The organism is Streptomyces sp. NPDC002133, assembly GCF_040296405.1.
Taxonomy (GTDB): Bacteria; Actinomycetota; Actinomycetes; order Streptomycetales; family Streptomycetaceae; genus Streptomyces.
Map to the genome: position 1 here is coordinate 57,672 of NZ_JBEOXF010000023.1, position 50,937 is coordinate 108,608.

The 50,937-nt window shown below is 70.5% G+C and carries 43 protein-coding genes, 1 tRNA gene and 2 pseudogenes (1 of these 46 cut by a window edge); 22 read left to right on the forward strand and 24 right to left on the reverse strand.

Translation table 11 applies throughout. From position 1 onward, the window contains the following. Together ABT078_RS22135 and ABT078_RS22140 are read left to right on the forward strand one after the other, a co-directional pair. A protein-coding gene (locus tag ABT078_RS22135) for a class E sortase (protein ID WP_351230265.1) crosses the window boundary here: on the forward strand, positions 1-1,054 show its 3' portion. 140 nt of this gene lie to the left of the window's left edge; 1,054 of the gene's 1,194 nt are visible here — the last part of the coding sequence; its start codon lies beyond the left edge, outside the window; the stop codon is at positions 1,052-1,054. Between the two features lie 48 nt (positions 1,055-1,102). Continuing rightward, positions 1,103-1,777 (forward strand): class E sortase, encoded by a 675-nt coding sequence (locus ABT078_RS22140; protein WP_351230267.1) that lies wholly within the window; start codon positions 1,103-1,105, stop codon positions 1,775-1,777. 204 nt (positions 1,778-1,981) lie between these two features. Here ABT078_RS22140 and ABT078_RS22145 read toward each other — a convergent pair. The 7 genes and pseudogenes from ABT078_RS22145 to ABT078_RS22175 form a co-directional block, all read right to left on the reverse strand. Next, a pseudogene (locus tag ABT078_RS22145) lies at positions 1,982-2,077 on the reverse strand (restriction endonuclease); the annotation flags it as partial. Between the two features lie 337 nt (positions 2,078-2,414). Further along, complete coding sequence (gene pknB, locus ABT078_RS22150; protein WP_351230269.1) at positions 2,415-4,412, reverse strand: Stk1 family PASTA domain-containing Ser/Thr kinase; 1,998 nt, start codon at positions 4,410-4,412, stop codon at positions 2,415-2,417. Between the two features lie 181 nt (positions 4,413-4,593). Continuing rightward, positions 4,594-6,057, reverse strand: coding sequence for a peptidoglycan D,D-transpeptidase FtsI family protein (locus ABT078_RS22155; RefSeq protein WP_351230271.1), 1,464 nt, complete (start codon positions 6,055-6,057; stop codon positions 4,594-4,596). Then, positions 6,054-7,460: an FtsW/RodA/SpoVE family cell cycle protein gene (locus ABT078_RS22160; RefSeq protein WP_351230273.1), complete on the reverse strand. Its 1,407-nt coding sequence runs from the start codon at positions 7,458-7,460 to the stop codon at positions 6,054-6,056. The genes ABT078_RS22155 and ABT078_RS22160 overlap by 4 nt, the downstream gene beginning before the upstream one ends. Positions 7,461-7,498: 38 nt before the next feature. Beyond that, positions 7,499-8,995, reverse strand: coding sequence for a Stp1/IreP family PP2C-type Ser/Thr phosphatase (locus ABT078_RS22165; protein WP_351230274.1), 1,497 nt, complete (start codon positions 8,993-8,995; stop codon positions 7,499-7,501). Positions 8,996-9,151: 156 nt separating this feature from the next. Further along, positions 9,152-9,664 (reverse strand): FHA domain-containing protein FhaB/FipA, encoded by a 513-nt coding sequence (locus tag ABT078_RS22170; RefSeq protein WP_351230276.1) that lies wholly within the window; start codon positions 9,662-9,664, stop codon positions 9,152-9,154. A gap of 10 nt (positions 9,665-9,674) precedes the next feature. Then, positions 9,675-10,535, reverse strand: a complete 861-nt coding sequence (locus tag ABT078_RS22175; protein WP_351230278.1) for an FHA domain-containing protein — start codon at positions 10,533-10,535, stop codon at positions 9,675-9,677. A 342-nt stretch (positions 10,536-10,877) separates the two neighbouring features. Here ABT078_RS22175 and ABT078_RS22180 point away from each other — a divergent pair. From ABT078_RS22180 to ABT078_RS22190, 3 genes are all read left to right on the forward strand, one after another. Next, positions 10,878-10,961 (forward strand) — tRNA-Leu (locus tag ABT078_RS22180). Positions 10,962-11,254: 293 nt separating this feature from the next. Further along, complete coding sequence (locus ABT078_RS22185; RefSeq protein WP_351230343.1) at positions 11,255-12,943, forward strand: sensor histidine kinase; 1,689 nt, start codon at positions 11,255-11,257, stop codon at positions 12,941-12,943. Positions 12,944-13,116: 173 nt separating this feature from the next. Continuing rightward, a complete protein-coding gene (locus tag ABT078_RS22190) occupies positions 13,117-13,752 on the forward strand; it encodes a response regulator transcription factor (protein ID WP_351230280.1) in 636 nt (211 codons plus the stop codon). A gap of 208 nt (positions 13,753-13,960) precedes the next feature. On the opposite strand, the pseudogene ABT078_RS22195 reads toward ABT078_RS22190, so the two are convergent. Then, positions 13,961-14,576, reverse strand: a pseudogene (locus tag ABT078_RS22195) (FMN-dependent NADH-azoreductase). Positions 14,577-14,721: 145 nt separating this feature from the next. On the opposite strand from ABT078_RS22195, the gene ABT078_RS22200 reads away from it, so the two are divergent. From ABT078_RS22200 to ABT078_RS22215, 4 genes are all read left to right on the forward strand, one after another. Beyond that, on the forward strand, positions 14,722-15,081 hold the full coding sequence (locus ABT078_RS22200) for a winged helix-turn-helix transcriptional regulator (RefSeq protein ID WP_351230282.1): 360 nt from the start codon (positions 14,722-14,724) through the stop codon (positions 15,079-15,081). Between the two features lie 254 nt (positions 15,082-15,335). Next, positions 15,336-16,781 (forward strand): DUF2252 domain-containing protein, encoded by a 1,446-nt coding sequence (locus ABT078_RS22205; protein ID WP_351230284.1) that lies wholly within the window; start codon positions 15,336-15,338, stop codon positions 16,779-16,781. Positions 16,782-16,836: 55 nt separating this feature from the next. Then, complete coding sequence (locus tag ABT078_RS22210; RefSeq protein ID WP_351230286.1) at positions 16,837-17,814, forward strand: hypothetical protein; 978 nt, start codon at positions 16,837-16,839, stop codon at positions 17,812-17,814. Between the two features lie 63 nt (positions 17,815-17,877). Then, positions 17,878-18,222, forward strand: coding sequence for a rhodanese-like domain-containing protein (locus ABT078_RS22215; RefSeq protein WP_351230288.1), 345 nt, complete (start codon positions 17,878-17,880; stop codon positions 18,220-18,222). Between the two features lie 9 nt (positions 18,223-18,231). On the opposite strand, the gene ABT078_RS22220 is transcribed toward ABT078_RS22215, so the two are convergent. From ABT078_RS22220 to paaA, 6 genes are all read right to left on the reverse strand, one after another. Then, on the reverse strand, positions 18,232-19,368 hold the full coding sequence (locus ABT078_RS22220; protein ID WP_351230290.1) for an acyl-CoA dehydrogenase family protein: 1,137 nt from the start codon (positions 19,366-19,368) through the stop codon (positions 18,232-18,234). A gap of 160 nt (positions 19,369-19,528) precedes the next feature. Then, positions 19,529-20,581, reverse strand: a complete 1,053-nt coding sequence (locus ABT078_RS22225) for a 2Fe-2S iron-sulfur cluster-binding protein (protein WP_351230292.1) — start codon at positions 20,579-20,581, stop codon at positions 19,529-19,531. Further along, on the reverse strand, positions 20,582-21,076 hold the full coding sequence (gene paaD / locus ABT078_RS22230) for a 1,2-phenylacetyl-CoA epoxidase subunit PaaD (protein WP_351230294.1): 495 nt from the start codon (positions 21,074-21,076) through the stop codon (positions 20,582-20,584). It lies immediately after the preceding gene. Then, a complete protein-coding gene (gene paaC, locus ABT078_RS22235; protein WP_351230296.1) occupies positions 21,070-21,771 on the reverse strand; it encodes a 1,2-phenylacetyl-CoA epoxidase subunit PaaC in 702 nt (233 codons plus the stop codon). Before paaC ends, paaD begins: the two co-directional genes overlap by 7 nt. Then, positions 21,768-22,058: a 1,2-phenylacetyl-CoA epoxidase subunit PaaB gene (paaB, locus tag ABT078_RS22240; RefSeq protein WP_351230298.1), complete on the reverse strand. Its 291-nt coding sequence runs from the start codon at positions 22,056-22,058 to the stop codon at positions 21,768-21,770. The genes paaC and paaB overlap by 4 nt, the downstream gene beginning before the upstream one ends. Continuing rightward, a complete protein-coding gene (gene paaA / locus ABT078_RS22245; RefSeq protein WP_351230300.1) occupies positions 22,055-23,062 on the reverse strand; it encodes a 1,2-phenylacetyl-CoA epoxidase subunit PaaA in 1,008 nt (335 codons plus the stop codon). The genes paaB and paaA overlap by 4 nt, the downstream gene beginning before the upstream one ends. A gap of 120 nt (positions 23,063-23,182) precedes the next feature. Between paaA and ABT078_RS22250 the strand changes: the two genes are divergently transcribed. The 3 genes from ABT078_RS22250 (at position 23,183) to ABT078_RS22260 (ending at position 25,958) form a co-directional block, all read left to right on the forward strand. After that, entirely contained in the window at positions 23,183-23,917 is a 735-nt protein-coding gene (locus ABT078_RS22250; protein ID WP_351230302.1) for a DUF5819 family protein, read from the forward strand. Between the two features lie 140 nt (positions 23,918-24,057). After that, entirely contained in the window at positions 24,058-25,299 is a 1,242-nt protein-coding gene (locus tag ABT078_RS22255; RefSeq protein ID WP_502981273.1) for an HTTM domain-containing protein, read from the forward strand. After that, the gene (locus tag ABT078_RS22260; protein WP_351230304.1) at positions 25,296-25,958 is read left to right on the forward strand and encodes a TrmH family RNA methyltransferase; all 663 of its coding nucleotides are present in this window, start codon (positions 25,296-25,298) and stop codon (positions 25,956-25,958) included. Before ABT078_RS22255 ends, ABT078_RS22260 begins: the two co-directional genes overlap by 4 nt. 118 nt (positions 25,959-26,076) lie before the next feature. Here ABT078_RS22260 and paaN read toward each other — a convergent pair whose 3' ends face one another. Next, positions 26,077-27,738, reverse strand: coding sequence for a phenylacetic acid degradation protein PaaN (gene paaN / locus ABT078_RS22265; RefSeq protein ID WP_351230306.1), 1,662 nt, complete (start codon positions 27,736-27,738; stop codon positions 26,077-26,079). A gap of 125 nt (positions 27,739-27,863) precedes the next feature. Between paaN and ABT078_RS22270 the strand changes: the two genes are divergently transcribed. Both ABT078_RS22270 and ABT078_RS22275 read left to right on the forward strand, forming a co-directional pair. Then, positions 27,864-29,396, forward strand: a complete 1,533-nt coding sequence (locus tag ABT078_RS22270) for a 3-hydroxyacyl-CoA dehydrogenase (RefSeq protein WP_351230308.1) — start codon at positions 27,864-27,866, stop codon at positions 29,394-29,396. 5 nt (positions 29,397-29,401) lie between these two features. Then, entirely contained in the window at positions 29,402-29,995 is a 594-nt protein-coding gene (locus tag ABT078_RS22275) for a TetR/AcrR family transcriptional regulator (RefSeq protein WP_351230310.1), read from the forward strand. A gap of 69 nt (positions 29,996-30,064) precedes the next feature. Here the strand turns inward: ABT078_RS22275 and ABT078_RS22280 are convergent, their stop codons facing one another. Further along, a complete protein-coding gene (locus ABT078_RS22280; protein ID WP_351230347.1) occupies positions 30,065-30,580 on the reverse strand; it encodes an Lrp/AsnC family transcriptional regulator in 516 nt (171 codons plus the stop codon). A 213-nt stretch (positions 30,581-30,793) separates the two neighbouring features. On the opposite strand from ABT078_RS22280, the gene pdhA reads away from it, so the two are divergent. The 7 genes from pdhA (at position 30,794) to ABT078_RS22315 (ending at position 39,013) form a co-directional block, all read left to right on the forward strand. Then, positions 30,794-31,954, forward strand: a complete 1,161-nt coding sequence (pdhA, locus tag ABT078_RS22285) for a pyruvate dehydrogenase (acetyl-transferring) E1 component subunit alpha (protein WP_351230349.1) — start codon at positions 30,794-30,796, stop codon at positions 31,952-31,954. Beyond that, positions 31,951-32,964, forward strand: coding sequence for an alpha-ketoacid dehydrogenase subunit beta (locus ABT078_RS22290; protein ID WP_351230312.1), 1,014 nt, complete (start codon positions 31,951-31,953; stop codon positions 32,962-32,964). The genes pdhA and ABT078_RS22290 overlap by 4 nt, the downstream gene beginning before the upstream one ends. Beyond that, entirely contained in the window at positions 32,964-34,463 is a 1,500-nt protein-coding gene (locus ABT078_RS22295; RefSeq protein ID WP_351230314.1) for a dihydrolipoamide acetyltransferase family protein, read from the forward strand. Before ABT078_RS22290 ends, ABT078_RS22295 begins: the two co-directional genes overlap by 1 nt. 103 nt (positions 34,464-34,566) lie before the next feature. Further along, positions 34,567-35,424 carry an NTP transferase domain-containing protein gene (locus ABT078_RS22300; RefSeq protein WP_351230316.1) on the forward strand — a complete coding sequence of 286 codons (858 nt, stop codon included), beginning with the start codon at positions 34,567-34,569 and terminating at the stop codon, positions 35,422-35,424. After that, positions 35,424-36,875: a molybdopterin molybdotransferase MoeA gene (locus ABT078_RS22305; RefSeq protein WP_351230318.1), complete on the forward strand. Its 1,452-nt coding sequence runs from the start codon at positions 35,424-35,426 to the stop codon at positions 36,873-36,875. The genes ABT078_RS22300 and ABT078_RS22305 overlap by 1 nt, the downstream gene beginning before the upstream one ends. 20 nt (positions 36,876-36,895) lie before the next feature. Next, positions 36,896-37,951 (forward strand): potassium channel family protein, encoded by a 1,056-nt coding sequence (locus tag ABT078_RS22310; RefSeq protein WP_351230351.1) that lies wholly within the window; start codon positions 36,896-36,898, stop codon positions 37,949-37,951. 30 nt (positions 37,952-37,981) lie between these two features. Then, positions 37,982-39,013 carry an NAD(P)H-quinone oxidoreductase gene (locus tag ABT078_RS22315; protein WP_351230320.1) on the forward strand — a complete coding sequence of 344 codons (1,032 nt, stop codon included), beginning with the start codon at positions 37,982-37,984 and terminating at the stop codon, positions 39,011-39,013. Between the two features lie 228 nt (positions 39,014-39,241). Here the strand turns inward: ABT078_RS22315 and ABT078_RS22320 are convergent, their stop codons facing one another. The 6 genes from ABT078_RS22320 to ABT078_RS22345 all read right to left on the reverse strand — a co-directional run bounded on the left by ABT078_RS22320 (position 39,242) and on the right by ABT078_RS22345 (position 47,340). Continuing rightward, positions 39,242-39,781 carry a bacterial proteasome activator family protein gene (locus ABT078_RS22320; RefSeq protein ID WP_351230322.1) on the reverse strand — a complete coding sequence of 180 codons (540 nt, stop codon included), beginning with the start codon at positions 39,779-39,781 and terminating at the stop codon, positions 39,242-39,244. A gap of 109 nt (positions 39,782-39,890) precedes the next feature. Further along, the gene (locus ABT078_RS22325) at positions 39,891-42,752 is read right to left on the reverse strand and encodes an FtsX-like permease family protein (protein WP_351230324.1); all 2,862 of its coding nucleotides are present in this window, start codon (positions 42,750-42,752) and stop codon (positions 39,891-39,893) included. Beyond that, positions 42,749-43,510, reverse strand: a complete 762-nt coding sequence (locus tag ABT078_RS22330) for an ABC transporter ATP-binding protein (RefSeq protein ID WP_351230326.1) — start codon at positions 43,508-43,510, stop codon at positions 42,749-42,751. Before ABT078_RS22330 ends, ABT078_RS22325 begins: the two co-directional genes overlap by 4 nt. 89 nt (positions 43,511-43,599) lie before the next feature. Continuing rightward, entirely contained in the window at positions 43,600-44,268 is a 669-nt protein-coding gene (locus ABT078_RS22335; protein WP_351230328.1) for a PadR family transcriptional regulator, read from the reverse strand. 109 nt (positions 44,269-44,377) lie between these two features. Beyond that, positions 44,378-45,466: a hypothetical protein gene (locus tag ABT078_RS22340; RefSeq protein ID WP_351230330.1), complete on the reverse strand. Its 1,089-nt coding sequence runs from the start codon at positions 45,464-45,466 to the stop codon at positions 44,378-44,380. Between the two features lie 245 nt (positions 45,467-45,711). Continuing rightward, positions 45,712-47,340 (reverse strand): protein kinase domain-containing protein, encoded by a 1,629-nt coding sequence (locus tag ABT078_RS22345; protein WP_351230332.1) that lies wholly within the window; start codon positions 47,338-47,340, stop codon positions 45,712-45,714. 309 nt (positions 47,341-47,649) lie between these two features. Here ABT078_RS22345 and ABT078_RS22350 point away from each other — a divergent pair, with 309 nt between their 5' ends. After that, the gene (locus tag ABT078_RS22350; RefSeq protein ID WP_351230334.1) at positions 47,650-49,299 is read left to right on the forward strand and encodes a protein kinase domain-containing protein; all 1,650 of its coding nucleotides are present in this window, start codon (positions 47,650-47,652) and stop codon (positions 49,297-49,299) included. Between the two features lie 8 nt (positions 49,300-49,307). Here ABT078_RS22350 and ABT078_RS22355 read toward each other — a convergent pair whose 3' ends face one another. Beyond that, positions 49,308-50,324: a phosphotransferase gene (locus ABT078_RS22355; RefSeq protein ID WP_351230336.1), complete on the reverse strand. Its 1,017-nt coding sequence runs from the start codon at positions 50,322-50,324 to the stop codon at positions 49,308-49,310. Between the two features lie 15 nt (positions 50,325-50,339). Further along, complete coding sequence (locus tag ABT078_RS22360) at positions 50,340-50,777, reverse strand: pyridoxamine 5'-phosphate oxidase family protein (protein WP_351230338.1); 438 nt, start codon at positions 50,775-50,777, stop codon at positions 50,340-50,342. Between the last annotated feature and the right edge of the window lie 160 nt (positions 50,778-50,937).

Below are 50,937 nucleotides of genomic sequence, written 5' to 3' on the forward strand. Positions count from 1 at the left end.
CGCTCCTGGGCCCGAGCCGGCGCCGGTCCCTGAGCCCGCGCCGGAGCCCGTGTACGTGCCTCGGCCCGGGCGCGCGTACGTACACCCGTCCTCGTCCTCGACCTCGACCTCGTACGAGCCTCCCTCGCCGCCTGTGCCTATGCCAGCGCCGGCGCCTGACGACGAGACCGTCGCGTTTCGGAGCGCCGACACCCGCCAGACGGACCCGGGCGCGCCCGAGCGGCCCACCGGAGGCCGTGCGGAGCGCCGCAAGGCCGCCAAGGCCAGCGGCCGACGACGCCGAGGGGCGACGGCACCGGTAGCGGCCGCGTCGTCCGCGAAGGCCGCTGAGGGCGGCGCACCGCTCTCCCGTGTCGAGGCGCGCCGGGCGGCCCGCGCCCAGAAGGACAGCCCGGCCGTCGTCGCCAGCCGGGCCTTCGGCGAGCTCTTCATCAGCATCGGTGTGCTGATGCTGCTCTTCGTCACCTACCAGCTGTGGTGGACGAACGTCCGCGCCGGCCAGGAGAGGAACGAGGTCGCCAGCAAGATCCAGGACGACTGGGCGAACGGCCGGGCTCCTGGCGCCTTCGAGCCGGGCCAGGGCTTCGCCATCATGCACATCCCCAAGCTCGATGTCGTCGTCCCCATCGCCGAGGGCATCGACAAGCACCAGGTGCTCGACCGCGGCATGGTGGGCCACTACGCCGACGGGAAGCTCAAGACCGCCATGCCGTCGGACGAACAGGGCAACTTCGCGGTCGCCGGCCACCGCAACACCCACGGCGAACCGTTCCGCTACATCAATCGCCTCACGCCGGGCGACCCCATCATCGTCGAGACGCAGGACGCGTACTACACGTACGAGATGGCGAACATCCTCCCCCAGACATCGCCGTCCAACGTCGGAGTGATCGGCCCCGTACCGCCCGGCTCGGGCTTCACCAAGCCCGGCCGGTACATCACACTGACAACTTGCACCCCGGAGTTCACGAGTACGTACCGAATGATCGTGTGGGGCAAGATGGTCGAGGAACGGCCGCGCAGCAAGGGCAAGCCGGACGCGCTCGTCGACTGACGGAGCACGTACTTCAGACGAAAGCAAACAGGGACAGGGACAGGTGCAGTGGCACGTGCGCGCAGCCGGATCGCCGGCGTCATCAGTGTCTTCGGCGAGCTGCTGATCACCGCGGGGGTGCTGCTGGCCCTCTTCGTCGTCTACTCGCTGTGGTGGACGAACGTCCTCGCGGACCGCGAGGCGGCCAAGGACGGTGACCTGGTCCGTGACCGCTGGGCGGGCGGTCCGGGCGCGCTGGACACCAAGGACGGCATCGGCTTCCTCCACGTACCCGCCATGAAGAACGGCGAGGTCCTGGTCAAGAAGGGCACCGACCCGAAGACCCTCAACGACGGCGTTGCGGGTTACTACACCGACCCCATCAAGTCGGCTCTCCCGTCCGACAAGCAGGGCAACTTCACGCTGGCTGCGCACCGCGACGGCCACGGCGCCAAGTTCCACAACATCCACAAGCTGAGGGAAGGCGACTCGATCGTCTTCGAGACGAAGGACACCTGGTACGTCTACAAGGTCTTCAAGGACCTCAAGGAGACGTCCAAGTACAACGTGGATGTGCTGCAGCCGGTCCCGAAGGAGTCAGGCAGGGCCAAGCCCGGCCGCTACATCACGCTGACGACCTGCACGCCCGTCTACACGTCCGACTACCGGTACATCGTGTGGGGCGAGCTCGAGCGTACGGAGAAGGTCGACAGCGACCGTACGCCACCGGCGGAGCTGCGCTGACTTCGACTGAGTTCCTTGAAGGAGCTCAGTCGCCCTGGAATGGCCGAGGCCCGAAGCCGCAACCTCAACTTGCGACTTCGGGCCTTCTGCGTCCGCCCGTCGGGGACTCCTACTGCAGGACCGGGAGCGGCACTCGGCGCCATTTTCGAGGTGGGCGCGGTTGACGATGGTGATGCCGAAGGTCTGGGCGATGGCGCGTGCGTCGGGCGCGAAGGAGGTCGTGGCGACGAAGAGGGCCACATCGACCCCATTCTGGACGAAGGATGCGCCGAGGAACTTCTGCAGCTCACCGCTCCACATCGGACGGTAGGGCGCGAAGCTCTTGCACTGCACGACGACACTGCGGAGTCCGTGCCACGCGCTCGATGTCGAGCAGGTGCGTACGCACCCGACGTGCGACTTCGCTGTCGCGGAGCAACATGGCGACGTTGAGCACTGTCCGTCGGGAGTAAAGGGCCAGCGCTCTCGAGCGGGACTGAATCTCCCGTCCGATCAACGAGTCGGGACATATGAAGACACGATCGGTTGTCGCTGGTGTGTGCGTGTCGGAGTGCGCGGCGGAGATCGACAAAGCAGGAGCCCCCGGCGTCCGTGTGGACGCCGGGGGCTCCTGTGGTGGTGGCCGAGATGTCAGCCGTCAGTCTCCGCCGCCACCGATGAATCCGTTCCCGCCGTTGTTGCCGCCGTTGGGGCCGACGGCGCCCAGTACTACGGGCGTGGTGGCCGGGTCCACCGGGGTGCCGGGCGGCGGGTTCTGGGCGATCACCTGGGCGTTGCCGTCATTCGAATTCTGGACCTGGATGTTCCTGAATCCGGCCGCCTCCAGCTCTGCTCTGGCTTGGGTCACAGTGCGGAAACGCGCTTCCGGCATCGGGATCTGCGTTGTCTGCGGGCCCTTGGAGACCTGCAGAGTGACCGGTGTGCTCTTCGGCCGGTTGGAGTTGCCACTCGGGTCCTGCGCGACGACCTCGCCCGCCGGCTTGTCGGAGTCGACCTGCTGTTCGGAGACAGTGAAGCCGAGCTTCGTCAGCTGGTCCCTCGCGTTGACGATCTGCTGGCCCACCACATCCGGGACCGGGAACGTCTCCTGCTTGGCGATCTGCAGGGTGACCTCGGCCCCCTTCTCCGCCTTGCTTCCGCCCTTGGGGTCCTGGTCGACGACCGTGCCGGGGGTCTCCTCGGACTTGACCGACTTGGGCTTGACGACGAAGCCCGCCTTCTCCAGCGCCCTGGTGGCGCTCTCTTCCTTCAGGTCCGTGACGTCCGGCACCTCGATGAGTGGCGCGCCCTCCGAGACGATGACATTGATGGTCTCGCCCTCGTTCATCTTGGCGCCCTCGGCGGCTTCCGGGGTCTGGCTGCAGACGTTGCCCTTGGGCTCGTCGCAGCGGTCCTTCCCGGCCTGGACGACATTGACCTTGGCGTTGACCCCGAGCCGCTTGGCTTCGTCGAACGGCTGTCCGACGAGGTTCGGGACGTCGATCTTGTCGCTTCCGCCGCCGTCCCCGCCGAACACCGCCTTGCCGATGAGGATCGCGCCGACGAGCACCAGGATGCCCGCGAGCACGAGGAGGATCGTCGAGGTGTTGGACTTCTTCTGGCGTCGCCGGTCCGGGCGGTCGTCGTAGCCGTATCCGCCGTCGTCCGGGTTCATGGGCGGCAGCATCGACGTCTGGCCGGCCGGGTCGGCCTGCCGCAGTGCCGTCGTCTGCTGGTCGTCGCCGTGGCCGTGGTGCTGGGCGCCGTATCCGCCGCCGTAGCCGACCGAGCCCATGGCGGCGGTCGCCGCGACCGGCTGGCCGTCGAGGCAGGCCTCGATGTCGGCGCGCATCTCGTCGGCGGACTGGTAGCGGTAGTCGGGGTCCTTGACCAGTGCCTTGAGGACGATGGCGTCCATCGAGGGCGTGATCTCGGGGTCGAAGACGCTGGGCGGCTGCGGCTCTTCCCGTACGTGCTGGTAGGCGACGGCGACCGGGGAGTCCCCGACGAACGGCGGCCGGACCGTCAGCAGCTCGTAGAGCAGGCAGCCGGTGGAGTAGAGGTCGGACCGGGCGTCGACCTGTTCGCCCTTGGCCTGCTCCGGGGAGAGGTACTGCGCGGTGCCGATCACGGCAGCGGTCTGGGTCATGGTCATGCCCGCGTCGCCCATGGCGCGCGCGATGCCGAAGTCCATGACCTTGACCTGGCCGGTGCGCGTCAGCATGACGTTCGCCGGCTTGATGTCGCGGTGGACGATGCCGTTGCGGTGCGAGTACTCGAGTGCCTGGAGGATGCCGATGGTCATCTCCAGCGTGCGCTCGGGCAGCAGCTTGCGCCCGGAGTGCAGCAGCTCTCTGAGCGTGGAGCCATCGACGTACTCCATCACGATGTACGGGATGGAGACGCCCTCTACGTAGTCCTCGCCCGTGTCGTACACCGCGACGATCGCGGGATGATTCAGCGAGGCGGCCGACTGGGCCTCACGGCGGAACCGGGCCTGGAAGGACGGGTCGCGGGCGAGGTCGGCCCGCAGCGTCTTCACGGCGACGGTGCGGCCGAGCCGGGTGTCGTGGGCGAGGTACACCTCGGCCATGCCACCGCGGCCGAGCACCGAGCCCAGCTCGTACCGGCCGCCGAGGCGACGCGGCTCTTCCATAACTGTTCCAGCCCTCTCCGTCAGTCCCGACCGCACCCGTGTGTGTGGTCCGGCGGTGTGCTGTTCGCGCATACGCTACCGGCCGCACCGGGCCTGTTCCGCCCTTGGCCGGGACCTGATATGCGACCGGTATCGCATTGTGCGGTTATGCGGCAGGAAGACACCGGGACAGTGACATGCGTCACTCCTTACTGTCGAGCACCGCCTGCATCACCTTCTTGGCGATGGGCGCGGCGAGTCCGCCACCGCTGATGTCGTCGCGGGCGGTGCCCGCCGAGTCCTCGACGACGACGGCGACGGCGACGGGCGAGCCGTTGTCGGTCTTGGCGTACGCGATGAACCAGGCGTACGGGCGCTTGCTGTTGCCCACGCCGTGCTGGGCGGTGCCCGTCTTGCCGCCGACCGTCGCGCCCTCGATCTGTGCTTTGGTGCCGGTGCCGGTGCCGACGACCTTCTCCATCATCTGCTGGAGGAGCTGCGCGTTCTTCTCCGAGAGCGGGCGGCTCATCTCCTCGGGCTCGGTCCTGCTGAGCTCGTCCAGGTTGGGCGCCTCGAGGCGGTCGATCATGTACGGCTTCATCAGCTTGCCGTCGTTGGCGATCGCGGCGGTGACCATGGCCATCTGGAGCGGGGTGGCCGCGGTGTTGAACTGGCCGATGGAGGAGAGGGCGTTGCCGCCGCGGTCCATGTTCTTGTCGTAGACGGAGGCGGAGGCGCGGACCGGCGTGTCGATCTCGGGGTTGTTGAAGCCGAACTTCTCCGCGGTCTCGACCATCTTGTCCCGTGTGACCTCGTCGCCGAGCTTGGCGAAGACCGAGTTGCAGGAGACTTCCATGGCCCGGTTCAGGCTGGCGTTCTCGCATCCGCCGGCGTGGTTGACCATGTTCTTCGTGGACAGCGGGATCTTGTACGGCTCGGGAGTGTCGGTCGGCGCGTCGATGTCCGTGACGATGCCGTGCTCGAGGGCCGCTGCGGCGGTGACGACCTTGAAGGTGGAGCCGGGCGGGTAGGTCTCGCGCAGCGCGCGGTTCAGCTTCGGTTTGTCCTTGTCCTTCTCCAGCTCCACCCAGGCCTTCTCGTCCTTGGCGGAGTATCCGGCGAAGGTGGAAGGGTCGTACGACGGGGTCGAGGCGAGCGCGAGGATCGCTCCGGTGCGAGGGTCGATGGCGGCGACCGCGCCCTTCTTGTCGCCGAGGCCCTCGAACGCGGCCCTCTGGGCCTTGCGCTTCAGGGTGGTGACGACGTTGCCGCCCTTCTTCTTGTCGCCCGTGAACAGGGCCATGGTGCGGTCGAAGAAGAGCCGGTCGTCGTTGCCGCTGAGGATCCCGTCCTCGAGCTTCTCGATCTGGTTGGCGTCGTAGGCCTGCGAGGCGTACCCGGTGACGGGAGCCCACATGAGGCCGTCGAGGTAGGTGCGCTTGTACTTGAAGTCGGTGTCCTCGGTCAGGACGGAGCCGGTGATGGGCTTGCCCTCGACGATGATGTTGCCGCGCTCGTGGGCGTAGCGCTCGATCTGGACACGGCGGTTGTACTTGTGGGTGTTCAGCTCGTCGGCGCGGACATACTGGAGCCAGTTGTCGCGGATGAGCAGGGCGAGGACCAGGAGTCCGCAGAAGATCGCGATTCGGCGCAGGGGCTTGTTCACGGTCGGACCACCTGGGTCATCTCGGCGTCGGGATTCGGGGCGGGTGCGGGTGCGGGGCGTCGCGCGGTGTCGCTGATCCGGATCAGGATGCCGATCAGGGCCCAGTTGGCGATCACGGACGAGCCACCGGCCGCGAGGAAGGGCATGGTCATTCCGGTCAGCGGGATGAGGCCCATGACGCCGCCGGCGACGACGAAGACCTGGAGCGCGAAGGCGCCGGAGAGGCCGATGGCGAAGAGCTTGCCGAAGGGGTCGCGGGCTGCGAGGGCGGTGCGGACACCGCGCTCGATGATCAGGCCGTAGAGCAGCAGGAACGCCATCACTCCGGCGAGTCCGAGCTCCTCGCCGACGGTGGCGAAGATGAAGTCGGAGTTGGCTGCGAAGGCGATGAGATCGGAGTTGCCCTGTCCGAGTCCGGTGCCGAGGGTGCCTCCGGCACCGAAGGACATCAGCACCTGCCCCATCTGGTTGCAGGCGGCCGAGGTCTCGTAGCAGGCGAAGGGGTCCATCCAGGCGGTGACACGGGCCTGGACGTGACCGGCGAAGGAGGCCACGCCGACTGCTCCGGCCGCCGACATCAGGAGGCCGATGACGATCCAGCTGGTCCGCTCGGTCGCGACGTACAGCATGATCACGAACATGCCGAAGAAGAGCAGCGACGTCCCGAGGTCGTTCTCGAAGACCAGGACGAGCAGGCTCATGGCCCAGATCGTGAGGATCGGGCCGAGGTCGCGGCCTCGCGGCAGATAGAGCCCCATGAACCGGCGGCTGGCGAGGGCCAGGGCGTCGCGCTTGACCATGAGGTAGCCGGAGAAGAACACCGCGATGACGATCTTCGCGAACTCGCCGGGCTGGATGGAGAAGCCGCCGACGCGGATCCAGATCTTGGCGCCGAAGACGTTGGCTCCGAGGCCGGGGACGAGGGGCAGGAGCAGCAGCACCAGCGACGCCGCCATCGAGATGTACGTGAAGCGCTGGAGGACGCGGTGGTCCTTCAGGACGAGCAGTACGCCGACGAAGAGCGCGATGCCCAGCGCCGAGTACATCAGCTGGTTCGTGGCCTGCGGCGCGAAGTCGTCGCGCGCCAGCAGCCGCGGTGACTGGTCCAGCCGCCAGATCAGCACCAGGCCCAGCCCGTTGAGCAGCGTCGCGAGCGGCAGCAGCAGCGGGTCGGCGTACATCGCGAACTTCCGCACCACGAGATGGGCGATGCCTGCCATGAGGCCGAGCCCGAGCCCGTAGCCGAGCATGCCGGGCGGCACCTCGCCGTCGAGCGCGAGGCCGACGTTGAGGTATGCGAACACCGGGATGACGACGGCGAAGACGAGCAGCGCCAGCTCGGTGTTGCGGCGGCTCGGCAGTTCGATCGCGCCGATGGTGGTCGTGTTGGTGACAACGCTCATGGTGGAGAAAGGCCCCCTACGGGTTTACCGCTTACCGCTTACTGCTTGCCGCAGTTCGAGGCCAGCTTCTGCTCGTCCTCCGAGAGGGTGGGGCCCGGAGAGGGAGTTGCTGCGGTCGGCTTGGTCTTGGCGGACTGGGTGGTGGGCTGGGTGCCGGTGGTACCGCCGGCCTGGCCCTCACCGGCCGGCGCCCCGGCTGCGCGGTCGGCGGCGCGGCGCTGCTCGTCCTTCTTGCAGGCGGAGGCCTGCGTGGCGAGCTCCTTGATCTTGTCGCGTGCGTCGCCGAGGCTGCCCTCGGTGATCGTCTCCTCGACCTGCTTCTGCTGGTAGGGCGGCAGGTACTTGAGTTCGATCTCGGGATGGTCCTTCTCGACCTTCGAGAGCGAGACCCAGGCCAGGTCCTGGCTGATGCCCCGGTAGAGCGCGATGTGCTTGTTGTTGGCGCCGACGTAGTACTGGGTCTGGGTCCAGCGCCAGGCCCCGTACAGGCCGCCGCCGACGACGGCGAGTGCGAGCACGGTGTAGAAGGATCTCTTGAGCCACTTGCGGCCGGAGCGCGGCTTGATGAAGTCGTCGTCGGTGTACGCCCCGAAGCCGCCCTGGGGCGGCATTCCGCCGTAGCCCATGTCGTCGCCGCTTCCGGGCGGGCCGAAGCCGCCGCCGGGGGCCGGCGGGGCGGGGCGGCCGAGGCCGGAGGCGCGTCCCGCGGGGGTCTGCATGGCCCCGCCGTCGTTGTGCTGGGCCTGGTTCTCGGCGACCGCGCCGACGATGACGGGGGTGTCGCTGAGCTGTCCTGCGAGGGTGTCGCCGCCGTCGACGTCGAGGACGTCCGCGACGATCACCGTGATGTTGTCGGGGCCGCCGCCGCGCAGTGCGAGCTGGATCAGCTCCTGCACGGTCTCCTGCGGGCCCTGGTAGCTGGCGAGGGTGTCCTCCATCGTCTGGTGGGAGACGACGCCGGACAGTCCGTCGGAGCAGATGAGGTAGCGGTCGCCGGCCCTGACCTCGCGGATGGAGAGGTCGGGCTCGACGCGGTCACCGCTGCCCAGCGCGCGCATCAGCAGGGAGCGCTGCGGGTGGGTGGTGGCCTCTTCCTCGGTGATCCGGCCCTCGTCGACGAGGCGCTGCACCCAGGTGTGGTCCTGGGTGATCTGCGTGAGCACGCCGTCGCGGAGCAGGTAGGCGCGTGAGTCGCCGACGTGGACGAGGCCGAGCCGCTGGCCGGTCCACAGCAGTGCGGTCAGGGTGGTACCCATGCCCTCGAGCTGGGGGTCCTCCTCGACCATCGCGCGCAGCTGGTCGTTGGCCCGCTGCACGGCCGTGCCGAGCGAGGTGAGGATGTCCGAGCCCGGTACGTCGTCGTCGAGCTGGACGAGCGTGGAGATGACCTCGGAGGAGGCGACCTCACCGGCGGCCTGGCCGCCCATGCCGTCGGCGATCGCGAGAAGGCGGGGGCCGGCATAGCCGGAGTCCTCGTTGCCCTCCCGGATCATGCCCTTGTGCGATCCGGCGGCGAAGCGCAGTGACAGACTCATGCGCACCTCGCCCGTCGGCTCGGGGTACAGCCGGTCTCGAGCCACACTGCCCACCCTCCGGTCGGGAGCCGCCCGTCCCGGCCCGCTGCCGGGACTGCCGCGGGGTCCGTCGTGCGGACCTCCGCGGCTCGCTCGCTCCGCTCGCTCATTGTCGTACTACTTCCGCAGCTCGATGACGGTCTTGCCGATGCGGATCGGCGCGCCCAGCGGAATCGGTGTCGGGGTGGTGAGCCGGGTCCGGTCGAGATATGTGCCGTTGGTGGACCCGAGATCCTCGACGATCCACTGGCCGTCACGGTCGGGGTAGATCCTGGCATGACGGCTGGACGCGTAGTCGTCGTCCAGCACGATCGTGGAGTCGTGCGCGCGGCCCAGCGTGATCGTCTGGCCCTGCAGGGCGACCGTGGTGCCGGTGAGGCTGCCTTCGGAGACGACGAGCTTGGTGGGCGCCCCCCTGCGCTGCCGCGCGGACTGCTGGCGCTGCTGCGGTGGCGCCGCGGCCTGGCGGGCGGCCTGCTGGGGCCGTGCGCCGTCGCCTCGGCGCGAGCCGCGCTGTGTGACGCGCGTACCGAACAGGTCGCTACGGATGACCTGGACGGCCACGATGACGAACAGCCACAGTACGGCCAGGAAACCCAGCCGCATGACCGTCAGGGTCAGCTCTGACATTGCCCCCGCTTCACCCTTCGGCTTGCCGGTAAACGATGGTGGTGCTGCCCACGACGATCCGCGAGCCGTCGCGGAGCGTAGCGCGGGTGGTGTGCTGCCCGTCCACCACGATGCCGTTGGTGGACCCGAGATCCTGGATCGTCGAGGGCGTTCCGGTCCGGATCTCACAGTGGCGGCGCGAAACGCCGGGGTCGTCGATCCGCACATCGGCTTCGGTGCTGCGGCCCAGCACCATCGTCGGGCGGGAGATCTGGTGGCGGGTGCCGTTGATCTCGATCCAGCGGCGCACCTGGGCGCCCGGCACGGCGCCGGGTGCCGCGGTCGCGGGGCGGCCGACGGTGGACGCCGGGCCCGGCCGGTTCATCCCGGGCGGCGGTGCGGACGGCATGGGAGGAGCGCCGACAGGAGGGTAGCCGTAGCCACCGCTCGCGGGGGGACCCTGCGGTGCGGCGGCTCCGGGGCCGGCAGGCGCGGAGCGGTCCGGCGACTGTGACGTACTCGACGCGAGCGTGCGGCTGCGAACCCGGTACAGACCGGTGTCGAGGTCGTCGGCCTTCTCCAGATGGACCTTGATCGGGCCCATGAATGTGTACCGCTGCTGCTTGGCATAGTCCCGGACCAGACTCGAGAGCTCGTCGCCGAGCTGGCCCGAGTAGGGGCTGAGACGCTCGTAGTCCGGCGCGCTGAGCTCCACGATGAAGTCGTTGGGGACGACGGTCCGCTCACGGTTCCAGATCGTCGCGTTGTTGTCGCACTCACGCTGGAGGGCGCCCGCGATCTCGACGGGCTGGACCTCGGACTTGAACACCTTGGCGAAGGTGCCGTTGACCAGACCTTCGAGCCGCTGTTCGAAACGCTTCAGGACTCCCATGGGGCACCTCCTCCGTCATTGCCGTCCTGGTACTGCTTACTGATCGTATCCACGCGTCGGGAAATCGGCTGGTTCCCCTTGTCTGCCCCGTCGATGAGTGTCACCTCTCACACGGATCTCCACACGGATCGTAGAGGCGGCTTCCTGACAGTGTCCCGCACCCGGGGAGTACCCCGGGTGCGCGGGGGGAGATGCCTGCCTCAGTGAGGTGCTCTCCGCCGAGCAGAGGTGCTTGCTGCGCCGAGCAAACGGATGTGAATCGACCCTCGGCAGCGTGCTAATGTTCTGGATGTCGCAAGGCGCTCGCACCAAGCAGGTGAGGGGCCGGCGGCAACACCCAATGCGCGGGTGGCGGAATAGGCAGACGCGCTGGATTCAGGTTCCAGTGCCCGCAAGGGCGTGGGGGTTCAACTCCCCCCTCGCGCACAAGCACAAGTGAGACGGGTCTCCGTCAGGACGAAAGTTCTGGTGGGGGCCCGTCTCTCGTTGTCCGGAGCGGACCGGCGCTGTTCGGACCGTTGCGCGGCTGTGGTGCGACCGTTGCGCGGACTCATTGCCCTGGGCTCGTCAGGCCCTACTCGTCGGGCCCTTCTCGTCGACCAGTCGTTGGCCGGACTCCACTTTCGTCGCGTGCGCGTGCGACGAAAGTGGGCCGCGGACGGTTTCAGGCGCTGAATAGGGTGCCTGCCGTGGATGCGTCTTCGAACATACGGGCCTGGGTGCGGGCAGGCTGGCAGTGGCTCGCGGCGCCGGAGCTGTGGTCCCGGCGCAGGCTCGCGGGCGAGGCTGTCCTCGCGCTCGTGCTGGGACTGATGAGCGCCGGGCTGGCCGAGCTGCTGGGGACGTCGGGGCCGGCTGTCGCCGCTGAGGGGGCCGCGACCGCGGTGCTGTCCTTGATGCGGCGGAGACTGCCCGCGAGCGTCCTTGCGGTGACGTCCGGACTGGCCCCCGTGGTCGACGGCTTCGCTCCGCTGATGATGGTCGTGGGCTGGTCGGCGGGGCGGCGGATTCCCGGGGCCGGCAGGGCGCTGGCCGCATTCACCGGTGCCTATGCCGTCTGCGTCGGCGCCACACTGATCGACGTCGGGCCGCAGGACGTCGGCGTCGCCGTCGTGCTGCTCACGACGCTGTTCTTCCTGGCGACGACGGTCGTGCCAGGCCTTGCCAGCCGCTACTGGACCCAGCGCCGGACCCTGCTGCACACCCTCCAGGAGCGCAACGTCCAGCTGCTGCGGGAACGCGCGATGATCGCCGGGCAGGCGAGGTTGCGCGAGCGGCAGCGGATCGCTCAGGACATGCACGACAGCCTCGGTCATCAGCTGGCGCTCATCGCCGTGCACACCGGCGCGCTGGAGGTGGACCGCGAGCTGACCAGCCGGCAACGGGAGGCCGTCGGAGTCCTGCGGGAAGCGTCGGTGACCGCGATGCACGAGCTGCGCGAAGTCGTCGGGATCCTCCGGGACGGGGTGGAGGGGCCGCAGCCCGCCGTTGACGAGTCCGGACGGGCGGCACGGGGGACGGCAGGTGTCGTGGGGCTGGTCGAGGCGGCCAGGGCCGCGGGCAACACCGTTGAGCTGCGGTGCGCGGGAGAGGCCAGGCCACTGGCGGCAGCCGCCGACCACGCGGCGTTCCGTATCGCTCAGGAGGCGCTGACCAACGCCTTCAAGCACGCACCCGGCGCGCCGATAGTCGTGGAGCTGCGCTACGAGCCCGACTCCTTCGTCGTGGAGATCGTCAACGAGACGGCGGCCGCCGGTGCCGTGGACGCCGTGGGCGAGGCCGTCAGTGGCGGTCAGGGGCTGACCGGGCTGCACGAACGCGCCCGGCTCGTCGGGGGCATGGTGCACGCCGGGCCCGTCGTCGGCGGTGGCTTCCGGGTGGCCGGCGTACTGCCGTACGGCGTCGTCGAAGCCGCGCCCATCGTCGATGCGGTGGACGACTTCCGGCAGCAGTCGCGGTCCGTCCCGCTCAGGAACGGTGTTCCGGTCATGGACTGGACTGTCTCGGAGAGGGAGCGGGCAATGGGTGGCGTGGGCAGGAGCAGGAGCGGCGGTTGGGCTCCGGGGTGCGGGATCGCGGTGGGCGCCGTGGTGCTGCTCGTGGTGGCGAGCCTTTTCGGGCTCTTCTTCCTGATGGGCTCGCTGAGCGAGGGGATGATCGACCCGAAGCAGTACGAGGCCGTCGAGGTCGGTATGGCGGAGAAGGACGTACGCGACCGGCTGCCGGACGGCGACACCGTCGCGACGACGGGTCTCCGGGGGACGGGCCCGAAGGAGCCGGAGGGGTCGTCCTGCCTGGTGCTGATGTCCTCCGAGATGGGGGACAGCCTGGAGACCGAACCGGTGTTCCGGTTCTGCTTCAAGGGCGGCAAGCTGGTCGAGAAGAAGGCGTACGACGTCAAGCTGTGACGTCAAGCGGTAGGGAAGCAGGGGGAGTTTCTGTGACCGGTTCTCCGGGGGCTGCGGGGGGTGCGGGTTTGCCGGGGTCTTCGGGGTCTCCTGGGGCGGCGGGGGCATCGGGGCCGGCAGGTTCGCCGGCGTTGCCGGAATCGCCGCGTTCGCCGCGTTCGCCGATCAGGGTCGTGATCGCCGACGACGAGCCGCTGATTCGCGCCGGGATCCGGATGATCCTCACCTCCGACCTGGAGATCGAAGTGGTGGCGGAGGGGGCGAACGGCCGCGAGGCCGTCGACCTGGCCCGCGCCCACAGCGCGGACGTGGTGCTGCTCGACATACAGATGCCGGTCATGGACGGCCTCACGGCCCTGTCCGAGCTGCGGAGGACCGTTCCGGAGACCCGGGTCGTCGTGCTCACGACTTTCGGCGAGCGGGAGAACGTCCTGCGGGCGCTGGAGCACGGCGGTGCCGGTTTCCTGCTGAAGGACACCGCCCCTGCGGAACTGATCCGCGCCGTACGGGCTGCGGCTGCCGGTGACGCATATCTCTCGCCCGGAGCGACGCGGCATGTGGTGGACCAGCTGGCCTCGGGGCGTGCCGCGGCACGCAGCGAGCAGGCCCGGGCGCGGGTGACCGCGTTGAGCGCGCGCGAACGTGAGGTGCTGGCCTTGCTCGGCGAAGGGCTGTCCAATGCGGACGCCGGGCGCCGTTTGCATATGAGCGAGGCGACCGTGAAGACGTACGTCAGCAGGATCCTGGCCAAGCTGGAGTGCGACAACCGGGTGCAGGCGGCGCTGCTGGCGCGTGACGCGGGGCTCTGAGCGCCGGGCCGAGCGGGCTCTGAGGGCCGGGCCGAGCGGGCTCCGAGGGCTGTGGAGCTGTCAGGGCAGAAGCGGAGGGCTACGGGCGGCGTGGTCATCCCGCTGTGGGATGTTTCACGTGGAACACACGCGGAATGCGTGGGCCGTCGGCGGGAGCGGCGGATCCGCCCCGCCGACGTTGTGCCGCTCCCGCCGATGAGCCGGCCGGTTACGCGGCCAGGCGCGCAGCCAGCTCCTTCGCCTTCTGCGTGGCCTGGTCGAACGCCTTGGCGCGGGAGGCTTCGGCGAGCGGGATGAGCTCGGCCATCTCGGGCCTCGCGGGTGCCAGCGTCAGCTCGGGAACGATGAAGTCGACCTCTGCGCCGAGCATCGCGGTGAGGACCTTCTCCATGTAGTTCTGGACGAACTCGAAGTCCTCGCGCGGAGTGCCGGGGGCGTACGAGCCGCCGCGGCTGGCCACGACGGTGACCGGGGTGCCCGCCACAGGGCCGTCAGGGCTGCCTGCGTTGTGACCCACGATGATCACCTGGTCCAGCCATGCCTTGAGCGTGGACGGGATCGTGAAGTTGTACATGGGGGCGCCGATCAGTACGGCGTCCGCCGCCGTGAGCTCGTCCGCGAGCTACGGCGCGCAGCGCGTCGTCCGCGCCCGCGGAGACGGCGCCCATGTCGAGGTGCGGCAGAGGGTTGGCGGCCAGATCGCGGTAGACGACCTTGCCTTCGGGGTGTTCCTCCAGCCAGGACTTCACAAATGCAGCAGTGACATCGCGCGATGCGGAGCCCTGGGGGAAGACGGCGGAATCGATGTGCAGCAGCGTGGCCACGTGGTTCTCCAGATATGCGGATGCGCAGGAGCGCAGAGGGCGGGCGCGACGACAGAGCGAGCGCCCAAGATTTTGTGCGTAACTATGAATAACACAGGAGCTTACTTTTTTTCACCCGCTCACGGGAGGGCAGTACGCTGGGGTCATGGCGGATCACGACGAGCACGGGTGCAGACAGGTCGACCGGTCGATCACGCACGTATTCGAACTGCTCGGCAAGCGCTGGACCGGCCCGATCGTGTCCGTGCTGATGCAGCAGCCGGTGTACTTCGCCGAGCTGCGCAGAGCCATCCCGGGCATCAGTGAGCGCATGCTGTCCGACCGTCTGACCGAGCTGGCGGCGGCCGGGCTGGTCGTGCGTGACGTTGACGAAGGACCGCCGCTGCGCGTCTCGTACCGGTTGACGGAGGCCGGTTCGGCGCTGGAGCCTGCGCTCGGGGAGCTGGGGCGGTGGGCCAAGTCCTATCTGCCGGGCGGTGTGCGGGGCGAGGGTCGGTCCTGCTGACGTCTGTCTGCCGACCTGCCGACCCGATGACTGCGGACGTGTCGACTGCCGACGTGCCGACCGCGGTCCTGCCGTGATGACTGTGCCGGCGGGCGGGACAGCCCAGCCCGTGGGACAGCCCGCAGGACGGCCTGGGGAACGGCCCGCGGGGTGGGTGGTCGCGAGGTTGTCCACAGGGGGGAGACGGCTGCCTGACGTGGCTGTACCGTCTTCGGCAGTTGATGTTGTACGACGTCGGGGGAGGCGGTCCCGCCATGGGTGAGGTCGAAGCGGTCGTGCCGGTCCAGCGGTCTGCTTCCGGGGACGTACGGGTTCCGGACGTCGCCGGATTCGCCCGGCGAGGGGCGACGGGGAGCGAGCCGGAGTCTCCCAGGGAGGCCGGCAAAGCGCTGCGGGGCCAGGTGCCGCGCTCGTCGCACGACACTCTGGTCATCGGTGCGGAGCGGCCGGGCGCCGTGCAGGCCGTCGAGGAGTCCAGCCGTGGCCGGGTGCCGGAGCTCGCTCCGATCCGGGTCGGGCGGATGGCCGCGTCTCCCTTCGCATTCCTGCGTGGTACAGCGGGGCTGATGGCCCATGATCTGGTCGCCACTCCCGTCACCGGCATCGCGGCGCAGATCTGCGGCGACGCGCATGCGGCGAACTTCGGGCTGTACGGGGACGCGCGCGGGCGTCTGGTCATCGACCTGAACGACTTCGACGAGACCGTCGTCGGCCCCTGGGAGTGGGACCTCAAGCGGCTCGCTGCCTCGACCGTCCTGGCCGGCCGTGAGGCCGGTGCCGACGAGGACACCTGCCGCAAGGCAGCCTTCGACGTGGTCGGTGCGTACCGCCGGACGATGCGGCTGCTGGCCAAGCTCCCGGTGCTCGACGCGTGGAACGCGATCGCGGACGAGGAACTCGTTTCGCACACGGACGCGCGGGACCTGCTCGGCACGCTCGAGCGCGTCTCGGAGAAGGCCCGGAGCAACACCAGCGCGCGGTTCGCCGCCAGGGCGACGGAGGCCGGGCCCGACGGTGGCCGCCGCTTCGTGGACGCCCCGCCTGTGCTGCGCCGGGTTCCCGACGAAGAGGCCGCCGCCGTCGCGGCATCGCTCGGGGAATACCTGGAGACGCTCTCGGAGGACCGGTTGCCGCTGCTTGCGCGGTATGCCATCCACGACGTCGCGTTCCGGGTCGTGGGCACCGGAAGCGTCGGGACCAGGTCCTACGTGGTGCTGCTCATAGACCACCGGGGCGAGCCGCTGGTGCTCCAGGTCAAGGAGGCGCGGGCCTCTGCACTGCTGCCGCATCTGCCGGCGGCCGGCTTCGACAAGGCCGAGCCGATGCACGAGGGCCGCCGGGTCGTGCTGGGGCAGAAGCGGATGCAGGTCGTCAGTGACATCCTGCTGGGCTGGACGACGGTCGACGGCAGGCCCTTCCAGGTGCGGCAGTTCAGGAACCGCAAGGGCAGCGTGGACCCGGCTGCCCTCGCGGCCGACCAGGTGGACGACTACGCCCGGATGACGGGCGCTCTGCTGGCCAGGGCGCATGCGCACAGCGTCGACCCTCGGCTCGTCGCGGGGTACTGCGGCAAGAACGAGGAGCTCGACGAGGCCGTGGCCGGCTTCGCGGCGCTTTACGCGGACCGGACGGAGGCGGACCACGCCGAGCTGGTGGCCGCTGTGCGGAGCGGGCGGATAGCCGCCGAGCTCGGCGTGTGACGGGCCAGGGGCCCGACCACCCGGGGTGGACGGTGCTCTGCCATACGCTGGGCGGGTGACCCAGGATCCTCCCGGGGCGCCGACGACCCGGACCGACGACGAGCAGGACGACCACCGCGTGGACGAACAGAGCAGCGTGGACGAGCAGGGCGTGCAGGGTGCGCACGACGCGTCCGAGGTGAAGGACGCGCAGGGCGACCCGGATGCCGGGGACAGCCGGGCTGCGCAGGGGAGCCAGGCTGCTCGGGCAGCGGACGGTGAGCGGCCCGAGGCACGGCTGGAGCGAGCCGTGCGCGTGGCCGAGCAGGCGCTGATCGAGTTCGAGATCGCGGTGGAGACCTTCCGCGTCGAGGTGGAGAACTTTTCGCGGCTGCACCACCAGAAGCTCGGCCCGATGTACTCGCGGCTGGACGAACTCGACGCCCTGATCGCGGAGGCCCGCGCCGCCCGCACCGGCGACCCCGAGGATCTGCGCAGGGCACAGGAGGCGCGGGCGATGGTGATGCCGATGCCCGGCGTCGACGAGCTCTTCCACGACTGGCTGGACTCCGACGGTCTCTCGCCCGAGGCCGCGGCGATGCTGACCGACCAGTCCGTGCGGCCGCCGAAGCGCGTGCGGCCCAGCGACGAGGCGCGCAAGCTGTACCGGGAGCTCGCCCGCAAGGCGCACCCGGATCTGGCCCAGGAGGAGAAGGAGCGGGCACGCCGGGAGGAGTTCATCACGCGCGTGAACGCCGCCTACGGGCGCGGGGACGAAGCCCTGCTGCGCGAGCTGTCGCAGGAGTGGGACGCCGGACCGGTGCATGAGGCTTCCCGGCTCAGTGAGAGCGAGGAGCTCTACGCCCGCCTGGAGTGGCTGGCGCAGCGCAAGGAGCTGCTGACCGCGATTGCCAAGGAATTGGAGGACAGCGCCATCGGCGCGATGCTGAGAATGGCGCCCGATGACCCCGACCGGCTGCTGGACGAGATCGCCGAGCAGCTGCTGGCACAGGTCGCACAGCGTGAAGCCGAGCTTGCCGGCCTGGTGCAGTAGGTTTCCCATGGACGCCCGCCGTGCGCAGTGCGCGCCCTGTAGGTACGAGAGAAGGCCAACCCCATGAATTTCGCCCCGCTGCCCTCGGTGGACGTCGCGTCCGTTCCGGCCGACGGTCTGGTGCTCGATGTCCGCGAGGACGACGAGTGGGCGGCCGGCCACGTCGAGGGCGCGCTGCACGTCCCGATCAGCAACTTCGTAGCCCGCTTCGGTGAAGTCACCGAGGTGCTGGCCGAGGGCCGCCGCGCCTATGTGATGTGCCGGGTCGGCGGTCGGTCCGCGCAGGTCACCCAGTATCTGGTCCAGCAGGGCATCGACGCCGTGAACATCGACGGCGGGATGCAGGCCTGGGAGGCCGCCGGGCGCCCGATGGTCACCGAGGACGGCAGCCCTGCCTACGTGCTGTAGGCGTCGCGGCTAAGCACCCAGCGGGTGTGCGGCGAGCAGGTCGCCCAGGGCCTCCTCATGGGCCGCCGCCGGGCCGAGCGAGAGTTCGAGCTGCTTGGCCCAGGCGTGATACCGGTGAAGCGGATAGTCGGTGTCGGCGCCGAAGCCGCCGTGCAGATGCTGCGCGGTCTGGACGATGCGGCGCACGCCCTCGGACGCCCAGATCTTCGCCACCGCGATGTCTCCGGAGGGGGGCAGGGCCCCGCCCGCTCCGGTGCCGATGCGCCAGGCGGCCTGCCAGAGGGTCGCCTCCATGGCGCGCAGATCGATGTAGCGGTCGGCCGCCTGTACGGCCACGGCCTGGAAGGTCGCGACGGGGAACCCGAACTGCTCGCGCTTGCTGGTGTATTCACTCGTCATCGACAGCACTCGCTCACCGAGGCCGAGCGCCAGCGCACAGGTTCCGGTGGCCAGCAGCCCCCGCAGCCAGTCCCAGGCTCCCTCGGCGTCGATGAGCGCGCCACGCTCGATCCGTACGGAGTCCAGCCGGGCCTCGGCGAAGAGCTCGCCACTGGTGGAGAACTGCTCGGCGAGGGTCAGACCCTCGTGGCCGCGGGGCACGAGAGCGAGGACCGCTCGCCCGTCGCCGGTGTGCGCGGGGACGGCGAGCAGATCGGCGCACTGAGCCCAGGGCACGCCTGTCTGCATCCCGTCGAGCACCCAGAAGTCGCCGTCCTGGCGGGCGGTGACGGCGAGCTCGGCAGCGTCATGTCCGGTGCGGCCGTTGGCCGCGGCAGTCAGCACCAGCTCGCCCGCCCCGACGCGGGGCAGGATCCCGCTGCCGAGCGCTTCGCCGCCGAAACGCTGCACGGTCATGGCCACCGCGCTGGTCTCCAGCAGCGGCACACGGGCCAGGACCTTTGCCGATTCCCGCAGCACAAGGCAGAGCGCGATCGGGTCCAGGCCCGCCCCACCGTGCTGCGGGGCGATCACGAGGCTCAGCAGATCGGCGCCCGCGAGCCTTGCCCACAGCGGCCGGTCGAACTCCTCGGCCACCGCGCCCGGGCTGAGCGCGGGGCTCGGCACCCCGTCGGGCGCGACGCCCGAGAAGACCGCCCTCGCCGCTTCGACGGCTGCCTGCTGCTCCTCGGTGAAGGTGAAGTCCACTTCCCTGTCCTTCCACGCACCGGCCCTGCCTCTGTCGGTCGGATCGGAGAATCCGACCGGCCCGACAGGCCTGACGGGTCGTCAAGGTAGAACAGGTTCCAGTGGAAGGGAATGGTGTCGGCAGTGCCAACCGGCATGCCGGAAGCGACCTTCCTCCGCGTCAGCGGTCGAAGTCCAGCTCCACCTCGGACGTCACCGGATGCGACTGGCAGGCCAGCACATAGCCTGCTTCCGTCTCCTCCTGCTCCAGTGCGAAGTTGCGGTCCATCCGCACCTCTCCCGAGACGAGGAACGCCCGGCAGGTACCACACACACCGCCCTTGCAGGCGTACGGCGCGTCGGAACGGGCCCGCAGCACCGTCTCCAGCAGCGACTCCCCTTCCTGCACCGCCCAAGTGCCCGAGCGGCCGTCCAGCGTCGCACTCAGCGTGCTGTGCGCGGGCGCGGCGACCGGCGCCGGGGCGGGTGCCTCGTCCACATGGAAGATCTCCTCGTGGATGCGGCTGCGGTCCACACCCAGCGCGCGAAGCGCCCGCTCCGCGCCCTGGACCAGTCCGAACGGTCCACAAAGGAACCATCCGTCCACGTCCGGCACGGGAAGCAGCGCGGGCAGCAGCTCGGTCAGCCGCTCCCGGTCGAGCCGCCCGGACGGCAGACCGGCCTGCTGCTCCTCCCGGGAGAGCGCGGTGACCAACTGAAAGCGGTCCGGATAGCGGTCCTTGAGGTCGGCGACGTCCTCCAGGAACATCGTCGACGCCGCCGTGCGGTCACTGCGGATCAGACAGAAGCGGGCTCCCGGCTCCCGCGCCAGCAGCGTCGCCGCGATCGACAGCACGGGGGTGATCCCGCTGCCCCCGACGATCCCCGCGAAGTGTCCGGGACGCGGCTCCAGGACGAACCGGCCCATCGGCTGCATGACCTCGACCGTGTCCCCGACGGAGAGCTCCTTCAGGGCGTACGTCGAGAACTCGCCACCGTCGACCAGCCGGATCCCCACGCGGAGCAGGGGATCCTCGCCGGTGGGCGCGGCGGGGGTGCAGATCGAGTACGTACGCCGGATCTCCTCGCCGTTCGCCCCCGTACGGCGCAGGGCGATGTGCTGGCCGGGGGTATGGCGGAAGGCGTCACGCAGCTCGGAGGGGACCGCGAGGGTGACGGCCACCGAGTCGTCCGTGAGCCGCTCGACCTCGCTGACCCGGAGCGGATGGAACATCTACAACTCCTTGAAGTGGTCGAACGGTTCGCGACAGGCCGTGCAGCGGCGAAGTGCCTTGCACGCGGTTGAGGAGAACCTGCTCAGCAGTTCTGTGTCCGTGGATCCGCAGTGCGGGCAGCGCACGGTGAGCGTGAGGGGGATCGGGCCGTCCTTGGCGCCCGGGCGTGGCGGGGCTATGCCGAACTCCGCGAGCTTGCGGCGGCCCTCCGCGCTGATGTCGTCCGTCGACCAGGCAGGAGAGAGCACCTTGACGACCGACACCTCCGGTATGCCGTGGTCGTGGAGCACCTGCTCGATGTCCGAGGTCATCGCCTCGATGGCCGGGCAGCCGGTGTAGGTGGGGGTCAGCGCGACCTCGACCCTGCCGGGACCGAGTACCTGAACACCGCGGAGCACACCGAGCTCCTCCAGCGTCAGCACGGGCAGCTCCGGGTCGGGCACCGACCCGGCCAGTCTCCGCAGCTCGGCTTCCAGAAGCGTGTCGGTCACCATGACGCCCCCGGGTGGCTGCGATGCAGGTGCTGCATCTCGGCCAGCATCCGTCCGAACGACTCGGTGTGCAGGCCCTGTCGCCCTGCCCCCGCCGACCAGGCGCCCTTGTCCGCTGTGTCCGGGACGGTCAGCGTGGCGCGCTCCAGCACGGCCGTGACCGACTCCAGCCAACCTGTGCGCAGCGATTCCCAGTCCACGGCCAGCCCTTCCACCGGCTGGAACATCTCGCCGGTGAACCGCCACAGCGCATCACAGGCACGCTGCATCCGCTCATGGCTCTCGGCCGTTCCGTCGCCCAGGCGCAGGGTCCACTGCTCGGCATGGTCCTGGTGGTAGGCGACCTCCTTGACCGCCTTCGCCGCGAGCCCCGTGAACTCGCTGTCGACCGCCGCCAGCTGTCCGAACAGCAGATGCTGGAACGTCGAGAAGTACAGCTGCCGGACGATGGTGTGCGCGAAGTCTCCGTTCGGCTGCTCGACCAGCTGGAGATTGCGGAAGGCGCGTTCCTCACGGAGATACGCCAGCTCGTCCTCGTCGCCGACGAGGGAGAGCAGCGTCCGGGCCTGTCCCAGCAGGTCAAGGGCGATGTTGGCCAGGGCGACCTCCTCTTCCAGGACCGGGGCGTGGCCCGCCCACTCCCCCAGCCGGTGCGAGAGCACCAGGGCGTCGTCGCCCAGCGCGAGTGCGGCGGTCACAGGTGCTTCACCCCCTCCGGGATGTCGTAGAAGGTCGGGTGGCGATACGGCTTGTCGGCGGCCGGCTCGAAGAAGGGGTCCTTCTCGTCCGGGGAGGAAGCGGTGATCGCCGCGGACGGCACCACCCAGATCGAGACGCCCTCGTTGCGCCGGGTGTAGAGATCCCGGGCGTTGCGCAGCGCCATCTCGGCGTCCGGGGCGTGCAGGCTGCCCGCGTGGGTGTGGGACAGCCCGCGGCGCGAACGCACGAACACCTCCCACAGCGGCCAGTCGGTCGAGCTGCTCATGCCGTTGCCTCCACGTGCGCCTCGTCGCGCTTCTCGTTCGACTCGTCCGACCTGCCGGCGGCCGTCTTCGCGGCGTACGCCGCAGCCGCCTCGCGAACCCATGCGCCCTCCTCATGGGCCCGGCGGCGCTGGGTGATCCGCTGCTCGTTGCACGGTCCGTTGCCCTTGAGGACCTGCCAGAACTCGTCCCAGTCGATGGTCCCGAAGTCGTGGTGACCCCGCTCCTCGTTCCAACGGAGATCCGGGTCGGGGAGGGTCAGGCCCAGGGCCTCCGCCTGCGGGACGCAGATGTCCACGAAGCGCTGGCGCAGCTCGTCGTTCGAGTGGCGCTTGATCTTCCAGGCCATGGACTGCGCCGAGTGCGCCGATGCGTCGTCCGGAGGGCCGAACATCATCAGGGACGGCCACCACCAGCGGTTCACCGCGTCCTGCGCCATCTCGTGCTGGGCTGGGGTGCCCTGCGACAGCGCGAGCAGCAGCTCGTACCCCTGGCGCTGGTGGAAGGACTCCTCCTTGCAGATCCGGACCATGGCGCGCGCATACGGCCCGTAGGAGCAGCGGCACAGCGGCACCTGGTTGGTGATCGCCGCGCCGTCCACCAGCCAGCCGATCGCGCCCACGTCCGCCCAGGTCAGCGTGGGATAGTTGAAGATCGACGAGTACTTCTGGCGGCCGGAGTGGAGCTTGTCGAGGAGCTCCTCGCGGCTCGTACCCAGCGTTTCCGTCGCGCTGTACAGATACAGGCCGTGGCCCGCCTCGTCCTGCACCTTGGCCATGAGGATCGCTTTGCGGCGCAGGGAGGGCGCACGCGTGATCCAGTTCGCCTCCGGCTGCATGCCGATGATTTCCGAATGCGCGTGCTGGGCCATCTGGCGCACCAGCGAGGCGCGGTAGTCATCGGGCATCCAGTCGCGAGGCTCGATGCGCTCGTCGGCGGCCACGGCAGCGTCGAACCGCGCCTGGTGCGTCGTAGCCGCAGTCGTCTCTGCAGTCACTGCCGTCATCGGGCCCCCTACCGACCGATCGTTCGGTTGAATGACTTCAATGGTGAGTCTGAGGGCCGTAAGGTGTCAACCCTGTGGATAACCGCGGTGGACCGAAGTGACCATGGGGATCGGGGCGGGATGGACTCGTACGGCAACGAGGGAGCGAGGCGCGAGGGGGCGCCTCCGGGCGACGAGGGCGCCCAGGGCGGCATAGTGAGCCTCTCCCTGCCCTACCAGGTCGTGGCCGCGATCGCTCTCGCGGTCATCGGTGTGCTCGGCTGCACCCATCTGGCCATAGTCTTCCTTCATGTCGCGCCGTCGAACACCGTGACCAAGCAGCACGGCGAGGCGGTCGACGGGTGGATCTACCCCGAGTTCGAGCAGAACTGGAAGCTGTTCGCCCCCAATCCCCTGCAGCAGAACATCGGCGTCCAGGTCCGGGCAGAGGTCACGGACGGTGACGGCGTGCGCAGCACGAGCAAGTGGATCGACCTCTCGGCCGAGGACGGCGAGGCGATCAGCGGGAACCTCCTCCCCAGCCATGTCGACCAGAACGAACTCCGCCGTGCCTGGGACTTCTACGCCAACTCGCACACCGACGACAACCGGCCCAACGGTCTGCGCGGCCAGCTCTCCGAGCGCTACATACGCCGCATCGTGATGATGCGCATCGAGCACCACGACCTCGGCGGAAAGGTCGAGCGCGTCCAGCTGCGGTCGGTCACCCGCTCCGTCAAGGCCCCGGCGTGGAGCAAGGAGAAGACGGACACCCGGCCCTACTTCCGGGTGCTCCCCTGGTGGAAGGTGACGGACGCGGACCTTCCCCTGGAGACGCGGAACGACGGCGCAGCAGACACGGAGGCGGCCAAGTGAACCAGGCCCTCGACGCGGAGATCCCCGACCGCGAGAACCGTGAGAGCAGCGAATACGGCGAGAACCGCGACAGCACCGAGAACCGGGACCTCGGTGAGAACCGGGACCGGCCCGTGAGCCGCGAGAGCGCCGAGAGCCGTGTGGGCCCCGAAGACCGCGCGCGCCACGAAGGCCGGACCGTGGACCGACGTCTGGCCCACGCCATCCAGCGCGTGACGTCGACCGCGCTCGGCCCTTACCAGAGTGCGATCGTCCGCATCGGCTTCGCGGCCACCTGGCTGCTCTTCCTGCTGCGCGAGTTCCCGAACCGCCGGGAGCTGTACGGGCCCGAGGGCCCGTGGGGCTGGGACATGGCTCAGAAGCTGATCGCCAACAACCATGCCTTCACCGCGCTGATGTGGTCCGACAGCACGGTGTGGTTCGAGGTCGTGTACATCGTCGCCCTGCTCTCCAGCGCGCTGCTGATGCTCGGCTGGCGGACCCGGGCCATGTCGGTGCTCTTCATGACAGGTGTCCTGTCGCTGCAGAACCGATCCATCTTCATGGGCGACGGCGGCGACAACGTCATCCACCTCATGGCGATCTATCTCGTCCTCACCCGCTGCGGGCAGGTGTGGTCCCTAGACGCGCGCCGAGCCCTTCGTGCTCGGCGCGAGGCTGCGCGCGGTCAGGCCGGCCCCGTACGTGACTGGGCGGGCCCGGCGCTGTGGGCGGTGCTCGGCGTGGTCCTTGTCGTAGGGACGGTCCTGGACCGGGTCGGCGGGGAGTGGTGGTTGATCGCCCTGTTCTGGACGCTGTGGATCCTCCACGGCGTCTGGTGGCTGGTGAATCGCCGCGCACCGGGCAGCGAGCTGCGCACGCTGCTCGACGTCCTCGCCAACCTCATCCACAACGCCACCCTCGCCGTGATCATGGCCGAGGTCTGTCTGATCTACGCCACCGCCGGGTGGTACAAGATCCAGGGCTCGCGCTGGCAGGACGGCAGCGCCCTGTACTACCCGCTCAATCTCGACTACTTCACCCCCTGGGCCGGGCTCTCCGACATCCTGGCCGCCAGCGGGGTGATCGTGATGCTGGTGACGTACGGCACGGTCATCGTGCAGGTCGCCTTCCCCTTCACGCTCTTCAACCGCAAGGTCAAGAACGTCCTGCTGGTGGCGATGATGCTGGAGCACGCCGGCATCGCCGTGCTGCTCGGCCTGCCGTTCTTCTCGATGGCGATGATCGCCGCGGATGCGGTGTTCCTGCCGACCGTGTTCCTGGTGTGGCTCGGCGGCCGTGTGGAGCGGGGGCGGGACAGAGTGCTCCGGCGCGGGCGGGAGCGGGTCCCCGATCAGCGCGGTGCGCCCGAGGAGCAGCCCGCACGTACCCTCGTCGGGTGAGCAGCGAGACCCAGGAACCGGTTCAGTACGACGACGGCTACGGCCCCGAGGTCGGTGTCGGGCCCCATCCGCGCCCCTGGCCGGAGGGCGGACCGTACGACCCCGAGCTGCTCGCCCATGGGGACCGGCGCAATGTCGTCGACCGTTACCGGTACTGGACGCGGGAGGCGATCGTCGCCGACCTGGACACCCGGCGTCATGACTTCCATGTGGCCGTGGAGAACTGGGGCCACGACTTCAACATCGGCTCCGTGGTCCGCACCGCCAACGCCTTCCTGGCGAAGGAGATCCACATCGTGGGGCGGCGGCGCTGGAACCGGCGCGGTGCGATGGTCACCGACCGCTACCAGCATGTGCGCCACCACGCCGACACGGAGTCACTGACGGCCTGGGCGGCGGCCGAGGGACTGCCGATCATCGGGATCGACAATCTGCCGGGCGCGGTCCCGCTCGAGCGCACCGAGCTGCCCAGGCGGTGCGTGCTGCTCTTCGGCCAGGAAGGCCCGGGACTGACCGAGGAGGCGCGCAAGCACGCCGCGATGGTGTGCTCGATCGCCCAGTTCGGCTCGACCCGCTCGATCAACGCGGGCGCGGCCGCGGCGATCGCGATGCATGCCTGGGTGCAGCGGTACGCGGAGATTCCTGGTCAGGCGGGCTGAGGCCCGCCGCCTCGAGCCGCAGCGGCGTGGCACGTCCGGGACGCCGTGCGGGCCTGTGGCGCCGCCGTGTGCGGCGCTCCGTGGCCCGTCCCCGCGGGCCACGGAACCCCGCTCGCCGTCAGGCCTGGCGGCGCACCTCCACCACGCGGAAGCGGTTCGACACGAACGCGCCGTCGCACAGCGCGGCGTTCGCAGCCGGGTTGCCGCCCGAGCCGTGGAAGTCGGAGAAGGCCGCCGTCTGGTTCACATAGACCCCGCCGGTCAGGTTGAGCGACAGCTGGGCCGACTCCTCCAGGCAGACCTCCTCGATGGCCTGCTCGGCCTCCGGCGAGGTCGTGTACGCCCCGACCGTCATCGCGCCCTTCTCGCGGACCGTGCGGCGCAGCAGCTCCACCGCGTCGGCCGTCGAGTCGACCGCGACGGCGAACGCCACCGGGCCGAAACACTCGGCCAGATACGCAGCCTCGTCCTCGGGCTTGGCCCCGTCCAGCTTCACGATCACCGGCGTGCGCACCACGGCGTCCGGGAACTCGGGGTTGGTGACCTCACGCGAGGCCAGGGCCACCTCGCCGAGGCCGGTCGCCGCCTCCAGACGGGCCTTCACGTCGGGGTTGACCAGGGCGCCCAGCAGGGCGTTCGCCCGGGCGTCGTCGCCGAGCAGGCCGGCCACGGCGGCGCCGAGGTCGGCGACCACGTCGTCGTACGACTTCCGGCCCGCGTCCGTCGTGATGCCCTCACGCGGGATCAGCAGGTTCTGCGGGGTGGTGCACATCTGGCCGCTGTACAGCGAGAGGGAGAAGGCCAGGTTGGACAGCATTCCCTTGTAGTCGTCGGTGGAGTCGACGACGACCGTGTTGACTCCGGCCTTTTCGGTGTACACCTGGGCCTGGCGGGCGTTGGCCTCCAGCCAGTCGCCGAAGGCGGTGGAGCCCGTGTAGTCAATGATCTTGACCTCGGGGCGGACGGCGAGGGTCTTCGCGATGCCCTCGCCCGGGCGCTCGGCGGCCAGCGCGACCAGGTTCGGATCGAAGCCCGCCTCGCTCAGCACCTCTCGGGCGATCCGCACCGTGAGCGCCAGAGGAAGCACGGCGCGGGGGTGCGGCTTGACCAGGACCGGGTTGCCGGTGGCCAGGGAGGCGAACAGGCCCGGGTACCCGTTCCACGTGGGGAACGTGTTGCAGCCGATCAGCAGCGAGATGCCGCGCGGGGCCGCGGTGAACGCCTTCCGCAGCTCCAGGGGGTCGCGCTTGCCCTGCGGCTTGGACCAGTCCGCGGCGGCAGGGGTGCGCATCTGCTCCTCGTACGCATACGCCACCGCCTCCAGGCCGCGGTCCTGGGCGTGCGGGCCGCCCGCCTGGAACGCCATCATGAATGCCTGGCCGCTCGTGTGCATGACAGCGTGAGCGAACTCATGGGTGCGGGCACTGATGCGGGACAGGATCTCCAGACAGACCAGGGCGCGGGTCTCGGGACCGGCCTCGCGCCACGCCGCCATGCCCGCGCGCATCGCGGGCAGCAGCACGTCGAGGTCGGGGTGGGGATACTCGATGCCCAACTGCGGTCCGTAAGGCGACACTTCGCCGCCCGTCCAGCCGTCGGTGCCGGGCTGGTCCAGCTCGAAGCGGGTGCCCAGCAGGGACTGGTAGGCCGCGAGGCCGTCGGCCGCACCCGTCTCGCCGTACGCCTTGGGGTGCTCGGGGTGCGGCGACCAGTACGCCCGGGAGCGGATCGCCTCGAGGGCCTGGTCGAGCGTGGGCCGGTGGGTCTCGGTCAGCTGCATGGAAGACCAACTCCTCGTCGAGCTGGGCAGGGAATCGCGGACAGAGTTAGAGTAACCGAACGATCGGTCGGGACAAGGGGGGTCCGCGGAAACCTGTGGACAACTCGTAGGGGAGGATCACAGCCATGACCGCCACCGAGGCCATCCAGAGGGACGGCGCCATCGCGCCGAGCCGCGCCGTCGCGGTCGTGGGCGCCGGGACCATGGGCCAGGGCATCGCCCAGGTCGCGCTCCTCGCCGGCCATCGGGTGCGCCTCTACGACGCCGCCCCAGGACAGGCGGAGGCGGGCGCGAGTGCGATCCTCACCCGCCTGGAGCGGCTGGTCGAGAAGGGGCGGCTGGACGAGGAGGCGCGTGGCGCCGCGGAGCTCCGGCTGGAGCGGGCGACCGACCTGAAGGAGCTCGCCGAGAGCGCACTGGTCGTCGAGGCCGTCGTCGAACAACTGTCTGTGAAGCAGAAGCTCTTCGGCTCCCTGGAGGCGATCGTCGCCGAGGACTGCATCCTCGCCACCAACACCTCCTCCCTCTCCGTCACCGCCATCGCGGGCGCTCTGCGCCTGCCCGGCAGGTTCGTCGGACTCCACTTCTTCAACCCGGCCCCCCTGCTCCCCCTCGTCGAGGTCGTCAGCGGCTTCGCCACCGACGAGGCCACCGCGACGCGCGCGTACGAGACCGCCAGGGCCTGGGGAAAGACGCCCGTGCGCTGCGCCGACACCCCCGGGTTCATCGTCAACCGCATCGCCCGCCCCTTCTACGCGGAGGCCTTCGCCGTCTACGAGGAGCGGGGCGCCGACCCTGCCACGATCGACGCGGTCCTGCGCGAGTGCGGCGGCTTCAGGATGGGCGCGTTCGAGCTCACGGACCTGATCGGGCAGGACGTCAACGAGGCTGTCACGCGCTCCGTGTGGGAGGCGTTCTTCCAGAACCCGAAGTTCACGCCGTCGCTCGCCCAGCGACGGCTGGTCGAATCCGGGCGCCTGGGTCGCAAGGCGGGACAGGGCTGGTTCTCATACGCGGACGGTGCCGAGCGCCCCGCACCGCACACCGCTCCGGCGACCGAACCGCCCTCGCACATCACCGTGGAGGGCGCTCTGGGCCCGGCGCGCGAGCTGCTCGAGCTGTGCCGCGAAGCCGGCATCACCGTGCGCGAGGAGGAGGAGGACCAGGGCACCCGCATCCTGCTGCCGAGCGGTGGGCAACTGGTGCTCGCCGACGGTCAGACGTCCGCCGAGTTCCGGGACGTCGTCTACTTCGACCTGGCGCTCGACTACCGGGCGGCGACCCGGATCGCCCTGTCCGCCTCCGAGGTCACGGAATGGGAGACGCTCCGGCAGTCGATAGGCCTGTTCCAGGCTCTCGGCAAGAGCGTCAGCGTCATCGGCGACGTACCGGGCATGATCGTCGCGCGTACGGTCGCGATGCTGGTGGACCTCGCGGCGGACGCCGTCGCCAAGGGCGTCGCGTCCGCCGAGGACATCGACACGGCGATGCGGCTCGGCGTCAACTACCCGATCGGCCCGGTCGAATGGGGCCGCAGGCTCGGTCGTGCTTGGGCGCACGAGCTGCTCGACGAGCTCCACGCACGCGTGCCCACCGGCCGCTATGCGCCGTCCCTGGGTCTCTACCGCCAGTCCTGTGTCCAGATGAAGGGCGAGTAGGTCTCATGACGACAGCCAAGCGCGACACCTACACCCCGGAGACCTTGCTCTCCGTCGCCGTCCGCGTCTTCAACGAGCGCGGTTACGACGGCACCTCCATGGAGCACCTCTCGAAGGCCGCCGGTATCTCGAAGTCGTCGATATACCACCACGTCGCGGGCAAGGAGGAGCTGCTGCGCCGCGCGGTGAGCCGGGCGCTCGACGGGCTCTTCGGGATCCTCGACGAGCCCGGGGCGGTGCGCGGGCGTGCCATAGAGCGCGTCGAGTACGTGACCCGGCGCACGGTCGAGGTGCTCATGGCCGAGCTGCCCTACGTCACCCTGCTGCTGCGTGTGCGCGGCAACACCAGGACCGAGCGCTGGGCCATGGAGCGGCGCCGGGAGTTCGACCACAAGGTCGCCGACCTGCTCAAGGCTGCCGCGGCCGAGGGCGATCTCCGGGCCGACATGGACATGCGGCTGGCGACCAGGCTGCTCTTCGGCATGGTCAACTCCCTGGTGGAGTGGTACCGGCCGCAGGCCGGCACCGGCTACGACCGGGAGCAGGTCGCCGACGCCGTCGTGCGGCTCGCGTTCGACGGGCTGCGTACGGCGCCGTAGCGCTGTGTGCGCGACCACGTAGGCGCGCACGTCGGCCACGGGCACGGCCGCCCTCGCCCCGTGGCGCGCTCAGCGTGTCGGGTCGGGGTCCAGGTCCGTCTCCTCGAAGACCAGCAGGGTGCGGGTGGAGAGCACCTCTGGGATCGACTGGAGCTTGGTCAGGACGAGTTCGCGCAGCGTGCGGTTGTCCGGCGTGTGGACCAGCAGCAGCACGTCGAAGTCGCCGCTGACCAGGGCGATGTGTGCGGCCCCCGGCAGCGCCTGGAGCTGCTCGCGCACCGTGCGCCAGGAGTTCTGCACGATCTTGAGCGTGATGTACGCGGAGGCGCCGTGCCCGGCTCGCTCGTGGTTCACGCGGGCGCTGAAGCCCCGGATCACGCCGTCTTCGATGAGCCGGTTGATGCGCGCGTACGCGTTGGCGCGGGAGACGTGCACCCGTTCGGCCACGGAGCGTATCGAGGCGCGCCCGTCCGTCTGCAGGATGCGCAGGATGTCCCGGTCGATCGCGTCCAGAGGGCGGGGCGGCGGGCCCTGGGCGGCTCCGGGCACGGCTTCGTACACCGTGCGGTCCTCGCCGTCGGCCATTTGTTCAGCTGTCACGTCCCCCCGCCTCTCTGTCGTGGACGACCTGTTCCTATCCCAAGCTGTGGAGAACCGTTTGTCCACAGGCTGAAGGTGCCTGTAGCCAAAATGCGCCCACGACCGAACAATCGGTAGGTGAGGCGCCTCACACTCCGCGCCCTCATGGGTCCTTATGCCCGCTCCCACGAGGAGGTGCTCGCGTTGAAGAAAAGCAGCATGACGGTCGAGGAGCGGCCGGGTGCCGCTTACCGGCCCACCCCGCCGCCGGCGTGGAAGCCGCGCACCGACCCTGCGCCGCTGCTTCCCGACGCCGAGCCGTACCGCGTGCTCGGTACGGACGCCGCCGCCGCGGCGGACCACCAGCTGCTGCTGCGGCTGTACGCCGAGCTGGTGCGCGGCCGCAGGTACAACGCGCAGGCGACCGCGCTCACCAAGCAGGGCAGGCTGGCCGTCTATCCGTCGAGCACCGGCCAGGAAGCGTGCGAGGTCGCGGCCGCACTCGCCCTGGAGGAGCGCGACTGGCTCTTCCCCAGCTACCGGGACACCCTCGCTGCCGTGGCCCGTGGCCTCGACCCCGAACAGGCGCTCACGCTGCTGCGCGGCGACTGGCACACCGGGTACGACCCGCACGAGCACCGCATAGCGCCCCTGTGCACCCCACTCGCCACCCAGCTGCCGCACGCCGTGGGCCTGGCGCACGCCGCGCGTCTCAAGGGCGACGACGTCGTCGCGCTCGCCATGGTCGGCGACGGCGGCACCAGCGAGGGCGACTTCCACGAGGCGCTCAACTTCGCCGCCGTGTGGCAGGCCCCCGTCGTCTTCCTCGTGCAGAACAACGGCTTCGCGATCTCCGTCCCGCTCGCCAAGCAGACGGCCGCGCCCTCTCTCGCCCACAAGGCGGTGGGGTACGGAATGCCGGGCCGACTGGTCGACGGAAACGACGCGGCGGCGGTTCACGAGGTGCTGAGCGAAGCCGTCGCTCGGGCGCGGAGAGGCGAGGGCCCCACCCTCGTCGAGGCCGTCACGTACCGCATGGACGCGCACACGAACGCCGACGACGCCACCCGCTACCGGGCCGACGCCGAGGTGGAGGCCTGGCGTGAGCACGACCCGATCCGGCTGCTGGAGCGGGAGCTGACCGGGCGCGGGCTGCTCGACGAGGACACCGTACGGGCCGCCGCAGAGGCCGCGGAGACGATGGCCGCACAGCTGAGGGAGCGGATGAACGCCGACCCGGTGCTCGATCCGATGGATCTGTTCGCGCATGTCTACGCGGAGCAGACCAGCCAACTGAGGGAGCAGGCCGCACAGTTGCGCGCCGAGCTGGACGCCGAGGACGGGGAAGGCGCGCACGGCGCGGAGGGTGACGCACGATGAGCACGGCAACTGCGGGGCGGGCCAAGCCCGCCACCATGGCGCAGGCCCTCCAGCGCGCGATGCGGGACGCGATGGCCGAGGACCCCTCCGTCCACGTCATGGGCGAGGACGTGGGCACTCTGGGCGGTGTCTTCCGGGTCACCGACGGGCTCGCCAAGGAGTTCGGAGAGGACCGCTGCACGGACACGCCGCTCGCCGAGGCCGGCATCCTCGGGACGGCCGTCGGCATGGCGATGTACGGACTGCGGCCCGTCGTGGAGATGCAGTTCGACGCCTTCGCCTATCCGGCGTTCGAGCAGCTGATCAGCCATGTCGCACGTATGCGGAACCGCACGCGGGGCACCATGCCGATGCCGATCACCGTGCGGGTTCCGTACGGCGGCGGGATCGGCGGCGTCGAGCACCACAGCGACTCCTCCGAGGCGTACTACATGGCGACTCCGGGGCTCCATGTCGTCATGCCCGCGACGGTCGACGACGCGTACGGGCTGCTGCGGGCGGCGATCGCCTCCGACGACCCGGTGATCTTCCTGGAGCCGAAGCGGCTCTACTGGTCGAAGGCCGACTGGTCGCCGCACGCCCCGGCGGCGGTGGAGCCGATCGGGCGCGCGGTGGTACGGCGCAGGGGGCGCAGTGCCACGCTCATCACGTACGGCCCGTCCGTGCCGGTCTGCATGGAGGCCGCGGAGGCGGCACAGGCCGAGGGCTGGGACCTCGAGGTCGTCGATCTGCGCTCCCTCGTGCCTTTCGACGACGAGACGGTGTGCGCCTCGGTGCGGCGCACCGGGCGGGCCGTGGTCGTCCATGAGTCGACGGGCTTCGGCGGGCCCGGCGGGGAGATAGCGGCCCGGGTCTCCGAGCGCTGCTTCCACCACCTGGAGGCGCCGGTGCTGAGGGTGGCCGGTTTCGACATTCCGTATCCGCCGCCGATGCTGGAGCGTCACCACCTGCCGGGTGTGGACCGGGTGCTGGACGCCGTGGCGCGGCTGCAGTGGGAGGCGGAGAGCTGATGGCCCAGGTGCTCGAGTTCAAGTTGCCCGACCTCGGTGAAGGTCTGACCGAGGCGGAGATCGTGCGCTGGCTGGTCGACGTGGGCGACGTCGTCGCCATCGACCAGCCGGTCGTCGAGGTCGAGACGGCGAAGGCGATGGTGGAGGTGCCGTGCCCGTACGCGGGCGTGGTGACCGCGCGCTTCGGCGAGGAGGGCGCGGAGCTTCCCGTCGGGGCCCCGCTGCTGACCGTCGCGGTGGGCGCGTCGGAGTCTGCGCCCACGGGCTCCGGGACGTCGGCCGGATCCCGCACCGCAGGCACTTCTGGGGCCTCCGGAGACGAGTCCTCCGGCAATGTGCTGGTCGGGTACGGCACGGGCGCCCCGGCGGCCCGCCGTCGCCGGATCCGGCCGACGGCGCTGTCGGGCGCCGCGTATGCCCTGGCGTCCGCGCCGGGGGACCCGTCGGGTGGCGGGCACAGCTTCCCGGAGCCCGTGTGGGACAGCGCTGTGGAGAGCCCGGCGCCCGACGCCGTCCTCGGCGAGGAGTTCGCTCCGGCCGCTCCCGTCGGCCCTGCCGAGCCGGGCCGGGAGGGGCCCGTGGCCGTGATCTCGCCGCTGGTGCGGAGGCTGGCCCGGGAGAACGGGGTCGATCTGCGCCAGTTGCACGGGTCCGGGCCCGACGGGCTGATCCTGCGGGCCGATGTGGAGCAGGCGGTACGGTCCCTGGCCGGCGGCGCCGCGCCGCAGCAGGTCGCGCCCACCCCGGTGCCCACTCCGTCGCTCGCGGCGGCGCCCGCCTCCGCGCCGGCGGCCGGCACCGTTGTCGCAGACGTCCAACGGATCCCGCTGCGCGGGGTGCGTGGGGCCGTCGCCGAGAAGCTGTCCCGCAGCCGTCGGGAGATACCGGACGCGACCTGCTGGGTGGACGCGGACGCGACCGAGCTGATGGCCGCGCGCCGGGCGATGAATGCAGCAGGCGGGCCGAAGATCTCGCTCCTTGCCCTGTTCGCCCGGATCTGTACGGCCGCCCTGGCCCGCTACCCCGAGCTGAACGCCACGGTGGACCTGGAGGCCAGGGAGATCGTGCGTCTGCCCGGGGTGCATCTCGGCTTCGCGGCCCAGACCGAGCGCGGCCTGGTCGTCCCCGTCGTCCGGGATGCCCACCGTCGCACGGCCGAATCGCTCACCGAGGAGTTCGCCCGGCTCACCGAGACGGCCCGGCGGGGCCGCCTCACCCCTGCGGACCTCACCGGCGGCACCTTCACGCTGAACAACTACGGGGTGTTCGGGGTCGACGGGTCCACGCCGATCATCAACCACCCGGAGGCGGCCATGCTCGGAGTCGGCCGCATCGTGCCGAAGCCCTGGGTGCACGAGGGCGAGCTCGCTGTCCGGCAGGTCGTGCAGCTCTCCCTCACCTTCGACCACCGGGTGTGCGACGGCGGTACGGCGGGCGGCTTCCTCCGCTATGTGGCCGACTGTGTGGAGAATCCGGCAGTGCTGCTGCGCACGCTGTAGCCGGGAGCGGCTCGGGGCGGTCCGCACGGTCCCGAGCCGTCCCGAGCCGTCCTGAACCCTCCCGAGCGGTTCCGTACGGGTGATCGCGGCCCATACTGCTGGGGTGACTGCGCAAGCGGAGTACGACGCGATCGTGCTCGCCGGAGGTGCCGCCAGGCGGCTCGGCGGAGCGGACAAGCCCGGAGTCGGAATCGGCGGCCGGGCGCTGCTCGACCGTGTGCTCGCGGCGTGCCGGAGCGCGGGCCGCACCGTTGTCGTGGGCGACCGGCGGGCGACCGTGCGCCCCGTGATCTGGGCGCGCGAGTCTCCGCCCGGCGGCGGACCGCTCGCCGCGCTCGACGCGGGGGTGCGGGAGACCGACGCGGGCATGGTTGTCGTGCTCTCGGCGGATCTGCCGTTTCTGGGCGACACGACGGTACGAAGGCTGCTCGAGGCCCTGGCCCCGGGAGGGCCGGAAGCCGCGCTGCTCAGCGACGCGGATGGCCGGGACCAGCCGCTCGTCGCCGCGTACCGGACGGAACCGCTGCGCCGAGAACTGGGTCGCATCGCCACCGAGTGCGGGGGACTCGCCGGGCTGCCGTTGCGGCGTCTCACGCAGGAGCTGGAGCTCGACCGTGTCGCCGCGGGGCCGCTCGACGCCTTCGACTGCGACACCTGGGAAGACATTGCCGCGGCCAGGGCCCGTATCAGGGAGCATGGGAACGTGCTGGATGAATGGATCACCGCAGTCAAGACCGAACTGGGCATCGAGCTCGACGTCGACACCGGCGTTCTTCTCGATCTGGCCCGGGATGCCGCGCACGGTGTCGCGCGGCCCGCAGCACCACTCACCACGTTCCTCGTCGGTTATGCGGCGGCCAAGGCGGGCGGTGACAGTGCCCAGGCCGTAGCCGAAGCGGCGCGCAAGGCTGCGGCACTCGCCGAACGCTGGGCGGCGGAAGCGGACGAGGCCGGCAGCTGATGGCCACACAGGATCGTGAACCCGACGCTCCGGGCGTGCCCGGACAGGCTCATGCAGGAGGGTCCGGTACGGGTCCCGGCGCCGGTGGCCGGGTAGACGCCCCAGCCCCAGCCCCAGCCCCAGCCCCAGTCCCAGCCCCAGTCCCAGCCCCGGCCCGCGACCACGCCGACGACGGCGTGGAGGACGCTCTCGCCCTCGTGGGCCGGCATCCAAGCCACGGTCAGGGGCGACCGGCCACCGTGCGGCACGGCGCAGCATCCTGGGGTGAGGCGCGTGCCCTTGCGGCGCGTGCCGGCCGCGGTGCTCCACCCTGCGCCCGGCGCGAGCCGCTGGACCGGGCCCTCGGGCAGGTGCTGGCCGAACCGCTCACCGCGCTCACCGATCTACCTCCCTTCGACACCTCGGCCATGGACGGCTGGGCGGTCGCGGGACCGGGCCCCTGGAAGGTCCGGAGCAGCGGCAGCGGCATCCTCGCCGGGCACAGCGAACCGGAGGCGCTCACCGACGGCTCCGCCGTACGGATCGCCACCGGGGCCCGGATCCCGACCGGAGCCACCGCCGTCATCCGCAGTGAGCACTCCCATACCGACGGGAGCGGCCACCTCCACGCCAAGCGACAGGTGACCCACGGTCAGGACATCAGGTCTCGCGGCCAGGAATGCCGGTCCGGTGACCAACTCCTGCCCGCCGGTGTCCCGGTGACTCCGGCCGTCCTCGGGCTCGCCGCGGCCGCCGGGTACGACCAGTTGCTCACCGTCCGTCGGCCGCGCGTCGAAGTGCTGGTGCTCGGAGACGAGTTGCTCACCGAAGGGTTGCCCCACGACGGGCTCATCCGTGATGCCCTCGGGCCGATGATCGGGCCCTGGCTGCGTGCGCTCGGCGCCGAGGTGCTCGCCACCCGACGGATCGGTGACGACGCGGAGGCGCTGCACCAGGCCGTCATCTCATCGGAGGCGGACCTCCTCGTCACCACGGGCGGCACGGCGGCCGGGCCGGTCGACCATGTCCACCCGGTACTGAGCAAGGCGGGAGCCGAGCTGCTCGTCGACGGTGTCGCGGTGCGTCCAGGGCATCCGATGCTGATGGCCAGGCTCGCGCCCGGGCGGCATCTGGTGGGGCTTCCCGGGAATCCGCTGGCCGCCGTGTCCGGGCTGCTCACCCTTGCCGAGCCGCTGCTGCAGGGCATGTCGGGACGGGCGGCAACCACGGCCCCGTATCGCGCCTCCCTGCGGGACGAGGTGCACGGCCATCCGCACGACACCCGGCTGGTGCCGGTGGTGCACCGCGGCGACCGGCTCGTGCCGCTGCACTACAACGGTCCGGCCATGCTGCGCGGTATCGCCGCCGCGCACGGTCTCGCGGTCGTGCCACCCGGCGGGGCGCGCCCCGGCGATGGGCTGGAGGTCCTCGAGCTGCCATGGTCGCCGACCGGTGAGGGGCGTTTCACGTGAAACTTTCCGGCCAGGACGCCATGGCCCGCCAGGCCGACGAGCAGTTGGTCACCGCGCGTGTGACGTTGCCGCGCAGGGTCATCGAGCGTCCGCTGCGCCAGGTCGGAAGACGCCTGCTGATAGCGCTGGGCGTGCTGCTTCTGACGGTCCTGATCGTCTGGATCGACCGCGCAGGCTACTACGACAACGCCGACGAGAAGGTCGACCTGCTCGACTCCGTCTACTACGCGACCGTCACCCTCTCCACCACGGGCTACGGCGACATCGTTCCGCGCAGTGACAGTGCGCGGCTGGCCAATGTGCTGCTGGTGACGCCACTGCGTGTGCTCTTTCTGATCATCCTGGTCGGCACGACTCTTGAGGTCCTCACCACCCGGACCCGGGATCAGTGGCGGCTGAACCGCTGGAGGGACACCTTGCGTGACCACACCGTTGTCGTCGGTTTCGGCACGAAGGGACGTTCCGCGATTCAGACCCTGTGCGCGACAGGTCTGAAGAAGGAGCAGGTCGTCGTCGTGGACCCGAGTTCTAAGGTCATCGAGGCGGCGAATGCGGACGGCTACACCGGCGTGACCGGGGACGCGACCCGCAGCGAGGTGCTGCTGAGCGCGGAGCTGCAGAAGGCGAAACAGATCGTCATCGCCACACAGCGTGACGATACGGCCGTGCTGGTCGCGCTGACGGCGAGGCAGCTCAACCGTGGGGCGAAGATCGTCGCCGCGGTACGGGAAGAGGAGAACGCACCGCTGCTGCGGCAGTCCGGGGCGGATGTGGTGATCACCAGTGCCAGCGCGGCCGGCCGGCTGCTCGGCCTCTCCGTGCTCAGTCCGAGTGCCGGCAGAGTGATGGAGGATCTGATCCAACAGGGTGCCGGGCTCGATGTCATCGAGCGTCCGGTGACGAAGAGCGAGGTCGGCAAAGGCGTGCGGGAGACGGACGACCTGGTCGTGAGCGTGCTGCGCGGGCACCGGTTGCTCGGGTACGACGATCCTCAGGCGAGCCCGTTGCAGTTGACGGACCGTCTGATCACCATTGCGAGGGCGACGTACGAGCCGCCGCCGGGCGTCGCGCAGTAGCGGCCGGGGCGTCGGAGTAGCCTCGCGGCCATGCATGCGATCACGATTCCCGAACCAGGTGGTCCCGAGGCGCTGGTGTGGGCGGAGGTGCCCGATGCCGTGCCCGGCGAGGGGGAGATCCTCGTCGACGTCGTGGCGAGCGCCGTCAACCGCGCGGATCTGTTGCAGCGGCAGGGCTTTTACGACCCGCCGCCCGGAGCGTCCCCGTATCCCGGGCTGGAGTGCTCGGGGCGCATCGCCGCGCTCGGCCCCGGGGTGTCCGGGTGGCGCGTGGGTGACAAGGTGTGCGCGCTGCTGGCGGGCGGCGGCTACGCGGAGAAGGTGGCGGTGCCGGTCGGGCAGTTGCTGCCGCTGCCGGAGGAGGTGGACCTGGTCACGGCGGCGGCACTGCCGGAGGTGACGTGCACGGTCTGGTCCAACGTGTTCATGGTGGCGCATCTGCGGCCGGGCGAAACGCTGCTGGTGCACGGCGGGGCCAGCGGGATCGGCACGATGGCGATCCAGCTGGCGAAAGCGGTGGGCGCGAAGGTCGCGGTCACCGCGGGTGGGCCGCAGAAGCTGGCGCGTTGCGCGGAGCTGGGCGCCGACATCCTGATCGACTACCGCGAGCAGGACTTCGTGGAGGAGATCAGAAAGGCGACGGAAGGTGCGGGGGCGGACGTCATCCTCGACATCATCGGTGCGAAGTATCTGGACCGGAATGTGCGGGCGTTGGCCGTGAACGGCCGGCTGGCCGTGATCGGGCTGCAGGGTGGCGTGAAGGGCGAGCTGAATCTGGGCGCGCTGCTGGGGAAGCGGGCGGCGGTTACGGCGACATCTCTGCGAGGGCGGCCGCTGCACGAGAAGACGTCGATTGTGGCGGCGGTGCGCGAGCACGTGTGGCCGCTGGTCGAGGCCGGGACGGTGCGGGCGGTGGTGGACCGCACCGTGCCGATGCGCGAGGCGGCGGAAGGACACCGGGTGCTGGAGTCGGGTGCGAACGTCGGCAAGGTGGTGCTGGTGACCGCGGGCGATGCGGCGAACGACGCGGCGGCAGACGACACGGGCGCGTCCACGGGCTGAGCGCCGTCGGTGGCCGCGGGCCGGTGGGCGGTGCGCGCGTTCTGCGCCGGTCCTGAGCCCGGCCCGAGGCTCTGGCACGCACCAGCAGTGCACGTGCGCGGGTGAGTGCCGCTCTCCTCGTCCGCACCTGCGCGTCCGTCGACCGATGCCCGCGCCGTGCGTACGGGCTTCCCCGAGAACAGCAGTGGGCCCCGTTCCCCTCAGGGGAACGGGGCCCACGTGCAGCGTCTAGAGGTACGGGCCCGAGCGGATGGCGCCCGTGTGGGAGCCGTCTTCGTCGGTGGGGGCTCCGGGCGGGAGGGCGCGGCGCATCTGTTCGAGCTGGGCGCGGGCCGCCATCTGCTGGGCGAACAGCGCCGTCTGGATGCCGTGGAAGAGGCCCTCCAGCCACCCGACCAACTGGGCCTGCGCGATGCGAAGTTCCGCTTCGGAGGGAATCGCCTCGTCGGTGAACGGCAGCGAAAGACGCTCGAGTTCCTCGACGAGTTCCGGAGCGAGGCCGTCCTCGAGCTCCTTCACCGAGCCGCGGTGGATCTCCTTGAGTCTGACGCGGCTGGCCTCGTCGAGAGGTGCCGCCCGTACTTCTTCCAGCAGCTGTTTGATCATGCTTCCGATGCGCATGACCTTCGCGGGCTGCTCCACCATGTCCGTCACGGGGACCTCACGCGCTTCGTCGTCGATGTCACCTCCGCCGAGCGCCATCCCGTCCTGTCCCACTACGAGGACGTGGGGGCTCTGCGGTGAGCGTTCATTCCTCGGCATCTCCATGCCGCCATTCTCTCGCACATGTGCTTTCCCACATGGTGTGCCCCCGTACAAGGGTGATCCACCCTTGTACGGGGGCACAGAGTGGGCACAGAGCCGCGGGATCCGCGCGTCAGGTCGCCGCGCGCCGGGCCAGGGCCCCGCGGGAGCGGGTGACCAGCGCCGCGAGGACGGCCGCGCCCACCGGGACGGCGACGAGCAGGGCCGCCAGGGTCTCCCAGGGGATGACGACCGGCACGTGCGGCGGGGCGTCCATTCCGCCATAGCCCTCGTTGAGCGCCCGCTCGTACCACTTCATCTGCTCGCGCTGCTCGGTCAGCCGCAGCCCGACCGCGGGCAGCACACCTGCAGCGGAGCCCAGCACCACGCCCATCGCGGCGACCACACCGCACTGGAAGCCGCTCAGCGTGCGCCGCACCCTCGGCGGGGCCCCGACGGCCGCGAGCGTCTTCAGGTCGGCCTCGGCGTCGGCCTGGGCGAGCCCGGTGGCGATGCCGGCCGCACCGATGGTGATCAGCCCCGCGAAGACGGTCAGCGCCAGCAGCACGATGTTGTACTCGCTGGTGTAGCCCTCCTCGATGTGGAGCATGGCGTCGGCACCCGAACCGTCGAGCTCACCGTTGAGCTTCTGGCGCTGCTCGGTGGTCGGTGTCCGGTCGGTCGTGTAGTACGCGCCGTACGGGACCGTCGTGACGCCCGCCGTGTCGGCCGCCGCCGGAGGAACGATCATGGAGAGGCCGTACGCCGTGATGTTCCCGGGCACCTGGTGCGCGGGGAACGTCTTGACCGTGCCCGGCGCCTCCTTGCCCTCCTCGGCCGCCTTGTCGGCCGCCTCGGTGTCGGTGATCAGGCGGATACCGATCGTGCTGTTCTTGTCGACGTTGCGCTTGTCGAACGAGACGACCTTGCCGTCGGTCAGAGCCTTCACGGCCCCCGGGTCCTCGATGGCGAGGGCCTTCAGCAGCTTCGCGTCACCGACGATCACGCCGCCCGGGACGTCCACGAAGCCGCCGTTCTCCCGGCAGCGCCAGTCCTTGGCCAGCGCCCGGCGCTGGGCCACGCTGAACTTCTTCGCCGGGTCCTCGTTCGAGGGCGCGTAGCTCCACAGCGGGCACTGGTTCGGCTTCGGCACGACGACCTCGTACCGGCCGCAGCCGGGGCTGCCGCTGTACGACATCGTGCACTGCTTCTTCCCGACGGTGATGCGGTCCACGTCGGCCCGGACATCCACCGGCAGGTACTTCTGGACCGCCGCGCGGGCCTGGGCGACATCACGGCCGCCGGGCTCGTCCATCGTCAGGGACACCCCGCCGCTCGGCAGCCGTGCCTCGTACTCGGCGGCGCCCTGGGCGTCCTGGCTCGCCGCGTACGTGGCCACGGCGACCGTCCCCGCGACCGCGGCCAGCACCGCGGCCACCGCGGGAGCCGTGCGGCCCCGGTTGCGTACGGCGGCGCGCAGCGCGAGCCGGGGCGACAGCGGCAGCCAGCGGCCGACGCGGCCGAAAAGGCCCACCAGTGCGGGCGTCAGGGCCACCACGCCCAGCTCAGCGATCGCACTGCCTCCGGCGACGATGATGAACTGCTCCGAGAACATGGAGCCGTACAGAGCGATCGCCGCCCCGAGCAGCACCGCGACGAGCCCGATCGCGGGGAGCACCCGGCTGCTGCGACGCACGCCCCGACGGCCGGTGAGCGAGGCCAGGACGGTCTGCCGGGAGGCGGTGACGGCCGGGACGATCGCGGCCAGCAGACCGGTCATCACGGCGAGCAGGCCGATGCCGAGCAGCTCCAACGGCCGGATGTCGAAGCTGCCGAAGCGCGCCCCCATGGACTCCTCGAGCAGCGGGCGCAGGGCGAAGGTGAGGGCGAGACCGAGCACCGTGCCCACGACGGCCGCCACGAAACCGATCACCAGACCGCCCGCCAGGACGATGGCCCGGATGTGACGGCGGTCGCCACCGTTCGCACCGACCAGCCCGAGCTGGCGGCGCGAGCGCCGGGCGCCCACGGCGAAGGCGGGACCGGCCAGCAGACAGATCTCCAGCATCGCGAGGCCGACGACGGTGCCGACGGCGGCGAGTGCCGCCGCCTGTGCGCCGGTGCTCTCCTCGTAGCGGTTGCCCCAACCGTCCCTCTGGTAGAGCGGCACATCCGCATCAGCGGGCGGATTCAGCTGAACGGCCCGCGACAGGGCCACCACACCCTTGGCGTTGGCCTCTTTGACCATGTTCCACGTGAAACCACCGGGAGTGTGCAACAAGTAGGTCGTGCTCTGGCCGACGCCCGGCAGGCCGTCGGCCAGCAGCGCCTTGTCGAGCGGGTCGAGCAGGGCGCCGGGAAGCGCGTTGACCTGGTCGGTCTTGAGCGAATCCGGCAGCTCGTAGGAGCCGGTGATCGTGTACTCCCGGTCGAGGCCGCGTGCCGCGAGCTTGGAGCCCACGCTCAGCCCGCTCGACTCGAGGAAGTGGGTTGTCGCCGCCACCTCGTCGCTCCCCTTGGGGAAGCGGCCGCCGACCAGCGTCATGATGCCCGCGGCCATCGGGTCGGTGGACCTGAGCTCACGGATCTCGGCGTTCAGCAGGCCGTGCGTGGTGCGCAGCTTCCCGGAACCGCTCGAGTCCTCCAGGGTCTTCGCGCCTGTCGGGAAGGCCTTGGAGACGTCCCCTTCGCCCTCGGGCCACGGCTTTTCGTCGAAGTTCCCCACCGGCGAGTAGTTGGAGGCGTCGGGGGCCTGTTCGATCGGTGTTCCGCCGGTGCCGGGGTCGGACAGTCGAGCGTCGGCGGCGCCGAGCGAGCGTTCAAGGGTCTGCTCGGTGGAGAGTTCTGCGCTGCGCAGGGTCAGATCGGCAGCGCTCACACCGAGGATCGGCAGCGCGATCATCGCCAGGACGAGGAAGCTGCGTCCCTTGAAGCGCCAGGCGTCACGGCGGGCGATGCGTATCGCGGCCCGCCAGGAGTGGTACCAGTTCGTCACCGTTCGGCCGCCTGCCCGCTCAGCAGGGAGTCCGCCTCGCTGCGGAAGGTCTGGTCGACGACCGAGCCGTCGCGAAGGAAGACCACCCGGTCCGCCCAGGCCGCGAAGCGCGGTTCGTGGGTGACGAGGATGCCGGCAGCGCCCGCGTCGCAGCGCGCGCGCAGCAGGGCGAGAACGGATTCACCGGTCTCGGAGTCCAGCGCACCGGTCGGCTCGTCGGCGAGGACGAGACGGCGGTCGCCGACCAGGGCGCGGGCGATCGCCACCCGCTGCTGCTGGCCGCCGGACATCTCGTCGGGGAAGCGGTCGGCGAGATGGCTGAGGTCCATCTCCTCCAGCGCGGCGAGGGCTTCGGTGCGGGCCTTGCGGGCGGAGATGCCGTCGAGTTCACGCGGGAGGGCGATGTTCTCGGCGGCGGTGAGCGCCGGGATGAGGTTGTAGTCCTGGAAGACATAACCGATGCTGCGGCGGCGCAGGGCGGCGAGCGTCTTGCGGTCGGCGGTGGTGATGTCGGTGTTCTCGACGATCACCTGGCCGGAGCTCGGGGCGTCGAGACCGCCGGCGATGGTGAGCAGCGTCGACTTGCCGGAGCCGGACGGGCCCATGACGGCGACGAGTTCACCCGGGAACACATCGAGGTCGACGCCACGCAGGGCGTGCACCTCGGTGGCACCGCTGCCGTGGACGCGGGTCAGCTTCCGCAGTTGCAGCACGGGCTGCTGCTGTGACTGCTGTGGCTGGTGGGAGTGGTCGGACATGGAGGGGTCCCCCTTTGGGCGTACGCGCAGGGGCGTACGCGAGCGGATGTGAAGAGAGAGGCGTAAGGGACAGGGAACGGAGCCGGAGCTCAGCCCCGCCGCCTCCGGTGGTCATGCACGGGCGTCGGCTCCGGCCCCGAGGTCGATGCCGGCTCCGGTCCCCAGGCCGGCGTCGACTCCGGAGCCTGGGCAGGCGGGGGTGCGTGCTCCGGAGTCAGGGATGCCGTCGCGGAGAGCCGGATGAGCCGGGCTTCGCAGTGGTCGAGCCAGCGGGCTTCCGCCTCGGTCTGGAAGATGAGCTGTTCCAGTACGAGCAGCCAGGCGATCTCGTCGCGGTCGGCAGGGTCGGCTTCCAGCGCCTGGGCCTTGAGCCGGGTGTAGTCCTGCATCGCCTTCACGGTGTGCCGGCGCTGGGCCTGGATGACCGCGCGGATGTCGACCGTCGGCGCTCCGACCGCCATGGCGAGCTTGATGGCCAGCTCGTCCCGGGCGGGGCTGGTGCGGTCGACGGGCCGTTCGAACCAGGACTTCAGTTCCCCGCGCCCGGCGTCGGTGATGGCATAGAGCGCGTGCCCGGCCTCGTCCTCCCCGTCCTGCACCACCATGCCGTCGCGCTCCAGCCGGCTGAGGGTCGTGTAGACCTGGCCGACGTTGAGCGGCCAGGTGGCACCCGTACGGGACTCGAACTCCGTACGGAGCTGGGAGCCGTAGCGAGGACCGCGTTCCAGGAGGGCGAGAAGCCCGTGGCGGATCGACATACTCAGTATGTATACCGGGTATGCCGTTGCGGACAACCGACTTGAGACGGACGTTGCGCGTAGGCCGTACGAGGGACCAGGGGTCTCTGGGAGGGGTTCGGGAGGGGCCTCAGTACCGGCGGAGCCGCAGTCCCATGTAGCCGAGACCCAGCCCCATCAGGGCGCATCCTGCGCCGAGTGTCATGACCGGAATCTGGCGTTCCAGCGGCCGGGTGGAGGAGGGGGGCGCCGCCTTGCCGACGCGGGCGGGTGCGGTGGGTGACGGGGTGGCCGTGGGCGGCGGTACGGGGGCTGCGGGCGCGGAGGTGTGTGCGTCGCGCGCCTCTCGCTCGCGCTGTTCCCGCAGCAGTCGCTTCCGCATCTCCGCCTCCTTCCGCAACTCGGCCTTCATGCGCTCGCGCTCGCGTTCCCGGGCCTGTTCCCGCTCCCTCTCGCGCGCGCGTCGGGGAGTGAGTTCGCGTTGGCGCCCGCTGTCGTGCCCGGCCTCGGGCGTGGTCGCGGTCGAGACCGGCGGGGCCGCCGTACGGCCGGGTCGCTCACGGCCCTCACCGGCCGGGCGTCCGGCCAGAGAAGGCGAAGGGGACGCGGAGGGGGAGGTCTTCGGGGAGCTCTTGGGGCGGGCGTCGGCGCTCGTCTTCGGGCCGCGTCCCGCGCCTTGACCCGGCCGCGCGTCTTCCTTGACGCCCGTGTCCGCGCCTGCGTCCGTGCCCGTGTCCGCGCCCCTGCCCGCACCCGTGGTCGTTCCTGTGCTCGTGCCGGAACTCGCATCCGGGCCCGGCCCGTGGCCCTTGTGCGCGACACCTCCCTTGCCGGGCCGAGCCGACACCCCGGGCTCCTGTGCCCCGGGGGCCTTCGGTGCCCCCCCGTAGAGCTGCCTCCCGGGGCCGCCGGGCCGAACGGGTGGTGGCACGGCCGCTGCCCTGGCCGACCGACGCTCCAGAAGTCCCTGCGGCTCCTTGGCGTCCTCGCGGTCCTGCCGACCCTTACGGTTCCGGCCGTCCTGCTGTACGTGGCGGTCCTGGAGATCGTGCCGGTCCTGCCGGTCCTGCTGCAGGTCGTCGGCGTGCCCCCGAAACGTTTCTGCGAGGCCCCAGGAGTCGTGGTCATCGGCGTACGACTCGACCGGCATCGACGCCAGCACGACGGCCGCGAACACCGCGATGGTCGTCACGCCGTGCGTGCGGAGCTTCGGAGCCACTGGGTGACCCCCTCCCGTGCCGAGTCGCCGAGATGCAGGAATATCGGACTAAGCGTCACATATGCGATCTCATCCGGCATCCCGGGCGTGAGGGCCGGGGCGGGGCGTGCGAACGGCCCGGCGCGCCATCCGCGTGCCGGGCCGTTCCGAAGTGAAGGTGACCGAAGTGAAGGTGACCGAAGCGAAAGTGACCGAAGGGACGTGGTCGACGGGAGGACGACCGAAAAGAAGGCCGAAAGAGGCGACTACTGCCCCGGGTCTCCGGTGGCGATCTTCAGCTCGAACGTCTGGCTTCCGGGAACCACGGCCGTGCCCTCTGTCGGGAACTGCTCGATGACCTGGTCCTCCGCGTACTGCGGATGGTCCACCCTGGTTTCCTTGATCTGCCAGCCCGCCGCCTGGATGCACTCCTTGACGGAGATCAGGTCCTTGTAGATGAAGCTCGGAGCCTGGACCTTCTTCGGGTCGTCGCTGTCCTCATAGGCGTCCGTGCACTCTTCCTTGTCCATCGTCCGGTTGCGCTCCGGCGGCCTGTGCTCCGCCATCGCGGTCTGGCTCGCACTCGGGTCGCTGCCGCCCGCGCCCGGGACCTTGTCGCCGCCCAGGTGCTGCGCGACGAGCAGACCGCCGATCGCCAGCAGCGCCACCACGGCCGACCCCACGATCACCGGCATCTTCCGGCTGCCGCCACCGCCGCCCGTCGAACCGGCCGTCGGCTGCGGGGAGATGGTGTACGGGGACGGAGTCGGCGACTGGTACGCCGGGGCATGGGTCGGGACGTGCTGCGGGTATCCGTAGCCCGGAGCCGGTGCGGACGTCGGCGTCGGCGTCGGGTGACCGTACGGTCCGGGGACCGGACCCGGCTGGTACGGCTGGTGAACGCTCGGCGGCGCCGGCGTGGACTGGTCCACCGGCGGGAAGACCGCCGAGCCGACCCCCGCACCGCTGCTGACGGGACCTCCGGCGACGATGACCGGCGCGCCCGTCTGCCCCGCACCGGAGACGCGCATGCACTCGTCACGCATCGCAGCGGCGTTCGGGAAACGCTCGTTCGGGTTCTTCTTCAGCGCCCGCGCGACCAGCGCGTCCATCGCCGGGGTCACCGACCGGTTGATGGAGGACGGGGCGACCGGCTCCTCCTGCACATGCGCGTAGGCGATCGCCAGCGGCGAGTCCGCGTCGAACGGCAGCCGGCCCGTCAGCAGCTGGAAGAGCATGATGCCCACCGAGTACAGGTCGGAGCGGGCGTCGACGCCGCGCCCCAGGGCCTGCTCGGGCGACAGGTACTGCGGTGTACCGACGACCATGCCGGTCTGCGTCATCGACGTGACGCCCGACTGCATGGCCCGTGCGATACCGAAGTCCATGACCTTGACGACGCCGCGCTTGGTCATCATCACGTTGCCGGGCTTGATGTCCCGGTGGACCAGGCCCATTTCATGGCTGGTCTCCAGCGCCGCGAGCACATCCGCGGTCACCTTGAGCGCCTTGTCGGCCGGCATCGCGCCGTACTGCTGGATGTCGGCGTTGAGGACCGAGCCGAGGGGCTTGCCTTCCACGTACTCCATGACGATGTACGGCATGAGCGAGCCGTTGAGCTCGTCCTCACCCGTGTCGAAGACCGACACGATGTTGGTGTGGGACAGCTTGGCGACGGCCTGCGCCTCGCGCCGGAAGCGCTCGCGGAAGGACTGCTCGCGGCCGAGCTCGGTGTGGAGCGTCTTGATGGCGACCTGGCGGTCCAGAGCGGAGTCGTAGGCCAGGTAGACCGAGGCCATGCCGCCCTCGCCGAGCAGGTCGCGAAGCTGGTACCGGCCGCCGGCGACCGAACCGCCCGCGTAACGGCCGCCGCCGTGTGCCCCGTCCTGGCTCATGTCGTGCTTCCCCCTACGCGCGCCTGGCGGCCGCGGTGATCCGTATTTACGGGCCAAGTCTGCCCGAGGGCACGGACACGTCAAGCCGGGTGCCCGTTCCGTGACCGTACGCACAAGAAGCGTCTCGCAAGCGTTACGGGAAACGCATGGAATTTGCGTGGGTGCAGCGGCAGCGGGTTTGATGGCCGGTCCATCTCGGACCGGGCCGCCGCGCGGAGCCTGTAGCGTGACGTGGCAGAGCACCAAGGCACCCGAGGAACGCCGGCCGCGCAAGCGCTCGGCACCGCAAAGATACGACGGCGAGGACTGATGGCACCCGAACCCGAAGCAAGTGGCGGCGGAGTCTCGGATGCTGCGGACTCCTGGGGCGTCGGCGGACTCGTCGGTGACGGGCGCTACCGTCTGACGCACCGCCTCGGACGCGGCGGCATGGCCGAGGTGTTCGCGGCGGAGGACGTACGGCTCGGCCGCACCGTCGCCGTCAAGCTGCTCCGCACCGACCTCGCCGAGGACCCCGTGTCCAAGGCCCGCTTCACGCGCGAGGCGCAGTCGGTCGCCGGGCTCAACCATCACGCCATCGTGGCCGTGTACGACTCCGGCGAGGACGTCGTGAACGGCCAGTCCGTGCCGTACATCGTCATGGAGCTGGTCGAAGGCCGCACGATCCGCGACCTCCTCATCAACGCCGAGGCCCCGCCGCCCGAGCAGGCGCTCATCATCGTTTCCGGCGTCCTCGAAGCGCTCGCGTACTCGCACCAGCACGGCATCGTGCACCGCGACATCAAGCCCGCGAACGTCATCATCACCCACGGCGGCGCCGTGAAGGTGATGGACTTCGGCATCGCCCGCGCGCTGCACGGCGCGTCGACGACGATGACCCAGACCGGCATGGTCATGGGCACGCCGCAGTACCTCTCCCCCGAGCAGGCGCTCGGCAAGGCTGTCGACCATCGCTCGGACCTGTACGCCACGGGCTGTCTGCTGTACGAACTGCTCGCGCTGCGTCCTCCGTTCACCGGTGAGACCCCGCTCTCCGTCGTCTACCAGCACGTCCAGGACGCCCCCGTGCCGCCGTCAGAGGCCTCGGACGTGGCACCTCCGGAGCTGGACGGGCTCGTCGTCCGGGCGCTCGCGAAGGACCCGGACGACCGGTTCCAGAGCGCCGAGGAGATGCGCGGCCTGGTGCAGTACGGGCTGCAGATGCTCCAGCAGCAGGGCAGCCACACCGGTACGTGGAACACCGGTCCGGTCGAGATGCACGACGGCCTCCACACGCCGGCGATGGGCATGACCGCGACGACGGCGATGGGGCACCCGCCGCACGGAGACACCTCGAAGGGCCCGCTCCTGCCGCCGCGCAACCCGGACGACGGGGCGTACACCGGCGCGTACGGCCGCGGAAGCGGCCCTGGCGGAAACGGCCGGGGCGGCCGCGGCAAGGTGTGGCTGTTCCTCGCCCTGGCGATGGTCGCCATCGCCGCGGGCGTGGCCTTCGCGCTGGACCGGACGGCCGACACCGGCAAGAACCCGACCGACCAGACGACCGTCTCCAACACTCCGAACACGCCGGACAAGCCGTCCTCGGCGCCGCCGGAGACGGAGGACGAGGAGTCGGAGGAGCCGGATCAGACGTCGGGCGGCAACCAGTACCCCTGGACGCCGTCCGACACCCCGACGGACAAGGACACGCCCTCCGCGCCGGAGAGCCCCACGGGCGGCGGCCCGTCCGGTACGCCGTCCACGACGGAGGGCAACACCACCGAGGGCACGACGGAGGGTGGTCAGACGGACGGCGGGACGACCGACGGCGGCACGACCGACGGCGGGACCACGGAGGGTGGTCAGACGGACGGCGGGACGACCGACGGTGGCACCACCGACGGTGGCACCACCGACGGCGGGGCCACGAATGGTGGTCAGACGGACGGCGGCACGGCCTCCGGCGGCACCCCCCAGTAGCTCCGGTCTCACCCCGTGAACGCCTCGCACACCGCCTCGTACTCCCGCGTCCACCACACCGCCAGGGCCGACACCGCAGGAAACTGCGGGTCGGCCCTGCGGTCGTGCAGCTGGTAGCGCCAGCGCAGTATCCAGAAGTCGTTGAGCCGCTCCCACCACACCCGGTGCACCGCCGCGGCCAGCTCCGGGCCGTCCGCGCCGGCCGCCCGCCGGTAGGCGCGCGCGTACGCCCGCACCTTCGGCAGCTCCAGCTCCCCCGCCGGTCGTACGAAGAAGATCGCCGCGGCCCGTACGGCCTCCTCGGCGCGCGGCTGCACCCCCAGCCGGTCCCAGTCGACGATCGCGGCGGGTTCGGCGCCCTGGTAGAGGAGGTTCAGCGGGTGGAAGTCGCCGTGCACCCAGCCGCCGGCGGTGCCCGGTGGCGGTCGGCGGTCGGCGTGCCGCTCCAGGAGGATGCGGCGCTCGAGCAGCCGGTGCTCGGCGAGGGTGTCGAAGGTGTCGCGGGGGCGGTGGGAGCGGGCCAGCTCCAGCAGCTCGTCGATCAGCGCGAAGGTCTCGTCAGGGTCGGCGCTGAGGTGCTCGCACTCGTGCGGGTCCGCCTCCATCACCCGTTCCAGCGCGGTGTGCACCCGGCCCAGGAGCGCCCCGAGGCGCCGGGACTCGGCGGTGGTCAGCTGGGCGCCGCCCCGGTGCCGGCCGTCCACCCAGGGGTGCAGGGCGTAACAGCGGCCGCCGATGACGGCGACGGTGTCGCCCGCCGTGTCCTGGACGGGCGGGGCGACCGGGACGCCGAGGGACTGGAGGCGCTGGGTGGCGCGGTGCTGGCGGACGATGGTGGCGCGGTCGGCGGTCGGCGCGTCGACGTGCTGCTTGAGGAAGTAGGCGCCGCGGGTGGTGGCGAGGCGGTAGCCGCGGTTGAGGAGGCCCTGGGTGACGGGCTCGCAGGAGAGGGGCTCGCCGGGGTTCTCGTACCGGCGCAGGAGTTCACCCAGCGGAGGTGGGGCAGTAGCAGATGAGCGCGGCACCCGTCAGATGATAGATCACGCAGCGTGTCGTGCAGCTCGCTCTTCGGCATGGTCCCATGTGTGCACCGAGGCGAACCGGGGCTTGATGCGCAGGTACACCGGGTCGAAGGGCTCCCCGTTCACCCGCCGGAGGCCGCTGTGGCCGAAGCCCTCCACCTCGTCCGCAGTCGGAGTGACGATCTCCGCGGTGCCGGTGAACTGGACGGACCAGAGGGCGTCCGCGTCCGAGTTGAGGTTGTCCGCGCCGTAGGCCACCACGCTGCCACCACAGGTCTGCTGGAATCCGAGACCCGCGTGGACGCGCAGCAGCACAAAGCCGTCGGACACGACGTGGCGCGCCGGTGCGACGACGGGCATGGCGTGCAGGCTGGTCGCCAGCCTTCCGTGCGACACCCGGGAGAGCAGCTCGACGGCGCGCAGTTCGTCGGTGGGGCGGGGGGCGTCGGCGGGCATGAACTCCACGATCCGCCGCCGGGCGAATCGGGGAACAGGGCCGCCCGCCCTGGCCGCGATGGGACCTAGTGCTGCTCCGCGGAAGTTCGTGGAGGGGTGTTGGGGTCGGTCAGGCGGGGGTGTCGAGGTAGAGGCCACCGGCGCAGTCGAGGCAGTCTTC

What these genes read in the sequence shown, in the direction of transcription:
- ABT078_RS22360 (WP_351230338.1), bottom strand. Translation starts at nt 50,777, where the DNA reads ATGCCCGCCGACGCCCCCCGCCCCACCGACGAACTGCGCGCCGTCGAG.
- ABT078_RS22320 (WP_351230322.1), bottom strand. Translation starts at nt 39,781, where the DNA reads ATGGAGATGCCGAGGAATGAACGCTCACCGCAGAGCCCCCACGTCCTC.
- ABT078_RS22345 (WP_351230332.1), bottom strand. Translation starts at nt 47,340, where the DNA reads ATGAGCCAGGACGGGGCACACGGCGGCGGCCGTTACGCGGGCGGTTCG.
- ABT078_RS22295 (WP_351230314.1), top strand. Translation starts at nt 32,964, where the DNA reads ATGGCCCAGGTGCTCGAGTTCAAGTTGCCCGACCTCGGTGAAGGTCTG.
- ABT078_RS22350 (WP_351230334.1), top strand. Translation starts at nt 47,650, where the DNA reads ATGGCACCCGAACCCGAAGCAAGTGGCGGCGGAGTCTCGGATGCTGCG.
- ABT078_RS22275 (WP_351230310.1), top strand. Translation starts at nt 29,402, where the DNA reads ATGACGACAGCCAAGCGCGACACCTACACCCCGGAGACCTTGCTCTCC.
- pdhA (WP_351230349.1), top strand. Translation starts at nt 30,794, where the DNA reads ATGACGGTCGAGGAGCGGCCGGGTGCCGCTTACCGGCCCACCCCGCCG.
- ABT078_RS22250 (WP_351230302.1), top strand. Translation starts at nt 23,183, where the DNA reads ATGGACTCGTACGGCAACGAGGGAGCGAGGCGCGAGGGGGCGCCTCCG.
- ABT078_RS22330 (WP_351230326.1), bottom strand. Translation starts at nt 43,510, where the DNA reads ATGTCCGACCACTCCCACCAGCCACAGCAGTCACAGCAGCAGCCCGTG.
- ABT078_RS22310 (WP_351230351.1), top strand. Translation starts at nt 36,896, where the DNA reads ATGGCCCGCCAGGCCGACGAGCAGTTGGTCACCGCGCGTGTGACGTTG.
- ABT078_RS22225 (WP_351230292.1), bottom strand. Translation starts at nt 20,581, where the DNA reads ATGTTCCATCCGCTCCGGGTCAGCGAGGTCGAGCGGCTCACGGACGAC.
- ABT078_RS22165 (WP_351230274.1), bottom strand. Translation starts at nt 8,995, where the DNA reads ATGAGTCTGTCACTGCGCTTCGCCGCCGGATCGCACAAGGGCATGATC.
- ABT078_RS22270 (WP_351230308.1), top strand. Translation starts at nt 27,864, where the DNA reads ATGACCGCCACCGAGGCCATCCAGAGGGACGGCGCCATCGCGCCGAGC.
- ABT078_RS22280 (WP_351230347.1), bottom strand. Translation starts at nt 30,580, where the DNA reads ATGGCCGACGGCGAGGACCGCACGGTGTACGAAGCCGTGCCCGGAGCC.
- pknB (WP_351230269.1), bottom strand. Translation starts at nt 4,412, where the DNA reads ATGGAAGAGCCGCGTCGCCTCGGCGGCCGGTACGAGCTGGGCTCGGTG.
- paaN (WP_351230306.1), bottom strand. Translation starts at nt 27,738, where the DNA reads ATGCAGCTGACCGAGACCCACCGGCCCACGCTCGACCAGGCCCTCGAG.
- paaA (WP_351230300.1), bottom strand. Translation starts at nt 23,062, where the DNA reads ATGACGGCAGTGACTGCAGAGACGACTGCGGCTACGACGCACCAGGCG.
- ABT078_RS22315 (WP_351230320.1), top strand. Translation starts at nt 37,982, where the DNA reads ATGCATGCGATCACGATTCCCGAACCAGGTGGTCCCGAGGCGCTGGTG.
- ABT078_RS22290 (WP_351230312.1), top strand. Translation starts at nt 31,951, where the DNA reads ATGAGCACGGCAACTGCGGGGCGGGCCAAGCCCGCCACCATGGCGCAG.
- ABT078_RS22205 (WP_351230284.1), top strand. Translation starts at nt 15,336, where the DNA reads ATGGGTGAGGTCGAAGCGGTCGTGCCGGTCCAGCGGTCTGCTTCCGGG.
- ABT078_RS22160 (WP_351230273.1), bottom strand. Translation starts at nt 7,460, where the DNA reads ATGAGCGTTGTCACCAACACGACCACCATCGGCGCGATCGAACTGCCG.
- ABT078_RS22200 (WP_351230282.1), top strand. Translation starts at nt 14,722, where the DNA reads ATGGCGGATCACGACGAGCACGGGTGCAGACAGGTCGACCGGTCGATC.
- ABT078_RS22215 (WP_351230288.1), top strand. Translation starts at nt 17,878, where the DNA reads ATGAATTTCGCCCCGCTGCCCTCGGTGGACGTCGCGTCCGTTCCGGCC.
- ABT078_RS22335 (WP_351230328.1), bottom strand. Translation starts at nt 44,268, where the DNA reads ATGTCGATCCGCCACGGGCTTCTCGCCCTCCTGGAACGCGGTCCTCGC.
- ABT078_RS22305 (WP_351230318.1), top strand. Translation starts at nt 35,424, where the DNA reads ATGGCCACACAGGATCGTGAACCCGACGCTCCGGGCGTGCCCGGACAG.
- paaB (WP_351230298.1), bottom strand. Translation starts at nt 22,058, where the DNA reads ATGAGCAGCTCGACCGACTGGCCGCTGTGGGAGGTGTTCGTGCGTTCG.
- paaD (WP_351230294.1), bottom strand. Translation starts at nt 21,076, where the DNA reads ATGGTGACCGACACGCTTCTGGAAGCCGAGCTGCGGAGACTGGCCGGG.
- ABT078_RS22175 (WP_351230278.1), bottom strand. Translation starts at nt 10,535, where the DNA reads ATGGGAGTCCTGAAGCGTTTCGAACAGCGGCTCGAAGGTCTGGTCAAC.
- ABT078_RS22170 (WP_351230276.1), bottom strand. Translation starts at nt 9,664, where the DNA reads ATGTCAGAGCTGACCCTGACGGTCATGCGGCTGGGTTTCCTGGCCGTA.